Annotated in this window: 56 protein-coding genes and 1 pseudogene (1 of these 57 only partly in view); 28 read left to right on the plus strand and 29 right to left on the minus strand. The window is 73.1% G+C overall.

Annotation, left to right across the window (positions count from 1 at the left end; translation table 11 throughout):
- Positions 1-816, minus strand: a pseudogene (locus ALMP_RS01570) (hydrolase); the annotation flags it as partial.
- A 285-nt stretch (positions 817-1,101) separates the two neighbouring features.
- Positions 1,102-2,115 carry a helix-turn-helix domain-containing protein gene (locus ALMP_RS01575; protein WP_264924116.1) on the minus strand — a complete coding sequence of 338 codons (1,014 nt, stop codon included), beginning with the start codon at positions 2,113-2,115 and terminating at the stop codon, positions 1,102-1,104.
- Positions 2,116-2,184: 69 nt separating this feature from the next.
- On the opposite strand from ALMP_RS01575, the gene ALMP_RS01580 reads away from it, so the two are divergent.
- Together ALMP_RS01580 and ALMP_RS01585 are read left to right on the plus strand one after the other, a co-directional pair.
- Complete coding sequence (locus ALMP_RS01580; RefSeq protein ID WP_264924118.1) at positions 2,185-3,006, plus strand: phytanoyl-CoA dioxygenase family protein; 822 nt, start codon at positions 2,185-2,187, stop codon at positions 3,004-3,006.
- A 206-nt stretch (positions 3,007-3,212) separates the two neighbouring features.
- Positions 3,213-3,695 (plus strand): hypothetical protein, encoded by a 483-nt coding sequence (locus ALMP_RS01585; protein WP_264924119.1) that lies wholly within the window; start codon positions 3,213-3,215, stop codon positions 3,693-3,695.
- Position 3,696: 1 nt separating this feature from the next.
- Here the strand turns inward: ALMP_RS01585 and ALMP_RS01590 are convergent, their stop codons facing one another.
- Together ALMP_RS01590 and ALMP_RS01595 are read right to left on the minus strand one after the other, a co-directional pair.
- Positions 3,697-4,227 carry a flavoprotein gene (locus ALMP_RS01590; RefSeq protein ID WP_264924120.1) on the minus strand — a complete coding sequence of 177 codons (531 nt, stop codon included), beginning with the start codon at positions 4,225-4,227 and terminating at the stop codon, positions 3,697-3,699.
- Between the two features lie 102 nt (positions 4,228-4,329).
- Positions 4,330-6,285, minus strand: a complete 1,956-nt coding sequence (locus tag ALMP_RS01595; RefSeq protein ID WP_264924121.1) for a M28 family metallopeptidase — start codon at positions 6,283-6,285, stop codon at positions 4,330-4,332.
- A 345-nt stretch (positions 6,286-6,630) separates the two neighbouring features.
- On the opposite strand from ALMP_RS01595, the gene ALMP_RS01600 reads away from it, so the two are divergent.
- The 5 genes from ALMP_RS01600 (at position 6,631) to ALMP_RS01620 (ending at position 11,104) form a co-directional block, all read left to right on the plus strand.
- A complete protein-coding gene (locus tag ALMP_RS01600; RefSeq protein ID WP_264924122.1) occupies positions 6,631-7,842 on the plus strand; it encodes a serine hydrolase in 1,212 nt (403 codons plus the stop codon).
- A gap of 194 nt (positions 7,843-8,036) precedes the next feature.
- Positions 8,037-8,660 (plus strand): LysE family transporter, encoded by a 624-nt coding sequence (locus tag ALMP_RS01605; protein ID WP_264924123.1) that lies wholly within the window; start codon positions 8,037-8,039, stop codon positions 8,658-8,660.
- A gap of 117 nt (positions 8,661-8,777) precedes the next feature.
- Entirely contained in the window at positions 8,778-9,230 is a 453-nt protein-coding gene (locus tag ALMP_RS01610) for a nitroreductase family deazaflavin-dependent oxidoreductase (RefSeq protein ID WP_264924124.1), read from the plus strand.
- Between the two features lie 518 nt (positions 9,231-9,748).
- Positions 9,749-10,768 (plus strand): glutathione S-transferase family protein, encoded by a 1,020-nt coding sequence (locus ALMP_RS01615; protein ID WP_264924125.1) that lies wholly within the window; start codon positions 9,749-9,751, stop codon positions 10,766-10,768.
- A 39-nt stretch (positions 10,769-10,807) separates the two neighbouring features.
- Positions 10,808-11,104 (plus strand): DUF4235 domain-containing protein, encoded by a 297-nt coding sequence (locus ALMP_RS01620; RefSeq protein ID WP_264924126.1) that lies wholly within the window; start codon positions 10,808-10,810, stop codon positions 11,102-11,104.
- 93 nt (positions 11,105-11,197) lie between these two features.
- On the opposite strand, the gene ALMP_RS01625 is transcribed toward ALMP_RS01620, so the two are convergent.
- From ALMP_RS01625 to ALMP_RS01635, 3 genes are all read right to left on the minus strand, one after another.
- Positions 11,198-11,677 (minus strand): hypothetical protein, encoded by a 480-nt coding sequence (locus tag ALMP_RS01625; RefSeq protein WP_264924127.1) that lies wholly within the window; start codon positions 11,675-11,677, stop codon positions 11,198-11,200.
- A 118-nt stretch (positions 11,678-11,795) separates the two neighbouring features.
- Positions 11,796-12,188 carry a VOC family protein gene (locus tag ALMP_RS01630; RefSeq protein ID WP_264924129.1) on the minus strand — a complete coding sequence of 131 codons (393 nt, stop codon included), beginning with the start codon at positions 12,186-12,188 and terminating at the stop codon, positions 11,796-11,798.
- A gap of 68 nt (positions 12,189-12,256) precedes the next feature.
- Positions 12,257-12,721, minus strand: a complete 465-nt coding sequence (locus ALMP_RS01635) for a pyridoxamine 5'-phosphate oxidase family protein (RefSeq protein WP_264924130.1) — start codon at positions 12,719-12,721, stop codon at positions 12,257-12,259.
- 133 nt (positions 12,722-12,854) lie between these two features.
- Here ALMP_RS01635 and ALMP_RS01640 point away from each other — a divergent pair, with 133 nt between their 5' ends.
- Entirely contained in the window at positions 12,855-13,217 is a 363-nt protein-coding gene (locus ALMP_RS01640) for a DUF1304 domain-containing protein (protein ID WP_264924131.1), read from the plus strand.
- Entirely contained in the window at positions 13,214-13,777 is a 564-nt protein-coding gene (locus ALMP_RS01645; RefSeq protein WP_264924132.1) for a TetR/AcrR family transcriptional regulator, read from the plus strand. The genes ALMP_RS01640 and ALMP_RS01645 overlap by 4 nt, the downstream gene beginning before the upstream one ends.
- A 4-nt stretch (positions 13,778-13,781) precedes the next feature.
- Here the strand turns inward: ALMP_RS01645 and ALMP_RS01650 are convergent, their stop codons facing one another.
- From ALMP_RS01650 to ALMP_RS01660, 3 genes are all read right to left on the minus strand, one after another.
- Positions 13,782-14,636, minus strand: a complete 855-nt coding sequence (locus tag ALMP_RS01650) for a hypothetical protein (RefSeq protein ID WP_264924133.1) — start codon at positions 14,634-14,636, stop codon at positions 13,782-13,784.
- 110 nt (positions 14,637-14,746) lie between these two features.
- The gene (locus tag ALMP_RS01655; protein WP_264924135.1) at positions 14,747-15,853 is read right to left on the minus strand and encodes an NAD(P)-dependent alcohol dehydrogenase; all 1,107 of its coding nucleotides are present in this window, start codon (positions 15,851-15,853) and stop codon (positions 14,747-14,749) included.
- A 25-nt stretch (positions 15,854-15,878) separates the two neighbouring features.
- Positions 15,879-17,333, minus strand: a complete 1,455-nt coding sequence (locus ALMP_RS01660; RefSeq protein ID WP_264924136.1) for an aldehyde dehydrogenase — start codon at positions 17,331-17,333, stop codon at positions 15,879-15,881.
- Between the two features lie 104 nt (positions 17,334-17,437).
- Between ALMP_RS01660 and ALMP_RS01665 the strand changes: the two genes are divergently transcribed.
- From ALMP_RS01665 to ALMP_RS01680, 4 genes are all read left to right on the plus strand, one after another.
- Positions 17,438-17,875: a MarR family winged helix-turn-helix transcriptional regulator gene (locus tag ALMP_RS01665; protein ID WP_264924138.1), complete on the plus strand. Its 438-nt coding sequence runs from the start codon at positions 17,438-17,440 to the stop codon at positions 17,873-17,875.
- Between the two features lie 281 nt (positions 17,876-18,156).
- Positions 18,157-18,537 carry an anti-sigma factor antagonist gene (locus tag ALMP_RS01670; RefSeq protein ID WP_264924139.1) on the plus strand — a complete coding sequence of 127 codons (381 nt, stop codon included), beginning with the start codon at positions 18,157-18,159 and terminating at the stop codon, positions 18,535-18,537.
- Positions 18,538-18,701: 164 nt separating this feature from the next.
- Complete coding sequence (locus ALMP_RS01675; RefSeq protein ID WP_264924140.1) at positions 18,702-19,364, plus strand: DUF4230 domain-containing protein; 663 nt, start codon at positions 18,702-18,704, stop codon at positions 19,362-19,364.
- Between the two features lie 94 nt (positions 19,365-19,458).
- Entirely contained in the window at positions 19,459-20,085 is a 627-nt protein-coding gene (locus tag ALMP_RS01680; RefSeq protein ID WP_264924141.1) for a VanZ family protein, read from the plus strand.
- A 27-nt stretch (positions 20,086-20,112) separates the two neighbouring features.
- Here ALMP_RS01680 and ALMP_RS01685 read toward each other — a convergent pair whose 3' ends face one another.
- Positions 20,113-20,349, minus strand: a complete 237-nt coding sequence (locus tag ALMP_RS01685; RefSeq protein ID WP_264924142.1) for a hypothetical protein — start codon at positions 20,347-20,349, stop codon at positions 20,113-20,115.
- 193 nt (positions 20,350-20,542) lie between these two features.
- Complete coding sequence (locus ALMP_RS01690) at positions 20,543-21,352, minus strand: SDR family oxidoreductase (protein WP_264924143.1); 810 nt, start codon at positions 21,350-21,352, stop codon at positions 20,543-20,545.
- A gap of 139 nt (positions 21,353-21,491) precedes the next feature.
- Between ALMP_RS01690 and ALMP_RS01695 the strand changes: the two genes are divergently transcribed.
- From ALMP_RS01695 to ALMP_RS01710, 4 genes are all read left to right on the plus strand, one after another.
- On the plus strand, positions 21,492-22,529 hold the full coding sequence (locus ALMP_RS01695) for a PHP domain-containing protein (RefSeq protein ID WP_264924144.1): 1,038 nt from the start codon (positions 21,492-21,494) through the stop codon (positions 22,527-22,529).
- A 40-nt stretch (positions 22,530-22,569) separates the two neighbouring features.
- Positions 22,570-23,226, plus strand: a complete 657-nt coding sequence (locus tag ALMP_RS01700; RefSeq protein WP_264924145.1) for an HAD family hydrolase — start codon at positions 22,570-22,572, stop codon at positions 23,224-23,226.
- Positions 23,223-24,410: an aromatic acid exporter family protein gene (locus ALMP_RS01705; protein ID WP_264924146.1), complete on the plus strand. Its 1,188-nt coding sequence runs from the start codon at positions 23,223-23,225 to the stop codon at positions 24,408-24,410. Before ALMP_RS01700 ends, ALMP_RS01705 begins: the two co-directional genes overlap by 4 nt.
- Before the next feature lie 310 nt (positions 24,411-24,720).
- Complete coding sequence (locus ALMP_RS01710; RefSeq protein ID WP_264924148.1) at positions 24,721-25,749, plus strand: SDR family oxidoreductase; 1,029 nt, start codon at positions 24,721-24,723, stop codon at positions 25,747-25,749.
- 91 nt (positions 25,750-25,840) lie between these two features.
- Here ALMP_RS01710 and ALMP_RS01715 read toward each other — a convergent pair whose 3' ends face one another.
- From ALMP_RS01715 to ALMP_RS01730, 4 genes are all read right to left on the minus strand, one after another.
- Positions 25,841-26,107 (minus strand): hypothetical protein, encoded by a 267-nt coding sequence (locus tag ALMP_RS01715; RefSeq protein WP_264924149.1) that lies wholly within the window; start codon positions 26,105-26,107, stop codon positions 25,841-25,843.
- A gap of 81 nt (positions 26,108-26,188) precedes the next feature.
- On the minus strand, positions 26,189-27,478 hold the full coding sequence (locus ALMP_RS01720) for an ROK family transcriptional regulator (RefSeq protein ID WP_264924151.1): 1,290 nt from the start codon (positions 27,476-27,478) through the stop codon (positions 26,189-26,191).
- A 156-nt stretch (positions 27,479-27,634) separates the two neighbouring features.
- Positions 27,635-28,597 (minus strand): phosphotransferase family protein, encoded by a 963-nt coding sequence (locus ALMP_RS01725; RefSeq protein ID WP_264924153.1) that lies wholly within the window; start codon positions 28,595-28,597, stop codon positions 27,635-27,637.
- Between the two features lie 25 nt (positions 28,598-28,622).
- Entirely contained in the window at positions 28,623-28,751 is a 129-nt protein-coding gene (locus tag ALMP_RS01730) for a hypothetical protein (protein WP_375803411.1), read from the minus strand.
- A 160-nt stretch (positions 28,752-28,911) separates the two neighbouring features.
- On the opposite strand from ALMP_RS01730, the gene ALMP_RS01735 reads away from it, so the two are divergent.
- The 4 genes from ALMP_RS01735 (at position 28,912) to ALMP_RS01755 (ending at position 32,981) form a co-directional block, all read left to right on the plus strand.
- The gene (locus ALMP_RS01735) at positions 28,912-29,508 is read left to right on the plus strand and encodes an HD domain-containing protein (RefSeq protein ID WP_264924154.1); all 597 of its coding nucleotides are present in this window, start codon (positions 28,912-28,914) and stop codon (positions 29,506-29,508) included.
- A gap of 289 nt (positions 29,509-29,797) precedes the next feature.
- Positions 29,798-30,292: an FBP domain-containing protein gene (locus ALMP_RS01745; RefSeq protein WP_264924155.1), complete on the plus strand. Its 495-nt coding sequence runs from the start codon at positions 29,798-29,800 to the stop codon at positions 30,290-30,292.
- 93 nt (positions 30,293-30,385) lie between these two features.
- Positions 30,386-31,639, plus strand: a complete 1,254-nt coding sequence (locus ALMP_RS01750) for an FUSC family protein (protein ID WP_264924156.1) — start codon at positions 30,386-30,388, stop codon at positions 31,637-31,639.
- A gap of 118 nt (positions 31,640-31,757) precedes the next feature.
- The gene (locus tag ALMP_RS01755; RefSeq protein WP_264924157.1) at positions 31,758-32,981 is read left to right on the plus strand and encodes a lactonase family protein; all 1,224 of its coding nucleotides are present in this window, start codon (positions 31,758-31,760) and stop codon (positions 32,979-32,981) included.
- On the opposite strand, the gene ALMP_RS01760 is transcribed toward ALMP_RS01755, so the two are convergent.
- The 3 genes from ALMP_RS01760 to ALMP_RS01770 are packed head-to-tail and all read right to left on the minus strand — an operon-like array spanning position 32,949 to position 35,115.
- Positions 32,949-33,674 (minus strand): DUF2470 domain-containing protein, encoded by a 726-nt coding sequence (locus ALMP_RS01760; protein WP_264924159.1) that lies wholly within the window; start codon positions 33,672-33,674, stop codon positions 32,949-32,951. The two genes, ALMP_RS01755 and ALMP_RS01760, sit on opposite strands and share 33 nt — an antisense overlap.
- 26 nt (positions 33,675-33,700) lie before the next feature.
- Entirely contained in the window at positions 33,701-34,477 is a 777-nt protein-coding gene (locus ALMP_RS01765) for a hypothetical protein (protein ID WP_264924160.1), read from the minus strand.
- A 23-nt stretch (positions 34,478-34,500) separates the two neighbouring features.
- Positions 34,501-35,115, minus strand: a complete 615-nt coding sequence (locus tag ALMP_RS01770) for a TetR/AcrR family transcriptional regulator (RefSeq protein WP_264924162.1) — start codon at positions 35,113-35,115, stop codon at positions 34,501-34,503.
- 105 nt (positions 35,116-35,220) lie between these two features.
- On the opposite strand from ALMP_RS01770, the gene ALMP_RS01775 reads away from it, so the two are divergent.
- Positions 35,221-36,729 (plus strand): cytochrome P450, encoded by a 1,509-nt coding sequence (locus ALMP_RS01775; protein WP_264924163.1) that lies wholly within the window; start codon positions 35,221-35,223, stop codon positions 36,727-36,729.
- Here ALMP_RS01775 and ALMP_RS01780 read toward each other — a convergent pair.
- Positions 36,691-37,521 carry a pentapeptide repeat-containing protein gene (locus ALMP_RS01780; protein WP_264924165.1) on the minus strand — a complete coding sequence of 277 codons (831 nt, stop codon included), beginning with the start codon at positions 37,519-37,521 and terminating at the stop codon, positions 36,691-36,693. The genes ALMP_RS01775 and ALMP_RS01780 overlap by 39 nt on opposite strands.
- A 182-nt stretch (positions 37,522-37,703) precedes the next feature.
- Here ALMP_RS01780 and ALMP_RS01785 point away from each other — a divergent pair, with 182 nt between their 5' ends.
- Positions 37,704-37,904 (plus strand): DUF5999 family protein, encoded by a 201-nt coding sequence (locus ALMP_RS01785; RefSeq protein ID WP_264924166.1) that lies wholly within the window; start codon positions 37,704-37,706, stop codon positions 37,902-37,904.
- Positions 37,905-37,965: 61 nt separating this feature from the next.
- On the opposite strand, the gene ALMP_RS01790 is transcribed toward ALMP_RS01785, so the two are convergent.
- From ALMP_RS01790 to ALMP_RS01830, 9 genes are all read right to left on the minus strand, one after another.
- A complete protein-coding gene (locus ALMP_RS01790) occupies positions 37,966-38,709 on the minus strand; it encodes a PIG-L deacetylase family protein (RefSeq protein WP_264924167.1) in 744 nt (247 codons plus the stop codon).
- A 37-nt stretch (positions 38,710-38,746) separates the two neighbouring features.
- Entirely contained in the window at positions 38,747-40,048 is a 1,302-nt protein-coding gene (locus ALMP_RS01795) for an alpha/beta hydrolase (RefSeq protein ID WP_264924168.1), read from the minus strand.
- A 104-nt stretch (positions 40,049-40,152) separates the two neighbouring features.
- A complete protein-coding gene (locus ALMP_RS01800; RefSeq protein ID WP_264924169.1) occupies positions 40,153-41,172 on the minus strand; it encodes a LacI family DNA-binding transcriptional regulator in 1,020 nt (339 codons plus the stop codon).
- 79 nt (positions 41,173-41,251) lie between these two features.
- Positions 41,252-42,676, minus strand: coding sequence for a BNR repeat-containing protein (locus ALMP_RS01805; protein WP_264924170.1), 1,425 nt, complete (start codon positions 42,674-42,676; stop codon positions 41,252-41,254).
- 72 nt (positions 42,677-42,748) lie between these two features.
- Positions 42,749-43,069 carry an L-rhamnose mutarotase gene (locus ALMP_RS01810; RefSeq protein WP_073491415.1) on the minus strand — a complete coding sequence of 107 codons (321 nt, stop codon included), beginning with the start codon at positions 43,067-43,069 and terminating at the stop codon, positions 42,749-42,751.
- Positions 43,070-43,086: 17 nt separating this feature from the next.
- Positions 43,087-44,169: a rhamnose ABC transporter substrate-binding protein gene (gene rhaS, locus ALMP_RS01815; protein ID WP_264924171.1), complete on the minus strand. Its 1,083-nt coding sequence runs from the start codon at positions 44,167-44,169 to the stop codon at positions 43,087-43,089.
- A 31-nt stretch (positions 44,170-44,200) separates the two neighbouring features.
- The gene (locus ALMP_RS01820) at positions 44,201-45,202 is read right to left on the minus strand and encodes an ABC transporter permease (protein ID WP_264924172.1); all 1,002 of its coding nucleotides are present in this window, start codon (positions 45,200-45,202) and stop codon (positions 44,201-44,203) included.
- Entirely contained in the window at positions 45,195-46,235 is a 1,041-nt protein-coding gene (locus ALMP_RS01825) for an ABC transporter permease (RefSeq protein WP_264924174.1), read from the minus strand. The genes ALMP_RS01820 and ALMP_RS01825 overlap by 8 nt, the downstream gene beginning before the upstream one ends.
- Positions 46,232-47,749 (minus strand): sugar ABC transporter ATP-binding protein, encoded by a 1,518-nt coding sequence (locus tag ALMP_RS01830; RefSeq protein ID WP_264924175.1) that lies wholly within the window; start codon positions 47,747-47,749, stop codon positions 46,232-46,234. The genes ALMP_RS01825 and ALMP_RS01830 overlap by 4 nt, the downstream gene beginning before the upstream one ends.
- 314 nt (positions 47,750-48,063) lie before the next feature.
- Here ALMP_RS01830 and rhaI point away from each other — a divergent pair, with 314 nt between their 5' ends.
- From rhaI to ALMP_RS01855, 5 genes are all read left to right on the plus strand, one after another.
- On the plus strand, positions 48,064-49,224 hold the full coding sequence (gene rhaI / locus ALMP_RS01835) for an L-rhamnose isomerase (protein ID WP_264924177.1): 1,161 nt from the start codon (positions 48,064-48,066) through the stop codon (positions 49,222-49,224).
- 138 nt (positions 49,225-49,362) lie between these two features.
- A complete protein-coding gene (locus tag ALMP_RS01840) occupies positions 49,363-51,402 on the plus strand; it encodes a bifunctional aldolase/short-chain dehydrogenase (protein ID WP_264924178.1) in 2,040 nt (679 codons plus the stop codon).
- Positions 51,403-51,407: 5 nt separating this feature from the next.
- Positions 51,408-52,859 carry a rhamnulokinase family protein gene (locus ALMP_RS01845; RefSeq protein WP_264924212.1) on the plus strand — a complete coding sequence of 484 codons (1,452 nt, stop codon included), beginning with the start codon at positions 51,408-51,410 and terminating at the stop codon, positions 52,857-52,859.
- A 71-nt stretch (positions 52,860-52,930) separates the two neighbouring features.
- Complete coding sequence (locus ALMP_RS01850; protein WP_264924179.1) at positions 52,931-53,686, plus strand: (Fe-S)-binding protein; 756 nt, start codon at positions 52,931-52,933, stop codon at positions 53,684-53,686.
- A protein-coding gene (locus ALMP_RS01855; protein WP_264924180.1) for a LutB/LldF family L-lactate oxidation iron-sulfur protein crosses the window boundary here: on the plus strand, positions 53,683-54,726 show its 5' portion. Its footprint extends 435 nt past the window's final position; only the first 1,044 of its 1,479 coding nucleotides appear in the window; its start codon is at positions 53,683-53,685; its stop codon lies beyond the right edge, outside the window. The genes ALMP_RS01850 and ALMP_RS01855 overlap by 4 nt, the downstream gene beginning before the upstream one ends.

A 54,726-nucleotide genomic window follows, 5' to 3' on the forward strand; every position in this document is an offset into this window, starting at 1 on the left:
GACCTCCAGATAGGCACCGGCGGCCCAGCCCAGCACGGCCTCGGCGAGGGCGACGGCGAGGCCGTCGTCGAGCTGCTTCAGCTGGTCGGCGGTGTGCGCGCAGTGCCGGCACCGGTCCAGGTGGGCGCGCAGGTCGGGGTCGACGTCGACGCCGCCGCGGCGCCAGGTGACGTCCAGCAGCCGGTGGTAGCGGTGGCACTCCTCGTCGACGGCGAGTTCACGATGGAGCTGGAGGCACTCCTCGCGCAGCCGCTCCCGGCCCCGGCGCAGCTCGACGCGGGCGCAGTCCTCCGCCAGGCCGAGCAGACCGGCCGGAACGGCCAGGGGTTCGGCCTCGACCTCGGTGTGCCACAGCAGGCAGCGGGAGGACTGGGGCAGCCGCTGGAACGCGCGGGACAGCAGGCGTCGGTTCGGGGGCGGGAGCAGGCGGGCGGCGAGGCGCTCGGTGTCGCCCTCGACGGCGCGCAGCTCGGCGTGGAGCAGGTCGCGGCGGCCGTCGGTGTCCCACTCGGCGGCGATGCGGCGCACGGTGACCAGGAGGTGGGGGCGCCAGGCGGCGGTGGGGCCGTTCTGCCGCAGGGTCTCTCCGAAGAGCCGGGTGAAAGCCGCCGTGGTGAGCATGCCGGCCGCGCGTTCCCCGTCGGCGCAGAGCCGGGCGTAGGCGAAGGCCGCTTCCCAGTGCCGGTCGAGGAGTTCACCGACGGGCTGCAACGCGGGCGAGGCTCCCGTCCAGTTCTTCAGCTCCGCGCTCAGCTGTTCGTCGGTCACCTCGAAGCGGCGCGCCGAAGGGGAATTCGACAGGCCTGCGTCATTCACGGGTGCATTCCTCCCGGGGACATGCGGCATAAAGTCCATACCAACGGGTATGCGAACCCGCCGAGCGGTGGCGGGGTCTCTCGCAAGGGGTCGGCATCTCGGCGTCCGCGTGACGCAGCTCTTGTGAAGCGTGGGGAGTCCGGACGAGAGGTGCCTCATGCGCACGGTGAGAGAAAATATTGTCCGTGCGCCGACAAGGCACACCTTCGCACAGGCGGTGGAGGCGGAACAAGGGATCTCACGGTTTTGTGCTTTGCGCACGGCGCGCACTCTTTTGACGGAACGTCAATCAGGGTCGGCGACACGGTTCGTCATACGGTTCGCCATAAGGGTGGTCCCTACATTTGTGTCCTTTTCGGGTGGGTGATTTGCGGCGCGCATTCCGTCCCGGTACGCGCCGGGCGGCATCCCGTACCGGGCTCGGAAGAGGCGGGTGAAGTGGAAGGGGCTGACGAATCCCGAGGCCGCCGCGACCCGTTCCACGGACAGCCCGGTGACCTCCAGCAACCGCGCGGCGTGCCGCAGCCGCGCCTCCCGCAGCGCCCGCATCGGTGACTGCCCGACCTGCTCGGTGAACAGGTGCGCGAAACGTGAGGGGGACAACGCGGCCTCCGCGGCCAGCGAACGCACGGTGTGCGCGGCGCCCGGGTCGGCGGCGATCCGGTCCTGGGCGCGTCGTATCCGGTCGTCACCGCCCGGCGGTGGCAGGGGCGAGCGCGCGGACGCGGTGGCGAGCAGGACGGCCTCCTCCAGCGCGCACAGCGCGAGCTCCCGGGCCACCGTCGCGTGGGCCACGGCGATGCCGGCAGGCGGGCCGCCCGGCAGGCCGGGACCGGTGGGCTGCTCCGCCCCGGGCAGGTCGCCGCCGGCCAGGCGGGCCCCGCTGTGCGCGCGCCGGAACGCGGCCTCCAGCCGCTCGCGCAGATCGTGCGGTACGGGGCCGACGACGTACACGCCGTCGCCGCTCTCGTAGGGGCGAAGCCAGGGGGTCCAGGTGGGGCGGGCCTGGCAGTGGGTCCACCAGAAGCGCCAGTGGGAGGCGTCGGGGTCGGTGGCGTAGCGGTGCGGGACGCCGGGCGCCAGGATCGTCAGGTCGCCCGGGCCGGCCCGGGTCCCGGTGCGGCCCTGGCGCAGGCGGCCCCGGCCGGACGTGGTCCAGGTGAACAGCCAACTGTCCGAGCCGTGTGGCCGGTTGACGCCGTAGCCGGGCCCCTGGTCGAAGTGGCCGACGACCACCAGGCCGAGCGGCGGGGACGGATCGCCGGGCGTGGCAGTCCCGGGCAGGTCGTCAGCACCCATGGGCATCCTCCGGGACCTCGCGTCCGCCTAGCGTGGCGGGCCGAGGGCAGCGCACCGAGGAGGGTACGCATGACAGTCATGGGCATCGACGCCGCCGGGGCTCCCATCCTGACGGACGCGGGGCTGCGGCAGTATCGGGAGGACGGCTTCACCGTCGTCCGCGGCCTGTTCGGGTACGACGAGGTCGAGCGGTTGCGGGAGGAGTTCACGGCGCTGCACACGGCCGGGCGGCGGGTGCCGGGGCATTTCGAGCCGCGTGCGGGCAGCGACCCGCTGGACGCCTGGCCGCGGGTGATGCACCCGCACGAGATCAGCCCGCTCGCCCGCCGGGTACTGCTGGACGCGCGGCTGCGCGAGGCGCTGGAGGCGCTGCTCGGCGAGGAGGTGCTGGCCGCGCAGAGCATGTACTACTTCAAGCCGCCGGGCGCCCGCGGCCAGGCGCTGCACCAGGACAACTTCTATCTGCGCGTGGAGCCGGGCACCTGTGTGGCGGCCTGGCTGGCGTGCGACGAGATCGGCCGGGACAACGGCGGTCTGGAGGTGGTGCCGGGCACCCACCGGATGGAGGTGTTCTGCCCGCAGCAGGCGGACGCGGAGGTGTCGTTCGCGCGCGAGTACGTGCCGCCGCCGCCCGGTCTGGAGCCCGTACCGGTCGACATGGCGCCGGGTGACGTGCTGTTCTTCAACGGCAGTCTGGTGCACGGCTCGCAGCCCAACCGCACCGCCGACCGGTTCCGCCGCTCTTTCATCGGGCACTACGTCGGCCGCTCGGCCGAGCGCATCGGGGAGTTCTACCGCACGCTGTCGATGAGCGGGGAGCGCGTCCCGCTGCCCGGGAGCGAGGGCGCGGGCCCGTGCGGCACCGGGTTCGAACCGCAAGCACCGCATTAGCGGCGCCTTGGTGGCCGGCGATCGGGTGGGGGACGTAGGGCCGCTCCGGCTCCTCGGTCTCCTGCTCGGTCGCGGGTGGCGGGCCCGGGCGCGTTGCTGCCCCCAGGTGACTGCACGGCGTGGGAGCCGCGGGCCGGGCGGCCCCTCGCGCATCCTCGGCGCAGGCGACCGGTGTCCGGCCGGTCGACGACCGCGGGAGGAACCCGGTGCCGACGCGACGGACCAAGCTCAGGACCCTGCTCGGAGCGGCCGTGCTGCCCCTCGCCCTCGTCTCCCCCGCGTGGGGTCTGCCCGGCCCGCCGCCGGCGCCCTCGGCCCCGTCGGCCGTGGAACCGGCGACGGTGTGCACGCCGGCGGGTGTGCTGTACGGCGAGGGCGGCCAGCGTGCGCAGGTCAGTCTGTGCGCGGACAGCGGCGGCCCGCTGATGGCGGTGTCCGCCCCGGCCGGCTGCCGGCGGCCCGGCTCCGGCGGCCGCCTGGCCTGCCTGACCTCGGGCACCTGGACCGCGCGCCGCTCCGGGACGGTGGTCGCCACCGGCACGCTCCCGGGCTCGCACGCGCACCCCGGCCCCGGCACCTACGACTTCACGGCCACCGTACGGGTCCGCTCCGAGCCGGCCGGTGTGGACGTCGTCGGCACGGTGCACGCGACGCTGACCCTGACCGCGCCGACGGCGGCGGGGGTCTGACTCACTCCACCAGGTCCAGCGCCCGCTCCCACGCGAACTCCGGCCGGCCGCCGTCCCCGGTGTCCGCGTCGCCGTAGGGGTCGCCGAAGCGCACGCCCATCCCGCGCAGCCGTATCAGGCTGTCCTGGTAGGCGGGGTGGGCGGCGAGCGCGTCGGCCACGCAGGGCAGCGCGGCGATGGGCACGCCGAGGCCGGCCGCCTCGCACAGGGTGCCCACGGCGAGGGTGTCGGCGATGCCGGCCGCCCATTTGTTGATGGTGTTGAAGGTGGCCGGGGCGACGACGACCGCGTCCGGCTCCGGGAAGGGCCGTGGGTCCGCGGGGCTCCGCCAGGCGGAGCGGATCGGGCGGCCGGTCTGCGCCTCGACGGAGTCGGCGTCGAAGAAGCCGTTCATGGCCAGGGGCGTCGCGATGACGCCGACGTGCCACCCCCGCTCCTGCGCGGCGGTGATGAGACTGCCGACGCCGGAGGCGACGCCTGCGGCGCAGACGACGACGTAGAGGAAGGGCGGCAACTCGTCCTGTTCGGTCACCCGCGCGACCTTACATAGTCGAGCCGCACGGCCCGCCGCCGGGTGAGGCGTCGGTGAGCTTCTCCCGCCGCGGGCGCGCGGCCCGGTGTCGGCGTCCTGCGCTCACAGGCCCGCGAGGGTGAGGGCGGTCGCCGTGACGGAGCGGGCGATCGCGGTCGCGAAGCGGGTGTCGTAGTCCTGGTCGAGGAGGGTGTCGCCGGGCGTGTGGTACTGCCGGGTGCCCGTGCCTTCCCCGCCGCCGGCGGCGGGGAACAGGTCCTCGCAGACGGCGACGGCCGCCCAGCCCCGCTCGTGGAAGCTCACATGGTCGCTGCGGCCGATCGCCGGGTCGTCGGGGCCGGTGAGCCGTTGGACGCGCAGGTCGCGGTCGAGGACGGGGACGGCGCCGGCGACCAGGGCGCCCAGCGCGTCGGAGGCGTCCTCGACCGGGCCCGGTACCGAGGAGCCCGAGTGGATCTCGACGGTGGGGGTGCTGCCGGGCCGACGACCGGCGATCATGTCCATCTGGAAGACGCCGGCGATGCGTTCGCCCGCCGCGGCGGCGGCCCGCGCGTAGAACTTGCTGCCGACCATGCTCTGTTCCTCGGCGTTGAAGAGCACGAAGCGCACGGTGCGGGCCGGTGTGGCGCCGTCCGCGAGGAGCGCGCTCAGGCATTCGGCCGCCGCCATGACCGCTGCGGTGCCGCTGCCGTCGTCGTCGGCGCCGGGTGCGGGATCCACGGCCGGGTCGTAGTGGCGGGGCAGGCCGTCCGGGCCGGTGAAGTCGCCCTTCGCCGCGGTGGAGTCCAGGTGCGCGGTGATGAGCACGCTGGAGTCCGCGCCGGGGACCCGGTGCTCGGCCTCCACGTTGAACAGCCGGCGCCCGTGCCAGCGGAACGGATGCAGTCGCACCCTGAACCCCAGGTCCCGGAAGCGGCGGGCCAGTGCCTCGACGACCCGTGGGTTGTCCTCGGCGGACACGTCCCGGCTGCGGACCGTCGTGGGCTCGCCGTCGTCGAGCGGTTCGACGCCGGAGATGCGGGCGACGTGGCCGCGCAGCACCTCTGGGGTGACGGCCGCGCGCACCGCGGCGATCGTGTCCGGGGAGGGCAGCCCGTCACCGGACGCGGCCGCGGCGGCCGGGTGCGCCCGAGGGTCCCGCGGGGGGCGGCCGGCCGCTTCCGGCGCCCGTGTCCCGCCCGGGCGGGACAGGAGGGCCGGGTCGGGCAGCAGCCGTTCGGTGTGGCCGGGTTTCGCGCCCGGCAGGTGCACCTGCTCGATCGGGACGTCGGCGGGCGCCGCGACGTAGACGCCGCCCGGTGCGGGGCCCAACGGGACGAGTGCCGGGGCCGCGGTCGCGGAGAGTTCCTCGACGACGCGGCCGAAGGCCGAGGCGGCGCTCGGCGCCGGCGCCGCGTTCGACAGCGGGCGGTCGTCGCGGATCAGGAAGGCGGCCATCTCCTGCACCGGGCCGCGCAGGTCCACGGCGAACCCGGCCTGTTCGAGCGCCTCCGTCCCTCGGGTGCTCGCCATGACCAGCACCAGCCGTTCGGAGGCGACGTGCAGGGGCACGACCTCGGTGTCGCCGACGACCGCCTCCAGCCGGCGCAGTCCCGCGCCCTCCGGCAGGGTGATCCGGGCGAAGTGGACGGGACGGTTCTCCAGGGCGGCGAGGGTGAAGACGGGGTGGGCCGCCGTGCGCAGCCCGGCCTCCCGGGCGAACGCGCGTTCCTGGGCGTCCTCCCCGACGAAGACGCACTGGTCGGCGGGGACCGCCGGGTCCTCCTCGGTCTCCGTGCCGGCGACCGCCTCGGTGAAGATGCGTCGGCTGGTCTTCGCGCCCCAGTGCAGCAGCGCGTTGTCGGTGAACCGGCCCGGGAACGCCTCGTGCAGGGCGGACGCGGCCTGCGCGGCGGCGGCTCGGCCCGGGCCCGGGTTGGAGATGACGCCCTTGCGCATGTCGCGGAAGGCGTCGAGGACGCTCAGGACACGCGGCCGGGGCAGCAGGGTCAGCGAGCCGTCGGCCTCGAATCGCGGGTCGGCCAGGGTCGCCCCGATGTCGAAGAAAAGGACGGGCATTTCAGCGCCTCCACGGAGTGGACCGGTCCCCGAGTCGACACGTTCTTTCCGCACCCGCGCGGTCTCTTTCCTTTCCTGCGGCCATTTCCGTCCGCTCGTCCGGCCGAGTCACCGCAGGTCACAGCGCGGGCTTTCCGCGTCCCATGCTCCTCCTGCGCCCCGCGGCCCCGCAACCCCCCTGATTCAGGGAATGGTTGACACCGCAAAATGTGAAGAGAAAACGAGAAAGGCGTGGTCGTTCCGGGCGGGGCGCGGCTGAGCCGAGTGCAGCAATGCGAGGAGCGGGGAGTGTCCCGGGCCGGAAGGCTTGGCGGCGGTACCGACCGAACCCTTTCGGGAGCCCTGATGCCTCTGTGCTGCGCACCACCCCGCCGCACCCCGTTCCGGGGACGCCTGCGGGCGACGGCCGTCCTCACCGTCTGCCTGGGGTCCCTCGTCCCGGCGCTCGTGTCCGGCGACGCCTCGGCCGTCTCGACGGGCACGCCCCGGCCGCCGGGCGATCGCGCGCTGGACCGCCTGATCGAGAAGTTCGTGGACGAGCCGGGCGGCCCGCCCGGTGTCATCGCCGTGCTGCGCGGCGACGGCGGGAGCCGGGTCGTCGAGGCCGGGGTCGCCGACCTGCGGACCGGCCGAGCGCCCCGCCCGGACGACCACATGCGGATCGCGAGCACCGCCAAGGCCTTCAGCGGGGCGGTGGCGCTGTCCCTGGTCGACCGGCGCCGGCTGAAGCTGGACGACACCCTGGGCGAGCGTCTGCCGCGACTGCCCGACGCCTGGGGCGCGGTGACGCTGAGGCAGTTGCTGAACCACACCAGCGGCCTGCCCGACTACACGGAGAGCCCCGCGTTCCTCCGCGTCCTGCGGGCCGACCCGCGCCATCGCTTCGACTCGCGGCGCCTGCTCGACCATGTGGCCGGTGAGCCCCTGCGCTTCGCGCCGGGCACCCGGTACCGGTACTCCAACTCCGACAACATCGCCGTCGCGCTGATGGCGGAGGCCGTCACCCGCACCCCGTACGAGCGGCTGCTGCGCGAACTCGTGTACCGGCCGCTCGGCCTGCGCGACACCAGCCTGCCGCAGGGCCACCGGATGCCGGCGCCCTACCTCCACGGTTACGACGTGACCGGGGCCCCGCCGCCGGAGGACGTCAGCGAGGTCCTCAGCGCCTCGGGTGTGTGGGCGTCCGGCGGCATCGTCTCCACCCCCGCGGACATGACCCGTTTCATCCGCGGCTACGCGGGCGGGAAGCTGTACGACCGGTCCGTGGTGCACCGGCAGCGGCGGTGGCGGTCCGGCGCGTCCGAGCCCGCAGGGCCGGGGCACAACAGCGTGGGGCTGGGCATCTTCCGCTACGCGACGCGGTGCGGGGTGGTGCTGGGGCACACCGGCAACTTCCCCGGCTACACCCAGCTGGCCGCGGCGACACCGGACGGCCGCCGCTCGCTGACCTTCACCGTGACCACCCAGATCAACAAGACGCTCACGCCGGCCCGGGTGAAGCGGCTGCGCGCTCTCCAGGAGGACTTCGTCTGCGCGTTGCTCGGCCGCCGGCCCTGAACCCGTGCAGGCTGCCGGGGTGCCGCCCCCGAGACCGGTCGCCGCCAAAACCGGTTGCCGCGGCAGGGGCCGCACCCCCACGATCTGGCCATGCGAACCCTCCTCTCCCCGCTGCCGCCGTTGTCCGCCGCCGTCCCTGCCGCGGCGCTCCAGCAGCAGCCCTGCCGTCCGCGGAGGCCCGAGCCCGCGCGCCGGTGACGGCCGCGCTCGTCGCCGGCCTCGTCGCGGGCTACGGCATCGCCGTCCCCGTCGGCGCGGTCGGGACCTACCTCGTCTCCCTCACCGCCCGCACGTCCCTGCGCACCGGTGCGTGCGCCGCGCTCGGCGTGGCCACCGCCGACGGGCTGTACGCCCTCCTGGCCACCCTCGGCGGCTCCGCCGTCGCCGCCGCGCTGCGCCCGCTGCTGGGGCCGCTGCGCTGGGCCTCCGCCCTGGTGCTGCTGGCGCTGGCCGCGTGGGGCGCGGTCACGGCCGTACGCCGCTACCGGGCCCACAGGCTCGCCACCCGGTCGCTTCCCGCCCCGCCGGGCCCGGCCCGGGCCTATCTGAGCCTGCTCGGCATCACCCTGCTCAACCCGACCACCGTGGTGTACTTCGCCGCGCTCGTCCTCGGCACCGGCACGACCGACGCCGTACGCCCTGTGGACCAGGGTGTGTTCGTGCTGGCGGCGTTCGTCGCGTCCGCGAGCTGGCAGCTGCTGCTCGCCGGGGGCGGCGCCCTGCTGGGCCGCGCGCTGACCGGACACCGGGGGCGGCTGGTGACGGCACTGGTGTCCAGCGGGGTGATGACGGCGCTCGCCGTCCGGATGCTGCTGTGACCTCCCTCCGGCCGCGGCCCCCCGCTGACCTCGGACGGGAACCGGCCCGGATGAAACGCGCCCCCGCCGGTGTTGACGTCGGACGCAGTCGGACGCGACACGAAGGGAACGGAAGACATGCCTCTTGAGGGCGAGTACGAGCCCAGCCCGACCAAGTGGGTGCGCGACCAGGTGGAGTTGTACGAGAGCTCCGGTGGCACGGAGGGGACGACTCTCATGGACACGGGTTGGCCCGTCATCCTGCTGACGACCCGGGGCGCGAAGAGCGGGAAGATCCGCAAGACGCCGCTGATGCGGGTGGAGCACGAGGGCCGGTACGCCGCGGTCGCCTCCCTCGGCGGGGCACCGAAGCACCCGGTCTGGTACCACAACGTCAAGGCGGATCCCCGGGTGCAACTCCAGGACGGCCCGGTGAAGCGGGAGATGACGGCCCGTGAGGTCACCGGCGCCGAGAAGGCCGAGTGGTGGGAACGCGCCGTGGCCGCGTACCCGCCGTACGCCGACTACCAGAAGAAGACGGACCGGGTGATACCGGTCTTCGTCCTGGAGCCGGCCGAGGGGCAGGCGTAGAGAGCCTCGGGGCATACGGAAAGACCGCTCGGAGAGATCCGTAAAAAAATTTCTGCTCGGGTGCGCATGGACGGTCCCGCGCCGGGCACCCGAGGATCAGGCCCCGCCGCGTTCCCCCGTCGCGGCGGGGCTTTTCCCTGCCGCGGACGGTTCTCACGCCAGTGCGCGGTGTCGTCCAGGGCCTGGTCGATCCGGCCCAGCGCACCGGTCAGCCGGGTGCAGTCGACTCGGGCGGGGAGGCCCCGGCGCGGGAGCACTCCAGGCTGATCTCGCCGAGGTGCGGTTCTCCAGGTCCTGCCGCCCACTCCGACGGGCTCGGCCACGTGCTGGCCGCGGGCCGCCCTGAGGTGGGCCGACCTGATCGCCTCGTCCAGCCGGCTGGAGCTCTACCGGCTGAACGGCCGCCGGCCGCCCCGGCCGGCCCCCCCTCGCCCCGTGCCGTCCGCGGAAAACCGTGCCGTCCGCGGAAAACGGGGAACGCGTTGAGCAGGACACACACCACCGCGGCGGGAGGAACCATGCGCGACGGGCGCGCCGGCAACAGCGCGTACGGGCACCAGGCGTTCGAACGGTCCCCGAGTCACTTCACCGACCGGATCACCGCCGACGGCCGGGACGGCTGGCCCGTGGAGCCGGGCCGCTACCGCCTGGTAGCCAGCCGCGCCTGCCCCTGGGCGAGCCGGGCGGTGATCTCCCGGCGGCTGCTGGGGCTGGAGGACGCGCTGTCGCTGGCGCTCACCGACCCCATCCAGGACGACCGCAGCTGGCGCTTCACCCTCGATCCGGGGGGCCGCGACCCGGTCCTCGGCATCCGCTACCTCGCCGAGGCCTACGAGCGGCGGGAGAAGGACCACCCGGGCGGGGTGAGCGTGCCGGCGGTCGTCGACGTGCCCAGCGGACAGCTGGTCACCAACGACTACCAGCGGCTCACCCTCGACCTCGCCACCGAGTGGACCGCCCTGCACCGCGCGGGCGCGCCCGACCTCTATCCGCACCGGCGGCGCGACGAGATCGACTCGGTCATGGCCGAGGTGTACGAGGACGTCAACAACGGTGTCTACCGGGCGGGTTTCGCCACCGGTCAGCGGGAGTACGAGCAGGCCTGCGCCTCGGTGTTCGGGCGGCTGGAGCGGTTGTCGTCCCGGCTGGCCGGGCGGCGCTATCTGGTCGGCGAGACGATCACCGAGGCGGACATCCGGCTGTTCACCACGCTGGTGCGCTTCGACGCCGTGTACCACGGCCACTTCAAGTGCAACCGCTGGAAGCTGACGGAGGATCGGGTGCTGTGGGCGTACGCCCGGGACCTCTTCCAGACGCCCGGCTTCGGTGACACCGTCGACTTCGACCACATCAAACGGCACTACTACCAGGTGCACACCGGCATCAACCCGACCAGAATCGTGCCGCTGGGTCCCGATCCCTCCGGGTGGCTGACCCCGCACCACCGCGAGGAGCTGGGCGGGCGCCCGTTCGGGGACGGGACACCGCCCGGCCCGGTACGCGCCGGCGAGGAGGTGCCGGCGCGGGGCCGCCCCTGACCCCTGTTGTCCTGCTCGTCCTACGCGAAGGAGGCCCCCGTGGGCAAGAAGCAGAAACTCCCCCTCGTCTACCAGCCGATCGGCTTCGTGTTCGGCTGGGCGAGCGGATGGCTGGCCGGCCTGGCCTTCCGCAAGACATGGAAGGCGATCCGGCACGAGGACGACGCACCCGACGCCCTGGACCGCGACCGCGGCTGGGGGGAGGTGCTGCTGGCCGCGGCGATCCAGGGCGCGATCTTCGCGGCGGTGCGCAGCGCGGCGGACCGTACGGGAGCGAAGGCGATCGAACGGTCCACCGGTGTGTGGCCGGCGAAGGAGAAGGGGGGCCGGGACTGAGGTGCCGGCCGGGCCGGTCGCGCCGGCGCCGACGGGCAACCGGTGACGTTCCGGGCCCCGCCGTCCCGGGAAGGGCGGCGGGGCCCGGACCCGTCACCCGGGGAAGTCGACCCAGTTGAGGCAGACCGTGGAGGACTTCGCCTCGTTCGTCACCCCGTTGACGGTGAACCGCACGGTGCCGCCGTAGGGGCCACCGGTGGCTCCGGCTCCCCAGTCGTAGCAGTCGGGGACGGCCGCCGTGGGTCCGTAGCAGGCTCGCTGGGTACCGCTGCTCAGCGTCATCTGCTCGCAGGAGGCGTCACCGAAATCGCTGGTGATGGCTCCGGAGACGGTGACGGCTCTGCCGGAATGATTGTTCACGACGAGAACGACCTGGGCGCGGCCCAGCTCGCTGACGACGAGACAGCCTTGGAAGTTCACCCCGCCGACGGCGGTGTGCGCCACGCTCTTCTCGCAGCTGGTGATCTTGCCGACGGACTGCCACTGCGGCGCGGCCACGGCAGTGCCGGAACCCAGGATGACGCTGCCGAGCACGGCAGCTCCCGCCGAAATCGTCTTCACTGTTCGACGCATGGCGCCCCCCTCTGTGATGTTCGACCACGAGATTCGAACACTAGATCAATTCAGAGGGGGGCGCCCTTCGCTTTTCGGACAACCGGTCGAGGCGGAGCCGTGAGCGGGCAGGGTGCCGTCAACCCTGCTTCGGGGCCGTGGGCGGCAGGCGGCGCAGGGTGAAGGAGTGGCCGGCCGGGTCGGCGTAGCCGCGCTCCTCGTAGGGGCCGGGGGCGCCCTTGGCGTCCAGGGGGCGGCCGCCCAGGCTCACGACCCTGCGTTCCGCCTCGTCGAGGTCCTCGACGAGGAAGTCCAGGTGGGCCTGGAGGGAGTTCTCGGGGCGGGGCCAGCTGGGCGGGGTCGCGTTCATGTCGCGCCGGAAGGCGAGCCGGGTGCCGCCGGCGCCCGTGACCTCCACCCGGTTGGCGGTCGCGAGGGTCTCCTCGGCGTCCAGCAGCCCCTTGTAGAACTCGGCGAGCTTCTCGGGCTCGGCGCAGTCGAGCACGACGAAGCCCGCATTCACCAGTGCCATGTCTCCTCCGCGGGTTCTCGGCAGCGGGGCGGACGTCCGCCGCCCCGGACCATGCGGATACCCCGGTTTCAGTCGGCCACCAGCCACGTCCCGTCGCGCATCAGCTCCCGTCCCTCGATCTCGTTCGCCGCGCGCCAGGCCTGGATCCGTCGCGGCAGGACCCGGAAGTAGAGATAGGGCGCGGCCAGCCGGCGGGGGTCGAAGCCGGTCTTGCCGGCGAAGATCTCGGCGTCCTCCTCCGGCAGGTCGGCGGGCGGCACGGACGTCGCGGTGCCCTCGACCATGACGACGTCGTCGGTCGGGCCGATGCCGAGGCGCACGGCGCCGCTGCTCAGCAGGTTGCGGCCGGTCGGGCTGGTGGCGGGTGTGGCGAACAGGAAGGTCGCGCCGTCCCAGACGAAGGACAGCGGGACCAGGTAAGGGGCCGCGCCGTCCTCGGCGGCCGTGGCGACCCAGGCGTCGATGTCCTGTTCCAGCCGGTGCAGGGTGTCCTTCTTGCGTTGCTGCGCGGAGCGTGCGGGTGCTGAAGTCATGCCTCCAGTGTGACTGCCGTCACCGACAACGGCCGGGATTTCCTGGACAGGTGTCCAGCTATAGTGGACACCTGTCCAAGACAGCTGTCCATGACACCTGTCGAGAAGAGAGAGACGAGAGACGAGGCAGGACATGGAAGCCGTCGCGAACGTTCTGGTGGCGCTGGTGGCCGCGCTGCACGTGTACATCCTGGTGATGGAGATGTTCCTGTGGCAGCGGAAGCCGGGGATGTCGTTCCACGGCTTCGACCGCGAGATGGCGCGGCGTACCGCGGCGATGGCCGCCAACCAGGGGTTGTACAACGGCTTCCTCGCGGCGGGCCTGGTGTGGGGACTGGTCGCGGCCGACCCGACCGGGTTCCGCGTCCAGGTCTTCTTCCTGGCGTGCGTGATCGTCGCGGGTGTCTACGGCGCGGCCACGGCCAACGTCCGCATCCTGGTGGCGCAGGCACTGCCCGGCGCCATCGCCCTGGCCGCCGTGCTGCTCGCGCGGTGACCCGCCCCGAGCCCGGGGACCCGCGGGCCGCGCGCACCCGGGCGCGGCTGCGTCAGGCCCTGCTCGCGGAGTGCGCCGAACGGCCGCTGGCCGAGGTCGGCGTGGCCGCCCTGGTCCGCCGGGCGGGCGTGGGCCGGGCCACGTTCTACGTCCACTACGACGACCTGGAGGCCCTCGCGGTCGACGCCTGCGCGGACGTCGTACGCGAGGCCGTGGAGGCGTTGCACGCCTGGCGGGGGCGGCCCGATCCGGTGCGTGCCCCGGCCGCGCTGGCGGAGTTCTTCGCCTCGCTCACCCCGCACACCGCGCTGTACCGGACACTGCTGGCGCCGGGCGGCGGAGGGCCGCTCGGCCGGGTCCTGCACCGGGACCTGCGGGCCTACAGCCTGCGGGAGAGGGAGCGGGCGGGCGCGGCGGACGCCCCGCTCGTCGCGTCGGCCGTCGCCGCCACCTTCGCCGGGGTGCTGGCCGACTGGCTGCACGGGCTGCTGGAGGCCACGCCCGCCGACATCGCCGATCAGGTGTGGCAGCTGCTGGTCGCGCTGCACGCGAGCCGCTGAAGCCTCACATGCATCCCACGCCGTCCTTGGCCGAAGGCCAGGCCTCCACGCCGTCGGGTGTGCGGACGTACGCCGTGGTGCGGTCGTCCGTCAGCCACAGCTGCCGGTCCCCGAGGCGGTAGCCGGTGTCGCGCGCGTCGGCGGGCATGCGGACGTCGCCGTCGTAGGGCGCGGTGAGCATGCCGGGTTCGAGGACGCCCTCGGGGTCGCGGACGTACGTCATGGCGTCCGGGCCCCGGCCGAGCGCCAGGAAACGCGCCTCCTGCCAGCCGCAGTGCTCGGCGCCTGCGGACGAGTGGATCCTGGAGACCGGCTGCCGCTCGCCGTGCGCGTCGGTCCAGATCTCGTACCAGGAGGCGTCCGTGAACTCCGCCGGGAGTTCGGCCGGGTCGCAGGAGGCGTTGGTCTCCGGCCCCCAGCCGGGCCGGCCCTTCTGGTCCCGGGCCACCACCACCGCCACCTTCGTCCTTCCGGCGACGTCGAAGGAGTACAGGACCCGGTCGGCGCCGCGGCGCTCCACTCGGTAGCCGTGCCGGGGGACTTCGGGCTCGAACATGTGGAAGTAGAGCTTCAACCCCTCTTCGGGTGTGCCGCCCCCGTCGCGTCCGCTCCAGCCGTCGGGGCCGCCGCCGTGGTAGATCTCCCCGTCGCACTCCAGGGCCCGCCCCGCGGCGCCGGACCCGGCGTACAGCGCCTGCGGGGAGTCCTCGTCCAGCGCCCGGGTGGGGAGGTCCAGCGGGCCGTCGTACGGAGCCGGGGGCGGTGTGCCCTCGACGACGACGGCCGGCCCGCCCCCGTCGCCGCACGCCACCGCCGCCACGGCCGCCAGCACCGTCACCGCCACGAACCCTCTGCGCATGCCCGCCCCTGTCTCCCGGTCGACCTCGTGCTCCTGCGACGCCGGGAGGGGACGCAACGTTCAGCGGGTCGCCGTGGGACGGGACCGCGTCCCAAGGCGACCCCTCGCTCTCAGAAGGTGAGCACCGGCTTGATCGTCTTGCCCTCCGTCATGTCCCGCACCGCCCGGTCGATGTCCTGGAAGGGGTAGGTGCCGACCAGGCGGTGCAGCGGCAGCCTGCCTGCCTTGACCAGCTCGACCAGGGCCGGGATGAAGGTCTGCGTCTCGCTGTCGCCGAGGGTGAGGCCGACGATCTGCTTGCCGCCGAGCAACCCGTTGACGTCCAGGGCGACTTCGGTGCCGAAGGGCGGGGCGCCGACGACCACCAGGGTGCCGCGCGCGCCGAGCGCGTCGACGCCTTGGCGCAGGACGCCGACGTTGCCCGTCGTCTCGACGACGCCGTCGGCGCCCTGCCCGCCGGTGATCTCCGCGATCGCCTCACCGAGTCCGGTGGCGCCCGCGTCGACGGTGTGGGTGGCGCCCAGCTCCTTGGCGAGTTCCAGGCGCTCGGCCACCCGGTCGACGGCGACGATCGTGGTGGCCGGGGTGAGGGCGGCCGCCATCACCGCCGACAGGCCGACGGCGCCGGCGCCGAGGACGACGATCGTGCTGCCGGTCCGTGGCCGCAGCACGTTCCAGACGGCGCCGACCCCGGTCTGCACCCCGCAGCCCAGCGGGGCGATCGACTCCAGCGGCACCTCGGGGTCGACCTTGACGAGGCTGCGCTCGTCGACCAGCGCCCGCTCGGCGAAGGAGGACTGGCCGAAGAAGTGGCCGCCGAGGGGCTCGCCGTCCCGGCTGAGGGTGCTGGAGCCGTCGGCGCGGCGTCCGCCGATGAGGTTCAGCGGCAGCCAGGTGGCGCAGTAGGCCGGGTGGCCGCCGTGGCAGTTGCGGCAGTCGCCGCAGGAGGTGAAGGACAGCACGACGTGGTCGCCGGGCGCGACCCCGGTGACGGCCGAGCCGACCGCCTCGACGATCCCGGCGCCCTCGTGGCCGAGGACACCGGGCAGCGGGAAGGGCAGCCCGCCGCTCGCCACGCCGAGGTCGGTGTGACACAGGCCGGTCGCCACCAGCCGGACGAGGGCCTCGTGCGGGGCGGGGTCGTCCAGGACGACGTCGGAGAGGGTGAAGGGCGCGCCGCCGGACTCGACGACGGCGGCGCGGGTGGTGATGGGCATCGGGCGTACTCCTGGGGTGCGGCGCTCAGTCGAGCGAGACGACGACGGACTTGACCTTGGTGTAGGCGGCGAGCGCCTCGGGGCCGTACTCGCGCCCGAAGCCCGAGTCCTTGACACCGCCGAAGGGGACGGCGGGGTCGAGCATCGCCCAGTCGTTGACCCAGACGATGCCGGCCTGGAGCCGGTCGGCGACCCGGTGGGCACGGGCCAGGTCGCCGGTCTGCACCCCCGAGGCCAGTCCGTACGGGGTGGAGTTGGCGAGGGCGACGGCCTCGTCCTCGGTGTCGAAGGCCTGCACGGTGAGGACCGGGCCGAAGATCTCCTCCTGGACGGCACGGGAGTCGTTGGGCAGGTCCGCGATCACGGTGGGCTGGTAGTAGTAGCCGCCGTCCAGCTCGATCCGCTCGCCGCCGCAGACGACACGGCCGCCGTCCTTGCGGGCGATGGCGACGTACTCCTCGACCTTGCGCAGGTGCCTCTCCGCCGCCATCGGGCCGATGACGGTCTCCGGCTTGCGGGGGTCGCCCACGGGCACGCCGGGGACGGCGTCGGCGAGGATGTTGAGCAGGGTGGCGTAGACCGGGCGGGCCACCAGCAGGCGCGGGCCGCCCATGCAGAACTGGCCGGTGTTGAAGACGAAGCCCTTGATGACGGCGCCGACGGCCTTCTCCAGGTCGGCGTCCTCGAAGACGATGTGCGCGGCGTTGCCGCCGAGTTCCATGGTGACCGGCTTCAGGTTCTCGCCGGCGACGCTCGCCGCGTGCCGGCCGATCGCGGTGGAGCCGGTGAAGGCGATCTTGTCGACGCCGGGGTGGCGCAGCAGCGCCTCACCGGCGACCGGTCCGCTGCCGGTGACCACGTTGACGACGCCGTCGGGGACACCGGCCCGCTGGAGCAGCCCGGCCATGTACAGGGCGCTCAGCGGGGTCTCGTCGGCGGGCTTGTGGACGACCGTGTTGCCGGCGGCGAGGGCCGGGGCGATCTTCGAGCCGGCCAGGATCAGCGGGAAGTTGAACGGGGTGATCGCGGCGACGACCCCGAGCGGCCCGCGCCTGGTGTAGGCGAGGGCGTTGAGCGGGGTCTCGCGCTGCGCGCCGTCGAGGGTGTAGGCGAGGGAGGCGAAGTACTCGTAGTCGTTGGCCGCGTTCGTCACGTCCACGGCGTGGGCGAGGGTGATCGGCTTGCCGACGTCGAGGCTCTCCAGCCGTGCGATCTCGTCGGCGTTCTCCCGGATCAGCTCCGCCACCCGGTACAGGATCCGGCCGCGCTCCCGGCCGCTGAGCCCCGACCACCGGCCGGAGTCGAAGGCCTCGCGGGCGGCGCGTACCGCCGCGTCCACGTCGGCGGCGCCCGCCTCCGCCACGGTGGTCACGACCGCGCCCCGGGACGGGTCGACCACCTCGGTGCGCGCTCCGTCGGCGGCCTCGCGCCACTGTCCCCCGATGAAGAGCCGACCGGGGTCGATCTCGAAGGTGGTCATCGCCACTCCTCAGCATCGTCGCTAAGATTTCAACCAACAGGATTCCTGTTGGTGCGCAGTCTCATTACAGACAGGTTTCCTGTCAATGCTCTAGGCTCGGCCCCATGGCCGGCACCCAGACAACCAAGGCACCCCCGTCCCTCCTCTACATGGTGAAACAGGTGGAACTGGTCGTGCGATCCCACCTCGACGAACTGGTCCGACCCTCCGGGATCACCGCCCTGCAGTACACCGCGCTGACCGTGCTGGAGCGCCACGACGGGCTGTCGGCCGCCCAGCTGGCCCGGGACTCCTTCGTCACCGCCCAGTCCATCGCCGACCTGGTGCGCTCCCTGGAGGGCCGCGGCCTGATCCGCCGGGAGCGCAATCCGCGCAACCGGCGCGAGCTGCTGATCCTGCTCACCGAGGAGGGGCGCGAACTGCTCGCGCGACACGAGGGGCCGGTGCGGGAGCTGGAGGAACGGATGGTCCGGGACCTCACGGCACACCAGAGCGAGCAGTTCCGGCTGGCGCTGACCAAGGCGTGGCAGGCGCTGTCGTAGCGATCCTCCGGGGCACCCCCGAGGACCTCCCGGGCCCGGCGCGCGGGTCGTCCGACCCGTTCACGACCTCGTTCACGGCCTGGTTCATGGCCTGGTTCACGGCTTCGTTCACGGCGCGAAAAAACTCGGTCGAGACACGCCCTCAATTCGAAGACATATGTCAACCGAACATGCTGGAATTCACTCCATCGGGGGTAACTTGCTGGAGCGGGGAACTGCTGTGCGCTGCCCCGCCGTTGGAGGCTCCCGACCGGTGGAGCGGCGTTGGAGGCGATGTCGTCGTGCAGCAGGAACCCACCGCGGACACCCCGCATCTGCGCGTCCGCAGGGACCGGGGGTACACGGTCCTGGAGTTCCACGGCGAGATCGACATCGTCGCCGAGACGGAGATCGCCCCGCACCTCGACGACGCCACCGCCGGCAACGCCCCTCGGGTGGTGCTCGACCTGAGCCGCATCGACTTCTTCGACTGCTCCGGACTGCGCCTGCTCCACCGGGCCCGCAACCGCGTCCTGGAGCACGGCGGGCAGCTGCACCTCGTCTGCGACCATCCGCTGACCCTGCGCGTCCTGCGCGCCACCGGCCTGCTGCGGCTGCTGCCGGCCGCGCCGACACTGGATGCGGCCCTGCAACGGCCGGAGGCCACGTCCGGCTCGTTATGAACGCGGGGCCTCACCCCGTGCTTCTCGCCACCGCGCGCGCCGCAGGCGGGTGACTCTTCAGTCCCAACCGTCCCGCCCCGCCCCACTCTGTCACGGAACGTCAACAACAGGGTCTGGCAAGGAGTTCGACGGGAATCCGTTCCCCAGGAAGGAGGACCGTCGGCATGACGACTCCCATCAGGCGCCTCCCGAGGCGCATGCCCGGTTGGGCCAAGGCGCTCACCGCTGTCGTGGCCGTGCTCGTCGTGATGTTCGCCGGGATCCGGCTGAGCCTCCTGCCGGGCCTGCGCGACTTCTTCGGCACCGAGACCCACGACCGCTCCGGCCCCGCCCTGCTCAAGTCGATCCAGGACATGAGCCGCTACGAGGCCGCCTCCGGCACGTTCCAGGTCGTCGTGGACCTGGAGAAGGACGCCAAGTACCTCCCGGACGCGCTGCGCGGCACCCGCACCCTGTACGTCGGGGCGGGCACCGTGGACGCCTACGTCGATCTCGGCGAGGTCGACGACAAGGACGTGACGGTCGACGACGCCCGCACGTCGGCCACGCTGCGGCTGCCCCACGCCCGGCTCGGCACCCCGGCCCTGGACCCCGACAGCTCCTACGCGGTCTCCAAGCAGCGCGGTCTCCTCGACCGCCTCGGCGACCTGTTCTCCGACAACCCCAACAGCGAGCAGGCCGTGCAGCAGCTCGCCGTGCGGCACATCGCCGACGCGGCCAAGGAGAGCGAGCTGACCGCGCGCGCCGAGACCAACACGACCGGCATGCTCCAGGGCCTGCTGCGCTCCCTCGGCTTCAAGGAGGTGCGTGTGTCCTACGGCAGCTGACCGGACGGCGGGCCGCATCCTCGGGCCGTCCGCGGGTAACCGCCTTATGACGCACGGAAGTTGACGTAGAGCAGCTGGACACCCGGAGGACCGCATGGCCCGTGCAGTCTCACGTCCGTCCGCCTCCCTCATCGGGCGGGTCGCGTCCCGTCTGCGCCCGCGCGGTTCGGCACCGCCGACGGCGCCCGCCGAGCCCGCCCGCGAGCCCGGGCGGTCCCGGCCCGCCGGACGGCGGGCGCGGGACGGCGGGCGCGGCGAACGCCGTCCGCTGCCGTTCCCGCTGCGGCTGCTGGCGATGGTGTGCGCCTTCGCGTTCATGGTGGCCTTCGCCGTCGTCCTGGCCCGCCTCACCTTGGAGCCCTCCCCCGCGTCCGAGGAGCTGGTGCACTCCAACCTGCGTCCGGGCCGCTCGCTGCGGGCCTATCTCGACCAGCCCGAACTGCGCGACGCGGTGAAGCAGATCGGCGGCAACCTACTGCTGGGCGTGCCGTTCGGCGTCCTGGTGCCGGTCCTCGCGCCCCGCGCGCGCGGGCTGGTGCGGGTGCTGCTGCTGACGGCGTGCGTGATGCTGTCGGTGGAGTTCGCCCAGGGCGCGCTGGTGACCGGGCGCGCCTTCGACATCGACGACGTCATCCTCAACACGGCGGGCGCGCTGATCGGCTACCTGCTGCTGGGCCGGCGCGTCAGCCGGGCGGTGCACGCACGCGAGCGGCGCGTGTGACGCCGCACGCCGGGGGCGAGCGGGCGGCTAGCGCGGGGACCAGGTGTACCGGTCGCCGCCCACCCAGCGCACCACGTCCGGGTCGTCGAGGTCGTGGACCGTGATGCCGAACGCGGCGGCCGTCTGGAGGACGTCGGTCACGGTCCTCGCCTCACCGACCACCTCACCGTCGATTTCCACGATGCGGAACGGCGATGTGCCGGGCTGCACCCCGAGCACCGTGATCCGCGGATGGGAGATGTAAGGGCTCGCGATTTCGGTCATGACATAGAGCGTAAGACGCAACCGGCCGGTACGAATCACCCGATTTCCCCGTATAGCGGATCCGGCACCGCCGCCTCCACCGCGCCTTGAGTGGCCGGCCGTCCGAAGGCGCCGTGCTCACCCAGCCGGGAGAGGACGGGGCGACCGTGCGGCCCTGGTCGAACAGCAGGAACTCGTGCGCTGTCTCGTCGGCTCAGGGGCGACGCCAGTCGTCGCCGGTGAGGTGCGAGCCGGCCTGCGGGCCCATCCGCAGCATGCCGCCGTCGACGCTCCAGGAGGCCCCGGTGACGTACGAGGCGTCGGGCCCGGCGAGGAAGGCGATGACGGCGGCGACCTCGCGGGCGTCGCCGGGGCGGCCCAGCGGCACACCCGGCCGCTCCACGGTGTGCACGTCGACGTCCTCCTGCCCGGTCATGGGGGTGGCGATCTCGCCGGGGGCGACGGCGTTGACGGTGATGCCGAACTCGGCGAGTTCCAGCGCCATCACCTGGGTGAGCAGACCGAGGCCGCCCTTGGCCGCGCAGTAGGGGGCGGCGCCGACGCGCGGCTGGTGCTCGTGGACGGAGGTGACGTTGACGATCCGGCCGCCGTCGCCCTGCCGGATCATGTGCCGGGCCGCCTTCTGCCCGCACAGGAACGGCCCGATCAGGTCGACGTCCAGCACCCGGCGCACCTCGTCGAGTTCCAGGTCGACAAAGGGCGTCATGGTGCCCGTACCGGCGTTGTTGACGAGGACGTCGAGGCGGCCGAGCCGGTCGCACAGCTCGTCGACGGTGCCGGCGGCGGTGGGCAGCCGGGTGAGGTCGAGCTGCGCGACGGCGGCCCGCCGGCCGTGCCCGCGGACCTCCTCCGCGGTCTCCTCGGCACCCCTGAGGTCGCTGTGCCAGGTGATGCCGATGTCCATCCCGGCCTGGGCGAGGCGTACGGCGGTGGCGCGGCCGATGCCGGAGTCGGCTCCGGTGATCACGGCCACCCTGGGGCGGGGCGCGGCGGGGGCGGACATCGCGGGGCCTCCTCGGACGGCGGGGGTGGTGGGACGTCGCAGTACCCGGGTGCGTGCCGGACAAACCGCGTCGCCCGTCGCCGTGCGGACCGGGCGCGGTCGGGGAACCCTGGAGCCAGGAAGAGGCCAGGAGGTGCCGATGGATCCCGTCGAGGCCCTGGAGCGGATCGCCTTCCTGCTGGAGCGGTCGCTCGCGCCGACGTACCGCATGCGGGCCTTCCGCACCGCGGCCGCGGTGGTGGGGCGGCTGCCCGCCGGGGAGGTCGAGGAGCGGGCGGCCGCGGGCACGCTGGAGTCGCTCAAAGGGGTCGGCCCGAAGACCGCGCAGGTGGTGCGTGAGGCGCTGGACGGGCGGGTGCCGGCGTATCTGGAGAAGCTGGAGGGCGAGGTCGGCGGGCCCCTCGGCGCGGGCGGCTCCCGGCTGCGGGCGTCGCTGCGCGGCGACTGCCATGTGCACTCCGACTGGTCGGACGGCGGCAGCCCGATCGAGGAGATGGGCCGGGCGGCGATCGCGCTCGGGCACGAGTGGATGGCGCTGACCGACCACTCGCCGCGGCTGACGGTGGCCCGCGGGCTGTCCGCGGAGCGGCTGCTGCGGCAGCTGGACGTGGTCGAGGAGCTGAACGCGACCTGGGCGCCGTTCCGGCTGCTGACCGGCATCGAGTGCGACATCCTCGAGGACGGCTCGCTCGACCAGGAGCCGGAGCTGCTGGACCGGCTCGACGTGGTCGTGGTGTCGGTGCACTCCAAGCTGCGCATGGACGAGCGTGCCATGACCCGCCGGATGGTGCGGGCCGTGCGCGATCCGCACGCCGACGTGCTCGGGCACTGCACCGGCCGGCTGGTGACGGGGCGCGGGCGGCCGGAGTCGCGGTTCGACCCCGACGAGGTGTTCGCGGCGTGCGCCGGGTCGGGCACCGCGGTGGAGATCAACAGCCGGCCCGAGCGGCTGGACCCGCCCCGGCGGCTGCTGCGGCGGGCCGTCGAGGCGGGAGTGCTGTTCTCGGTGGACACCGACGCGCACGCGCCGGGCCAGCTGGACTGGCAGATCCTCGGCTGCGAGCGGGCCGAGGAGTGCGGGGTGCCCGCGGAGCGGGTGGTGACCACCTGGCCGGTGGCGGACCTGCTGTCCTGGACCCGACAGGGGCGGGTGCCGGCGGGCGTGGCGGGTGGCTGACGTGGTACCCGGGGCTCCCCGCGAAGGAAGGACTCCCCGGATGGAACGCGCCGCCGTCTTCGATGTCGACGGCACCCTCGTCGACACCAACCACCTCCATGTCGTGACCTGGTGGGAGGCCCTGCGCCAGGCAGGGCACCGGGTGCCGACACACGCCGTGCACCGGGCGATCGGCCTGTCGTCCACCGACCTGATCGCCCATCTCCTGGGCGAGGACCGCGACAAGGACCAGGACGCCGGGCTGAGCGCCGCCCACAAGGCGCTGTACGGGCAGTACTTCGACCGGCTGGCCGCGCTGCGGGACGCCGGCGCGCTGCTGGAGCGGCTGCACGGCGACGGCTGGAAGGTGGTGCTCGCCACCTCGGCGAGCGGGGCGGAACTGTCGGCGCTGCGCCGCGCCCTGGACGCCGACGAGGCGATCACGGCCACGGCGAGCGCGGACGACGTCGAGCGGGGCAAGCCCGCGCCCGAGCCCGTCGAGCACGCCCTGGAACTGGCCGGCGTGCCCGCCGAGCGGGCCGTGTTCGTCGGCGACTCGGTATGGGACATGCGGGCGGGTCGCCGGGCCGGGGTGCGCTGCGTGGGCGTGCTGTGCGGCGGTGTCCCGCGCGCCGATCTGGAGGAGGCGGGCGCCGAGGCGGTCTACGCCGACCCGGCCGACCTGCTGGCGTCCCTGGAGGACAGCCCGCTGGCATGAGCATCGGGGTGGGGAAACGCTGGACGGAGGCCGTACGCCGGGAGGCGGGTGCCGTCGCCCGGGCCGTACGGGCGGCCCGGAGCGGGCCCGGGCGCGAGCGGGACCTGATCGTGCAGTCGCTCAAGGCGACGCTGGCCGCGGTGCTCGCCTGGCTGGTCGGAAGCGTCTGGCTGGGCGACCCGATGGCCCTGATGGCGCCCTGGGTGGCGCTGGTGCTGGTGCAGACCACGGTGTACGGCTCGCTGCGCCAGGCCGCCCAGCAGTGGACGGCGATCTGCGCGGGCACGCTGCTCGCCTCGGCGGCGCAGGCGCTGACCGGGGACACCCTGGGCGCGCTGGCGCTGTCCGTCCCGCTGCTGATGCTGCTGGCGCACTGGCCCCGCTTCGGCGACCAGGGCATCTACGCGGCCACCACGGCGGTGTTCACGCTGGCCTCGGGCGCGGTGTCGGTGTCGGCGGTCGGGCACCGGGTGGGGCAGGCGGCGCTCGGCGCGGTGATCGGGGTGGTGGTCAACGCGCTGGTGCTGCCGCCGGTCCATCTGCGGGACGTGCGGGAGAACCTCGCGGCGCTGGCGCGGGAGGCGGGCGAGACGCTGCACGCGGTCGCCGCCGGGCTGGCCGACGGCGAGTGGGACGGGACGACGGCCGACGACTGGTCGCGGGGTGCCGGCCGGCTGGAACGGCGGTGCGAGGGCCTGCGGTCGGCGCGGGGCTGGAGCCGGGAGAGCCTGCGTCTGACGACCGGCCCGCTGCGCGCGCTGCACCGGGTGCCGCTCGATGTGCCGCCGGAGTGGGAGGACGGCCGCTGGAGCCGGGTGGCGGAACATGTCACGGCCCTCACCCGCACCCTCGCGGTCGCGGCCGACGACGACCGCGCCCCGGCCCCGCCGGAGGCGGCGGCGCTGCGGGTCTACGCCCGGCTGCTGGAGCTGATCGGCGACGCGTGCCGGGCCGAGGCCGACCGTTTCCTGCGCGCGGGCCCCACCGCTCTCGACGGGGCGGGCCGGGCGGACCGGGGCGAGGCGGAGATGCGGGAGCTGCGCGCCCGGTTGCAGGACAGTCTGCGCGACCACGCGGGGCGGGGCGCGGCGCACACGGCCGTGCTCGGGACGCTGCTGCTCCAGGCGGAGAACCTCTGGGCCGAGGTCCTTCCCGGCGCCCGGCGGGAGAGCCGGCAGGCGTGACGCGGCTCACCGCGGTCGGCGGCGGGCGGGGGAACACCGGCCGATGGTTTCCCGTTGAACCGGCCGTGGGTGCGGACGGGACAGTGTCCCCGGGCCTCGACCTCCGCCCACAGGGACGATCGTTCGGCTGAAGCCCTGTGGAGCCTTTCGCCGAGAGGCGACCGCCGTCCGCGCCCACCTCAGGTCCGCCCCGACCGTGCTTCCCCCGTCCGGTCGGGGCTTTCCCGTGTCCGGCGCCGACCGCGTTCGTAGGGCACGCCCCTGGGGGTACTCGGGTCGCTCCAGCCGGACACGGCGAGAGGAGTCGACGGTGAGCAGCGGGTCGGGCAGGAAGGTCGTGGTCACGGGCGCGACCGGCAATGTCGGCACCAGTGTGGTGCGGCTCCTGGCGGAGGATCCGGAGGTCGGGTCGGTGGTGGGGCTGGCCCGGCGGATCCCGGACTGGGCGCCGCCGAAGACGGAGTGGTCGGCGGTGGATCTGGCCTCGGAGCAGGCGCAGCCGGCGGAGGTGTTCGAGGGCGCGGACGCGGTGGTGCATCTGGCGTGGGCGTTCCAGCCGACGCACGATCCCGCGAGGACCTGGCGGACGAACGTCCTGGGAAGCATCCGGGTCTTCGAGGCGGTGGCCGCCGCCCGGGTGCCCGTCCTGGTGCACGCCTCCTCGGTGGGCGCGTACTCGCCGGGGCCCAAGGACCGGGCGGTGGACGAGTCGTGGCCGACGCACGGCTGGCCGGACGCCGCGTACTGCCGGGAGAAGGCCTACCTGGAACGGACCCTGGACACGTTCGAGCGTGACCACCCGGACGTGCGGGTGGTGCGGATGCGGCCGGCGTTCCTGTTCAAACGGGAGTCGGCGAGCGAGCAGCGCCGGATCTTCGGCGGGCGGCTCCTGCCGGGACCCGCCGCCCGACCGGACCTGCTGCCGTTCCTGCCGGACGTCCCGGGGCTGCGGGTGCAGGCGCTGCACACCGAGGACGCGGCGGAGGCGTACCGGCTCGCCGTGCGCACGGACGTGCGCGGGGCGTTCAACCTGGCGGCCGATCCGCCGGTCGACGCGGCGCTGCTGGGCGAGATGTTCGACGCCCGCCCGGTGCGGCTGCCGCGCACGGCGGCTCGCTCGGCGATCGCCGCGGCGTGGAACCTGCGCCTGCTGCCGGCCTCCCCGCATCTCTTCGACGCGGTTCTGCGGCTGCCGCTGATGGACTGCACGCGCGCGCGTGTCGACCTCGGCTGGCGCCCGGAGCGTACGGCGACGGAGGTGCTGGAGGAGTTCTGGCACGGTCTGCGGGCCGGCGAGGGCGCGCCGACGGAGCCGCTGCGCGGGCGCAAGGTGGGCTGAACCCGTGACACCGCCCTCCGGTGAGCCGGAGGGCGGTGTCGGGTCTCATGGGCCGTTCGCGTGTCTCAGGAGGTCGCGTGTCTCGGGAGTCTCAAGCGGACGGCTCGTCGGGGACGGGCTGTTCGGGGTGGACGGTGGCCGCGTGCGGGGCGCCCCGACGGCCGGTGCCCGCCTCGTCCGTGTCGGGGACGTCGGTGGCGGACTCCTGCTCGTCCGGCTGCCCTTGCGTCCGCGCGCCCTCCTCGTCCGAAGAAGCGTCCCAGGGGTCCTTCTCGCCCTCGTGGACCTGCTGGTCGGGCAGGTCGCGCGGGATCGGCGTGCCGTTCTCGCCGGGCGCTTCGGGGCGTTGGCCGGCCACGGTGTCCTCCCTTCGGGGTCGTGCCGCGTACGGCTGATCGGACAGTCCCAGGCAAGTACCTCCGCCGTGTTCGGCGAAACGTCAGCGTGGGGCGCGTCCCTCCAGGGGCGTGCGCCGGGCGGGCGCCGGGCCGGCGGGCAAGGCGCCGGCGCGGTGGCCGCCGCGGGAGAAGAAGTCGGCCAGCGGCAGGATCGCGGCGCCGATGGTGACCGCGTCGGGGCCGAGCCGCCCCAGTTCGACGGTGACCTTCCCGGCCGGATGGCGCAGCGCGTACGCGGTGGCGTGGCGCCGTACGGCGGGCAGGAGGAGGGGGCCGAGCCGGAGGCCGGCCCAGCCGCCGATGAGGACGCGCTCGGGCTGGAAGAGGTTGATCAGGTCGGAGAGGCCGGCGCCCAGGTATTCGGCGGTCTCCTCCAGGACGGCGAGGGCGGCGGGGTCGGCCGTCGCGTCGCCGGCCGGGTGGGCGGCGGTGAGCATCGCGGTCAGCGCGCTCTCCTCGTCGCTGCCCTCGGGCGGCCGGCCGCCCGCCTCCCGCCAGCGCTCCAGCAGCGCCTCGGCGCCCGCGTACGCCTCCAGGCAGCCGAGGGCGCCGCACCGGCAGCGGCGTCCCCGCAGCCGCACGGTCAGGTGCCCCCACTCGACGGCCCGGCCCTGCTCGACGTCGGGGGTGACGAGACAGGCTCCGACGCCGGAGCCGAACAGGAGGACGACGGCGTTGCGCGCCCCGCGTCCGCCGCCGAACCACATCTCGGCCTGACCGAGCGTCCTGGCGCCGTTGTCGATGAAGTACGGCACGGTGTCGGGCAGTGGGGAGACCTCGCGCAGCCGTTCCTCCAGCGGGACGGCGTCCCAGCCGATGGTCTGGCCGTGCACGACGGCACCCCGGTCGGGGGTGTGCTCGACGATGCCGGGGACGCCGACACCCACGCCGAGGAGGCGTTCGGGGCGCAGGTCCGCGGCGTCCAGCACCTCGGCGACGCCGTCGCGGATGTGGCCGACGACGTCCTCCACCGCGTAACCGCGCCGCTCCACGGGGCGTTCGGCGCGGGCGAGTTCGGTGAGGGTGAGGTCGAACAGCTCGACGCGGATCCGGGTCTCGCCGACGTCCACGCCGATCATGTGGCCGCTGGCGGCGGCGACCTTCAGCAGGGTGCGGGGCCGCCCGCCGTCGGAGTCGACGCTGCCGGCCTCCTCCACCAGCCCGTCGGCGACGAGGTCGGCGACGACATTGCTGACCGAACCGGAGCTGAGGCCGGTGACGGGGCCGAGCTCGAAGCGGCTGAGGGGTCCGTCGAAGTAGAGCCGTCGCAGGACGGCCGTGCGGCTGGCCCGCCTGAGATCGCGTACCGTACGCCCGTTCGGCCCCGCCATGTGGCTCCCTTCACCCCCTGCCCGGCCTGCAACATACCGTCACGGCACGGTGCGGACGCCGTTCGTCCCCCCTTGGTTCACGGTGTGATCCCGAGGGGGCGAGCCGTACCGCGTGAGCCGGAGGAGCGCGTCGAAGGGGTGCGTCGAGGGCCTGAGCTAGAGGTCGCCCGCGTGCTCGATCTCGTCCAGCGCCCGCAGGAGCTCCGGGGCGACCGCCTCCCGGACCCATCGGTGGTGTTCCTCGTCGGCCGCCCGGGGCATCGTCTCGGTGAGCATGATCAGGTAGAGGTAGGCGCGGTAGAGGGCGAGGCGCAGCCGGGCCGGGGTGTCGAAGACGGCGTGGCCGCCGGCCTCCCGGTAGCCGGCCAGGAACGCCTCGTCCGCGCGGATGTCGCCCAGCAGCGCCAGGGAGACGAAGTCGGCGAGCGGGTCGCCCCAGAACATGCGTTCGCCGTCGATCAGACCGCCGATCCTCACCTCGCCCGCCGAGCGGTCGACCAGGATGTTGCCCGGCCACAGGTCGAAGTGGACGAGACGGGGAACGGTGACCTCGTCGAGGGCGTCATGGGCGCCGCGGGCGACGGCGGCCACCTCATCGGCGGGGCGGGGCAGCCAGGCGCCGTAGTCACGGGCGTCGTCGAGGACGGCGTCGAACATCGCGGTGAACGCGGTCCGCCAGTCGGCGGCGAGCGGACCGAGCGCGCCGGACGGGTAGCCGAAACCCGGCCCGGTCACCTCGTGCAGCCGGGCCACCTGACGGCCCAGCTCGGTACGCAGGGGGCCGCGTTCGGCCTCCGGGAGCGAACCGTCCCAGGGCTCGCCCGGGCACAGGGTCATCAGCAGATGCGGATCGTCGAGGACCACCAGGCGCGGTGCCGGTACCCCGACCTCGGCCGCCGCACGGTAGAAATCGGCCTCGGAGACGAGCAGTCGGCGCTCATGGCGCAGCCCGGGCACCGTGGGCGCGATCTTCAGCACGTACCGGGTGCCGTCCGTGAGGCGGACTTCCTCGACGGTGTTGTAGGTGCCGCCACTCAGGGGTTGCAGGCCGGCGAGGCGGGCGGGTGGGAGACCCGCCGACGCCAGAGCCTGCCGGGCCCGTTCCCAGGAGTCCACCACCGTGCGCCCACCCCTCTTCCGTCGGTCAGCCGGCGGCGCACCCGCCCTCGCCGTACCGCCCGGCCGCGATCAGCTCATCGAACCATGCCCCGGCGGCCGTGGCGTCGGCGCCGGGCGTGCGGTCCCGGTACAGCGTACGCAATGCCTCCCGCATGCCGGGGGCCATCAGCCGGCCGTCGCCGCACACGTACACCCGGGCGCCGGCACCGAGCAGTACCCTCCTCCAGCCAGGCGGTGAAGGCGGTAGGGACCTGGGGCTTGCCGAACGGCGCGGACCCGGCTCCGGGACGACGGCCGCTGATTACCCTGGCCCGATGACCACCGCCGCGCACGTGCTGTCGATCGCCCTGGACGAGACCTCGGATCCGCCGTTGCGGCCGTTGCCCACGCCGGTCGCCGAACTGCTGGGGGACCTCGGCGCGCCGCCCCGGCTCGTCGCCCATCTGCGGGCCGTGCACGACGTCGCCGCGCAGCTGCTCGACTGGGCCGGCGCGCGCTGCCCGGACCTGGCGCTGGACCGGGAGGCGGTGCTGTTCGGCGCGGCCACGCACGACGTGGGCAAGGTCGTGCACACCGCCGAGCTGTCCGGCCCGGGCGCGCGGCACGAGGAGGCCGGGCGTGAGCTGCTGCTGGGCCGCGGCGTGCCGCCGGAGCTGGCGCGCTTCGCCGCCGGACACGCCTCCTGGTCCGCCGGTACGGCCGTCGAGGACCTGCTGGTGAGCCTGGCCGACAAGGTCTGGAAGAACAAACGCGTGCCCGAGCTGGAGGATCTGGTGGTCGCGGAGCTGTCGCGCGCGGGCGGACGTCCGGTGTGGGAGGAGTTCATGGAGCTGGACGAGTTCCTCACCCGGGTCGGTGAGGGCGCGGACGGCCGGCTGGCCTGGCAGTCGGCACATCCCGTGCGGGGCTGAGGGGACCGGGAGCGGGCGGCATGTGCTGGAGCGGTTACCGCCTGCGCCGTCTACCGGCCCGCCTGCGGGCGGCCAACCGCACGGAACGCGTCGCCCGCGCCTACGCGCTCGGGGTACTCGCACCGGGGGGTGTGGCCGTCGACGGCCGTGACGGCAGAGGCGCCAGCGGCGCGTGGCCTCATGGAAATTCGCTGGCTGCCCCTGACAGTGGATGTCTACGCTAGCCGGGAACCTAGACCCCCTAGGGAAAACCCGAGCCCTCGGGCGACAGCACCAGGAGAACACCCCCATGCGATCACTCACCGAGCAGGACATCCGCAGCTCGTTCGTCAACTGTTCCAAGGGGGAGGCCAAGCGCCTGGCGGTGCCGCGGGATCTCGACGGACGACCGTGGGCCGACCTGGACTTCCTGGGCTGGCGGGACCCCGGCGCGCCCGACCGCAGCTACCTGGTGGCCGAAAGAGAGGGGCGGCTCGTCGGCGTCACCCTGCGCTTCCCGTCCTCGCAGCGCGGCTTCCTGCACCGCAGCATGTGCTCGCTGTGCCTGACCACCCACCCCGGCGGCGGTGTCTCCCTGATGACGGCCCGCAAGGCCGGCCCGGCGGGCCGCGAGGGCAACTCGGTGGGCCTGTACATGTGCACCGACCTGGCCTGTTCCCTCTACGTACGAGGCAGGAAGATCCCGGAGTCGGGCGGCCGCTTCGAGGAGAGCCTCACCCTGGAGGAACAGATCGCCCGCACCACGGGCAACCTCTCCGCCTTCCTCGACAAGCTCTACGACTGACCGGCCCCCCTCACCGGGCCGGCCCGGGGCCCCGTACCATCCGGTTGCTGAAGAAACGTTCGAGTCACCTGAGGAACGGGAACTGGCCAAAGGATGGCAGATGTACGTGAGCGTGCCGCGCCGCTCGTGCGGTTCGTGCGACTGCACCGGGAACCCGTGGTCGTCCAGGCCCTGCGGTCCGCCGCGGCGGCGACGGTCGCCTATGTCATCGCGCTGCGGCTGAGCCCCGAGGCCGCCCCGCTCACCGCGCCGCTGACCGCCCTGCTCGTCGTCCAGGTCACCCTGTACGCGACGCTCACCAACGGGGTGCGCCGGGTCAACTCGGTGGTGGCCGGGGTGCTGGTCGCCATCGCGTTCAGCCTGCTGGTGGGTCTGACCTGGTGGAGCCTCGCGCTGCTCATCATCGCCTCGCTGGCGGTCGGCCACCTGGTGCGGGTCGACGAGTACGTCCCCGAAGTGGCGATCAGCGCCATGCTGGTGCTGGGGGTCACCACCGTCGGGGACACCGCCTGGGCGCGTGTCCTGGAGACGCTGATCGGGGCGGTCGTCGGACTCGGCTGCAACCTCCTGCTGCCCCCTCCGGTGTGGGTGGAGGAGGCGGGCGAGTCCATCGAGCAGATGGCCCGCCGGGTGCGCCAGCTGATGCTGCGCATCGGTGAGGAGGCCGCCCGCCGCACCCCCGCCGAGCAGGCCGCCGCCCGCCTGCACGAGGCGCGCCGCCTCGACCACGACATCGTCGAGGTGGACGCGGCCCTGCGGCAGGCCGAGGACAGCCTGCGGCTCAACCCGCGTGTGCGCGAGGGCCTGCTGCACCGGGTGGTGCTGCGCACCGGCCTGGACACACTGGAGATCTGCACGGTCGTCCTCAGGGTGCTCGCGCGCACCCTCACCGACCTCGCGAAGGAACGCGAGCCGGAGCCGCTGTTCCCGCAGGAGACGGGCGAGGTGCTGGAGCGGCTGCTGTCCGAGATCGCCGACGCGGTGGTCAGCTTCGCGGTGCTCGTCACCACGCATGTCAGCCTCAACGCGGACGCCGCCGAGGCCCGTCTCACCGCCGAGCTGCGGCAGGCCGCCGCCAGCCGCGACAAACTGGCCCAGCTGCTGCTGGAGCGGCTCCAGCACGACGCCCGCCAGTGGCAGTTGCACGGCGCGGTGCTCACCGAGGTCAACCGCATCCTCGACGAGCTGGACACCGAGCACCGCTCCCGCCGCCTTCTGGAGGAACTGGACCGGGTCTCGGGCGAGCAGCGCGCCCGGATGCCGCGGCTGACCCGACTGCGCGAGCGCCTGGGCGTCCAGGAGGACCTGTGGCGCAGCCGCACGGGGATCGGCGGACCCTTCCGCTGAGGAAGCGCCGGTACGGGCGGAGGGCCGCCGCGACGCGGCCGGAGTTTTGCGTTCCGCGGTCCGCGCGCGTCAGGGTGGTGGTCACGGCGGTGACGGACGACGACCCGAGGTGCGGCAGATGGGCAGTGGGACGCGAGCGACGAGCGGTGGCTGGAGCAGGCGGCGTTTCGTCGGGGTGCTGGGCGCGACCGCGGCCTCCGCGGCGGCCGGCTGCGGCGGCGCGTCACAGGATCCGCCCGCCGGGGCGGCGACGCCGTCCCGCACGCCGGCCGCCCGGCCGACCGCCTCGCCCGGGGCCTCCCGCCGGCCCTCCGGCCCCCGTCCGCTCTACCTCGGCACCTACACATCGGCCGAGGGCGGCGGCCGGGGCATCGGCCTCGCCACCTATGACCCGGTGTCCGGCCGGATCACCGGCGTGGGCACGGTCACCGGCGTCCAGGACCCGTCGTACCTCGCGGTGCACCCGGACGGCCGCACGCTCTACGCGGTGGAAGAACGCGAGCGGGGCGCGGTCACGGCCGTGCGCCTGGCCGACCGGAAGGTGCTGGGCAGCCGGGCCACCGGCGGAGCGCACCCGTGCCATGTGTCGGTGCATCCGGGCGGGCGCTGGCTGCTGAGCGCCGACTACGGCTCGGGCAGCGTGAGCGTGCACCCGATCGACGCCTCGGGGGCGCTCGGCGAGCGCACCGACCGGGTCGTCCACCGCAGTCCGGCGCCCGGGCCGGGACAGGAGGGACCGCACGCGCACCAGTTCGTCACCGCGCCGGACGGCGGTCATGTCCTCGCCGTCGACCTCGGCACCGACACGGTCTACACCTACCGCCTGGACCAGACGTCGGGCACGCTGACGGAGGTCGCGCAGGCGCACACCCGGCCGGGCGCCGGGCCGCGCCACCTCACGTTCCATCCGGGCGGCCGGTACGCCTACCTCGCCAACGAGGCCGACGACACGCTCACGGTCTGTGCCTACGACCCGGCCACCGGCCGGCTGACCGTCGGCGCGCCGCAGTCCACGGGCGCGAAGGCGGACCCCAACTATCCGGCGCAGGTGGCGGTCACACCGGACGGCGCCCACGCCTTCCTCGCCAACCGCGGTGACAACACGCTCGCGCGGTACGCGGTGGAGGCGGACGGGGCCCGGCTGCGGCTGCTCGGCACGGTCGCGGTGGCCGGGGACTTCCCCCGGCAGATCGCGCTCTCCCCGGACGGCGGCCTGCTGTTCGCGGCGAACCAGCGTTCCGGCACGGTCAGCGTGTTCCGCGTGGACGGCGCGAGCGGCGGCCTTGCGCTCGCGGGCGAGCCGTTCGCCTCACCCGTCGCCGTCTGCGCGCTGCCGGTGTAGGGCGCGCGGGCAGGAGGCCGTGGCGGCCTGGGTGAGCAGCACGTGCATGCGCTCGGTGAGCTGCCCGACGTCGTCCGCTGGCGCGTGGAAGGGCAGGCGTACGTCGCCGTGGGCGCGGGTGCGCTCGATGCGCAGCGTCAGACCGTGCCGGTCGACGGCGAGCGGCTGGACGCGGACGACGCCGTGCAGGCTGTCGCGCTGGACGAGCCGGGTGAGACGCTCCACCGCGTCGGGGTGGGCGTCCGCGAGGTGGGTGAGGAGCTGGGCCTCGGCGGTGGCGAGCGGGTCGGGTGCGGCCGCGGCGAACTCGTCGAGGTCGACGACGACCGCGCCGGAGGGTTGTTTGAGCACGACGCGGGTGGCGTGGAAGGCGAGGCTGCCGTCCTCGGGGGTGAACCAGCCGGCGAGCCACAGCCGGGCCCGGATGCGGTTGCGGACGGGCACGGGGGCGACGTCCGCGAACTCCAGCACGGCGGACGGCTCTCCTCGGGGGGCGCAGATGGCCGCCGTGAGCAGGGTGCTGTCCTCCGGCACCCGGAGGAGCACCCGTCCGTCCTCGTCGACGGTGTGCGCGCCGACGAACTCCTCGCGGCCGCCGCCCGCGGTCACCGCGCAGGACCACGCGGCGGCGAGCACCGACCGGGCCCGCTCGGCCGCGGCAGGCGCGGCCGTCCAGCTGTGGCTGTCACCCATCCCAGACCTCCTTAGGTAAGCCTTGCCTAACCTATCGGAGATTCGGGGCGACGCCAACCGTGGTGGCCACACCCGTCGTTCTCGGGCATCAGCCGCCACCCCTCGGGGGTGAAGGTGAAGGTGTCGTCCAGAGGGCCGTCCTCCCCGCAGCGCACCGCGAGCAGCACGGGTTCCGCGCGCTTCGGCGGCCATTCCCCCTCCGGTTCGGCGCCGTTGTGGAGGTGGAACCAGACCGCCGGCTGCGCCGGGTCGGCCCCGAAGTAGCCGAGCGTCTTGCCGTAGAGAGGGTTGGTGCCGCCCAGCGTCAGGGCGGGCTCGCCGAACTCCGTGGTCACGTCCGACCAGGTGCGGTCCTCACCCGCCCAGGCCCGGGCCCGGTCACGCACCCGCGCGCAGGCGTCGGCGTCCAGGACACGGTCAGGCACCAGCCAGCCGCGCCCGCGCGCGAACTCCGCGTACACCGACGCCAGAGCGTCCTCCTGGACGCGGTGGCCGGGCGACATGTCCCGGAAGACTCCCCTCACGCCCGTGGCCCGGCCGGCGCGCTCCAGCCAGGTCCGCCACTGCCGTTCCCATGCCTCGGTGCCCTGCTCGACGAACGACAGATGCCGCAGGGCCGCCCACAGGGCCGGCTCGCCCCCGTACATGCCGAGCCGCCTCAGCATGCTGTTCACCTGCTCGACGAGGAAGGCACGGATCGCTTCGGACGAGGCGAGGGAGTCCGAGGAGACCTGGGACTCCGAGGAGACCTGGGAGTGCGACGAGGCCACAGGGTCCGGCGAGGCCGGAGCGGAGGAAGACATGCTCGATTCTCCCCCACCGCGGATCACCCCGTGGGCGAAACGACCCCCAGCAGCGCCCGCGCGCACAGATCGCGCACCTGGTCCCGGGACAGCTCCGAGCCGCGCAGCCACTCCAGGCAGACCGCCGTCGTGAACGCCAGCCAGCCGCGCACCGCGAGGCGTACGTCGGGGCGTCGCTCGAAGAGCGGGCCGAACTCGGGGTCCGCGGCGAGGGCCGCCAGGATCTGGCCCTCCTGCGCCGCCAGGGCCCGCTGGTAGACGCGGCGCACGGCCTGGTCGCCGGCCGCGTCGGCGCGGTGGAAGGCGCGGTAGCCGTGGGCGTGCTCGTGCACGTACTCCAGGAAGGTGTCCAGGCCGGCGGTGAGCTGTTCGCGCACGGGGACACCGGGCACGGCCGCCGTCATGCGCAGCATCCGCTCGCTCTCGCGCTCGACGACCGCCGCGAAGAAGTCCCGCTTGGTCGGGAAGTAGTGGTACAGCAGCCCCCGCGAGACCCCGGCGATCTCCGCGACCTGCTCGATCCACACGTCGTCGTACGGGCGCTCCGAGAACAGCCGGGCGCCGACCGACAGCAGCTGTTCCCTGCGTTCCCCGGTGCTGAGGCGGCGCCGAGTGCGCCCGCCCTGGTTCGCGGCCATGCCCGCACTTTACTTGACGTCGGTTCAACAGCGGGCCCAGACTGAGCGCGTTGTTGAACCCGCGTACAACATGCTCGACCGGCCGCAGTCAAGGGAGATGGCGTCATGGCGGAGACGACGACCGGGGCGACCTCGGCGGCGGCGGCGGTGCCGAAGGGCTTCCGCGGGGCCGAGCTGGGCTGGCCCGAACTGCACCGGATCCCGCATCCGCCGTACCGACTGCCGCTCCTCGGGGACGTGCTGGGCGTGAGCCGGAGCACGCCCGTGCAGGACTCGCTGCGGCACGCCCGGCGGCTCGGGCCGATCTTCCGGCGCCGCGCGTTCGGCCGGGAGTTCGTGTTCGTGTGGGGCGCGCGGCTCGTCGCCGACCTGGCGGACGAGACGCGGTTCGCCAAGCATGTGGGGCTGGGCATCGCCAATCTGCGGCCGGTCGCCGGGGACGGGCTGTTCACGGCGTACAACCACGAGCCGAACTGGCAGTTGGCGCACGATGTGCTGGCGCCCGGGTTCAGCCGGGAGGCGATGGAGGCCTACCACCCGATGATGCTGGACGTCGCCGAGCGGCTCACCGGCCACTGGGACCGCGCGATGGCCGACGGACGGGCCGTGGACGTGCCCGGCGACATGACGAAGCTGACGCTGGAGACCATCGCGCGCACCGGCTTCGGCCACGACTTCGGGTCCTTCGAGCGCTCCCGGCCGCATCCCTTCGTGACGGCGATGGTGGGCACGCTCAGCCACGCGCAGCGGCTGAACACCGTGCCGTCGCCCCGGCTGCTGCCGCGGGCGGCGCGGCGCAACGCGGCCGACATCGCCTACCTCAACCGCACGGTCGACGACCTGGTCCGGGCCCGCCGTGCCGGCGCGGGCGGTCAGGGCGACCTGCTCGACCGGATGCTGGACACCGCCCATCCGAGCACCGGGGAACGCCTCTCGGCGCAGAACGTGCGCCGCCAGGTCATCACCTTCCTGGTCGCCGGACACGAGACCACCTCGGGCGCGCTCTCCTTCGCCCTGCACTACCTCGCCCGCCGCCCGGACGTCGCGGCCCGCGCCCGCGCCGAGGTGGACCAGGTGTGGGGGCGAACGGCGGTGCCCGGCTACGACCAGGTGGCCCGGCTCCGGTACGTGCGTCGGGTGCTGGACGAGTCGCTGCGGCTGTGGCCGACGGCGCCCGCGTTCGCCCGGGAGGCCCGCGAGGACACCGTGCTGGCCGGGGAGCACCCGATGCGGCGGGGCGCGTGGACGCTGGTGCTGACGCCGATGCTGCACCGCGACCCGCAGGTGTGGGGCGCCGACGCCGAACGCTTCGACCCGGACCGCTTCGAGGCCGGCGCGGTCCGTGCCCGGGCGCCGCACACCTTCAAGCCGTTCGGGACCGGCGCGCGGGCCTGCATCGGACGGCAGTTCGCGCTGCACGAGGCCACCCTCGTCCTGGGCCTGCTGCTGCGCCGCTACGAACTGCGCCCCGACCCCGCCTACCGGCTACGGGTCGCCGAGCGGCTGACCCTCATGCCGGAGGGCCTGCGCCTGCACCTGGACCGACGCGCCACCGCCACCGCCGAACCCACCGGCTCAGCCCTGCCCCGCCCAGTGCGCGGGACGGACGACTGACCCGGGCAGTCGGGTGCCGGCGGTCCCCCGGGCCGCGGCGAGTTGGGGCTGGGTCAGGAAGAAGGCGTCTGTCAGGTCCGCGTCGGTGAGGTCGGCGTCGCGCAGGTCGGCGCCGATGAGGTCCGCGCCGCGCAGATCGGCGCCGGTGAGGTCGGCCGCGATCAGGTAGGCGCCCCGCAGGTTCGCCCCGCGCAGGTTCGCCCCCTTGAGGCGGGCGCCCATCAGGTCCGCGCCCCGGCGTTCCTTCTTGCGTCCGGGTATACCGGCCCGCACCAGCTCGCTGGTCCTCAGCAGCAGGACGTTGACCTCCTGCCGGTGGGCGGGCACGTCCAGCGCGACGAGTTCCCCGGGGCCCAGCCGGGTGAGCGCCTCGGTCCGCTCCAGCGCGCGGCGCAGCTCTCCGTGGACGGGGCGGGCGGCGGGCAGGGTGAGCGCCTCGGTGAGGTACCACAGCAGCTCGTGGAGCTGGCGGACGACCGGGAAGACCTCGGCCATACGCCGGCTGTGTTCGGGTCCACCGGTGCGCCGGTCCCGGCCGCCGAAGGTGACCTGGGAGACCTTCTGGCCCGCGCCGAAGCAGTCGTAGACGGTGCAGCCGGTGAAGCCCTTCTCGCGCAGCCGGGTGTGGATGCCGCAGCGGTGGTCCTCGCGCAGGTTGGGGCACGGCGTGCCGGCCGGCTTGTCGAGCGCGAAGTCCGCCGACCGGGCGAACGGCAGGGCCACGCAGCACAGCCCGAAGCAGTTCTCGCAGTCGCCGCGCAGGCCGTCCCGGTCCACCTTCTGTTCTCGCATTCCGTCCACCTTACTGACCTGCGGTCACGGCGCGGACATCCCAGTGGTCCCCGTCCGGGAGAAAAACTCACCGCTGAGTTTCCGCTCCTGTGGGGGTCCTCTCATCCAACGGAAAACAACGTCGGCTATCACGGAGTCAGGAGCCGGCAGCGGCCACGAGCCGACGGACCGAGGAGTGCCACATGTGCAGTCACCAGCCCCCGTGCCCGACCACGGAAAGCGCCGACGGTCACACGGCCGTCGTCGTCACGGCCCACCCCGAACAGGGGTGGAGCCTGCTGTGCGACGGGACCGTCGTCTTCGACGACACCGGTGAACTCCTGCCGGACGGACGGGTGGTGGACCCCCACCGGGCCCCAGGCCCACCCGCCGTCGCCGTCTGATCCACGTCGTCCGATCCGCGCTGTCTCGTCCGCGCGGGCCCGGTCGGGCCGTCCGGTGTCCCTAGCGGCCGAACAGTTCGAACGCCACGGCGGGCCGGCCGCCGAACCGCTCCCCCACCGACCGGGCCGCCCCGGTCAGGAAGCTGCGCGCGTAGGCCTCGGGTTCCTCGTCGGTCAACGCCTCGATGTACGCGCGGTGTTCCAGCAGCGAGGCCACCGCGCGCTCCAGGCCGGCCGTCGCGTCCACGGCGTGGGTGGGGGTGGCCGATCCGGCGACGGCGACCCACCGCACCCCGTTCCAGGGTTCGAGCCCCTGCTCGGCGAGTTCCGGGAAGATCCAGCGGTTGCCGGCGTCCCCGGCCGCGTCCAGCGTGGCGCGGCCGACGGCCACGTGGTCGGGCGTGTTCCAGGCGACGCCGTCCCAGGTGTCGCGGTGGTTGAGGGTGATGACGAGTTCGGGGCGGTGACGGCGGATCGCGGCGGCGATGTCCCGGCGCAGGGCGGTGCCGTACTCGATCACGCCGTCCCGGTGGTCGAGGAACTCCACGGTGGAGACGCCGACGACGGCGGCGCTCGCCCGCTGTTCGCGCTCGCGCAGCGGTCCGCACTCGGCGGGCGGGATCGTGTCGATGCCCGCCTCGCCGCGGGTCGCCAGCACATAGGCGATCTCCCGGCCGGCGTCGGTCCAGGCGGCGACGGCCGCGGAACAGCCGTACTCCAGGTCATCGGGATGGGCGACGACGGCGAGGGCGCGCCGCCAGTCCTCCGGCATGGGGGTGAGCTGAGGAAGCGTCGGCTCGGTCATGCCCGCAGACTAGTCGTCGCCCCTCCCCCGCACCGGCTCAGGCCTCGTCTCGGGTCAGCGCCAGCAGCCGGTCCAGGACCCGGGGCCCGGCGGCGCGCAGCCCGTCGTGTTCGTACTCGTCGGTGACCCAGGTGCGCAGGCCGCGGACGGCGCGGGCGGTGCGCAGGGAGTGGGCGGTGTCGACGTACAGGTCGTCGTGGTAGATCGCCGCCGCGACCGGGACCTCGTTGGCGGCGAGGCGGGCGGGGTCGTACAGGGGCGTCCAGTCGGTGCGGGCGGCCAGCAGGTGGGCGGTCTCGCGCAGCGGGCGCAGTGCCGGGTCGCAGTCGAACGTCCAGGGGTGGACGGTCTCGCCGGTCAGCGGCAGCGGTCCGTCGCCGGTGAGCGCTCTGGCCGCGTCGAACGAGGGGAACTCGGCGCGCACCCGCTCGGCCGACCAGGCGGTGGGCCGGGCGTCCTGGGCGTAGATCGCCTCGTGGACGAGGGCGTACAGGGGGTGTCCGGCGTACGAGAGGTGGCCCTGGATCTGCTCCTGGAAGGCGTCGGAGAGCGCCGGGCCGCGCGGGGTGGGGACGAAGGCGTCCTCCAGGAGGTGGTGCAGCCGGTGGCTGCCCTCGCTGCCGCCGAGGAGGATGCCGAGGCTCTGGAAGGCCTCCACGGTCAGGCGGTAGCCGTTCGGCAGGGTCACCTCGTGCTGGAGCAGGTGGTCGGCGATCCGGCGGGCGCGTTCGACGTCCTGGGGGTAACGGGCGTAGTGCGCGGCGGTCTTGCGTTCCATGCGCGGGTAGGCGGCGCGGTAGACGTCGTCGGCGTGGGCGTCCAGGGAGGGCAGGCCGCCGGTGATCACGGCGGCGGCCAGGCCCTCGGGGGCCAGGGAGAGGTAGGTGACCGTGCAGAAGCCGCCGAAGCTCTGGCCGAGGACGGTCCAGGGGGCGCCGCCGGTGACCTGGCGGCGCGCCAGCTCGCAGTCGCGGACGATGGAGTCGGCGCGGAAGCGGGTGAGGTGGTCGGCCTGCTCGGCGGGGCCGCCGCGCAGCGGGAGTGTCTGCCGGTTGTCGGGTGTGGAGTGGCCGGTGCCGCGCTGGTCGAGCAGCAGCACCCGGTACTCCTTCAGGGCGCGGCCCAGCCAGGCCTGCCGGCCGACGAACCGGTTGGCGCCGAAACCGGGGCCACCCTGGAGGTAGAGCAGCCACGGCAGGTCCTGGCCGGCCTTGTCGCTCGCGACGACCTCACGGGCGTACAGCTCGATCGTCTCCCCGGACGGGTCGGCGTGGTCGAGGGGCACGGTGAAGCGGCGGTCGGTGAGGACGACGCCGGGCTGGCGGTAGCTGAGGGACAACGGGGCTCCCGGGGGCGGTCGGTGCGCGGGCCGCGTCCCAGTTCAGCACAGGTCGGGCAGCCGGCCGCGGAGCCCGAGCGTGACGGACGCCGCCGAAGGCGGGATCAGCGCGCCGACAGGCTGGAGCGCCGCACCACCAGCTCCGGCTGGAGCACCACCCTGCGGTGTTCGTGCCGGCCCGCGTTCTCCTCCGTCTCCTCCAGCAGCAGTTCGGCGGCGAGGGCCCCCATGGTCACGGCGGGCTGGCGCACCGAGGTGAGGGGGACGGCCGCGGCGGCGGCGAACTCGATGTCGTCGTAGCCGACGATCGCGAGGTCGTCGGGGACGGTGACGCCGGCCGCGTACATGGCCTGAAGGACGCCGAGGGCGAGCAGGTCGTTGGCGCAGAACACGGCGGTGGGGCGGTCGGCGAGGCCGAGCAGGCGGGCACCGGCGTCCCGGCCGGCGGCCACGTCGAGCCGCTCGGTGGGCAGCTCGCGCAGCGCGTCGGGGCCGAGGCCCGCCTCCGCGAGGGCGTTCAGGGCGCCGGTGCGGCGGTCGCGGACCTGGGTGAAGCCGGGCGGGCCGCTGACATAGGCGATCGAGCGGTGTCCGGCGTCGACCAGATGGCGTACGGCGAGGGCGCCGCCGGCCACGTCGTCGACGGAGACGGAGCACTCGCTGGTGCCCTCGGCGACCCGGTCGACCAGCACGAAGGGGATGCCGTGCCGGCGGAAGGAGTCGATGTTGCGGCCGGTCGCGTCGGCCGGGGTGAGCAGCACGCCGCGCACCCGCTGCTCGGCGAAGAGGGCGAGGTACTCGGCCTCCTCACCGACGCTCTCGGCGCTGTTGCAGACCATCACGCCGAGCCCGGCGTCACGGGCCGCCCGCTCGGCGCCCCGGGCGACGTCCACGAAGAAGGGGTTGCCCATGTCGAGGACGAGCAGCCCCATGATCCGGCTGCGGCCCGCGCGCAGTTGGCGTGCCGACTCGCTGCGGACGTAACCGAGCCGGTCTATGGCGGACAGCACGCGGGCCCGGGTCTCCGTGGCGACGGTGTCCGGGCGGTTGATGACGTTGGACACCGTGCCGACGGAGACTCCGGCGGCACGGGCGACGTCCTTGATACCCACCGACTGGGCCATCAGGCGAGGACCTCCAGGTGAACGAGGGGCGGCGGGCGAGGCCTTCACATTACCGTCATCCCGCCGCACTCCAGACCGGTCAGGCGGGCAGCCGGAAGTCGACGACGTGGAGCGCCGAGGGGGTCGTCCCGGTCGACTTCTCCTGGTACATGACGGACAGGACGTTGTCCTGCGCGACACGTGTCTCGTCGATGACGACCTCGCCGAAGGCGTTGAGGCCGCTGCCGTCGAAGAGCAGCTTCCAGTCGGTGTGGCCGGAGGCCTTCGACGCGCCGGCGATCCGGCCGAAGGGGAAGATCGCGTAGGCGTTGTCGTACTTGTCCAGGATCAGCTTGGTGCGCTGGCTGGAGCTCAGCGGGACGGGGATCTCCGTCTTCTGCCAGGCGCCCGAGGCGTTCTTGCGGACGTGGAAGGCGCGCCCGTTGGCGGTGCGGTCGGCGACGTAGCTCGTCGTGCACTGGCCGAAGCGGCCGGGGACATAGCTGATGATGGCGTGCGGGAGGCCGGTGGAGTCGGTGAACTGGCTCTCCTGGTTCATCAGGGAGTGGTCCGGGTTGAGCGGGTCCACCACCAGGCCGGCGTCGGTCACGGAGACCCGGTCGGAGCCGCCGGTGGTGCCGACGACGGTGCCGGCGTTGTTGCGCCAGGTGCGGCCGCGGTCGTCGGAGTAGACGTAGCCGGTGTCGTGGTTGGTGATGCCGCCGCCGGAGCACATCACGGCGCCGTTCTGCTCGCGCCAGGTGAAGAAGGAGTGCAGCCGGCCGTTCCTGTCGTAGTCGATGCCGTGCAGGTACATGTTGCGGGCCGTGCTGGAGCCGTGCTCGCTGCTGTAGGTGCCGGTGGAGCTGGTCCACTCGCCGAGGTTGGTCCAGGAGGTGCCGTTGTACTCGGCGAGGGCGTTGCGGCCGTTGCCGGAGATGCCGACCCGGTAGCTGAGCTGGAGCTTGCCGTCGGGCGTCGAGATGAACTGCGGGTAGGTGAACTGCGAGGTGAGGGCGAGTCCGTCGAGCGTCGACTGGGGTGCGCCGAAGCGGCTCGTGGTCCAGCTCAGGCCGGCCGGGTCGTCCATGAGCCCGGCGACCGACTTGACGTAGGTGAAGCCGTCGCTGTGGGAGTCCATGTTGAGGTGGAGACGGCCGTCGATCTTGGAGACGCCCATGGAGATGACGTTGTGGGAGTCGTTGTACCGCAGGGTGTGGCCGACCTTGACGGTGGACCAGGTGGTGCCGCCGAGGACGCGGCGGCCGACGACGGCGTTGCGGTCGGCGGTGTACCAGACGGCGTACTGGTAGCCCTTGTAGGTCAGCAGGCCGTTCTTCTGGAACGAGTTGTTGTTGACCAGGCCGTCGTAGGAGACGAAGAAGATCGCCTGGCTGTCGAGCGTCGTGGTGCCGGTCCGGGTGACGGACGGGCCGGGGTCGGCGGCGCGGGCGGTGCCGGACGCGAGGGCGGGGGAAACCAGGGCACTGGTGAGGGCGGCGCCCAGCAGGGTACGTCGTTTCATCTCGGGGGACTCCGTTGTCGGAACGAGGTGAGGGAGGGGGACGGGCGTGGGGGTGGGGGTGACGCATGGGGGTCAGGCGAGGTGGAACACCTCGGTGAGGGGTTTCATGGCCTCGTCGGGCCGGGCGCCGTCCAGCGACTCGAAGAACGGCGCCATCTCCGCCTGCCAGCGGGCGTTGACCTCGGTGGCTTCCATGCCGGCCTGGGCGGCGGCGAAGTCCTCCGTCTCCAGGTAGCCGACGAGCAGGCCGTCCTCGCGCAGGAAGAGCGAGTAGTTGTGCCAGCCGGTGGCCGAGAGCGCCTCCAGCATCTCCGGCCAGACGGCGGCGTGCCGCTCGCGGTACTCGTCGAGGCGGTCGGCCCGGACCTTCAGCAGGAAGCACACGCGCTGCATCAACACCCCTCCAGGGATCAGAAGTTGAACTGGTCGATGTTCTTGGCGTCGAACACGGTCGGCTTGCCGAGGCTGATCACGCCGTCCTTGCCGATGGTGTAGGTGGTGCCGCCCGCCTTGAAGGTCTCGCCCTCCTTGCCGGTGATCTGGCCGGAGACCAGGGCGACGGCGGTCTGCGCGGCCAGGGCGCCGAGCTTCGCCGGGTCCCACAGCTCGAAGGCGTCGACGGTGCCGTTCTTGACGTACTTGCGCATGTCGTTGGGGGTGCCGAGGCCGGTCAGCTTGACCTTGCCCTTGTACTTCGAGCCGGACAGGTACTGGGCGGCGGCCTTGATGCCGACGGTGGTCGGGGAGATGATCCCCTTCAGGTTCGGGTACTCCTGGAGCAGGCCCTGGGTCTGCTGGAAGGACTGCTGGGCGTCGTCGTTGCCGTACGCGACCTTGACGAGCTTGATGTCCTTGTACTTGGGGTCCTTCAGCTCGTCCTTCATGAAGTCGATCCAGATGTTCTGGTTCGTCGCGGTCTGCGCGGCGGACAGGATCGCGATCTCGCCCTTGTAGCCGATCTGCTCGGCGAGCAGCTGCACCTCGGTGCGGCCGAGGTCCTCGGCGGAGGCCTGCGAGACGAAGGCGTTGCGGCACTCCGGGTTGGTGTCGGAGTCGTAGGTGACGACCTTGATGTCGTTGCTCATGGCCTGCTTGAGCGCGGTGCACAGGGCGCCCGGGTCCTGCGCGGAGACGGCCATCGCGTCGACCTGCTGCTGGGTGAGGGTGTTGACGTAGCTCACCTGGCCGGAGGTGTCGGTGGCGCTGGAGGGGCCGACCTCCTTGTAGCTGGAGCCCAGCTCCTTCAGGGCCGCCTCGCCGCCCTTGTCGGCGGTGGTGAAGTAGGGGTTGTTGACCTGCTTGGGCAGGAAGCCGACGGTCAGGCCCTTCTTGGTGGCCGCGTTGGGGTCGGCCTTGCCGCCGGAGGCGGCCGCGCCGGTGCTCTCGTTCTTCACGTCCTCCTTGGTGGTGCCGCCGCAGGCGGTGGCGGCGAGGGCGAGGGAGGTGACGGCGGCGAGGGCCGCGCAGGCACGACGGAGGGATGACTTGCGCATGGCGGGTCCTTTATGAGGGGTGAGCGGGGTTTCAGGCCGTCGGGGTCGAGGCGGCGGCTCTACGGCCCGCCCTCGCGACGGAGATCTGGCGTGCGACCCGGGGGCCGAGCACGGAGACGACGAGCAGGACGCCGGTGACGACGATCTGCGACTGGGCGGAGACGTCCTGGAGGCTCATCACGTTCTGCAGCGCTCCGAGGAGGAAGACTCCCGCGATCGCGCCGCCGAGCGTGCCCTTGCCGCCGTCGAAGTCGATGCCGCCGAGCAGCACCGCGGCGATGACGGAGAGTTCGAGCCCGGTGGCGTTGTCGTAGCGGGCGCTGGCGTAGTGCAGCGCCCAGAAGACGCCGGTGAGGGAGGCCATCAGGCCGGTCAGGACGAACAGCAGCAGCTTCTGCCGCTTGACGCGGATGCCGGCGAAGCGGGCGGCCTCCTCGCTGGCGCCGATCGCGAACAGCGACCGGCCGAACGGGGTGGCGTGCAGGGCGACCACGGCGATCGCGAGCAGGACCACGAAGGGCAGGAAGGCCTGCGGGACGAAGCTGTCGCCGATGCGGCCGGCCGCGAAGTCCAGGTACTGGCTGGGGAAGTCGGTCACCGCGTCGGAGCCGAGCACGATCTGCGCGATGCCCCGGTAGGCGGCGAGGGTGCCGATGGTGACGGCGAGGGACGGCAGTCCGAGCCGGGTCACCAGCAGGCCGTTGATCAGACCGCACACGACGCCCAGCAGCAGGCAGATCGGGATGATCGCCTCGATGGTCAGGCCCTGGTTCCACAGGGCGCCCATCACGGCGCCGGAGAGGCCGGCCGTGGAGGCGACCGACAGGTCGATCTCCCCGGAGACCACCAGCAGGGTCATCGGCAGCGCGATCAGCGCGATCGGCAGGGTGTTGCCGATCAGGAAGGACAGGTTCAGCGCGTTGCCGAAGCCGTCGACGAAGGTGAAGGAGAACAGCAGCAGGACGATCAGGAGGGCGCCGACGACCGTGTCCCAGCGGACCGCGCGGCTCGCGAAGGATCCGGACTCAGGCATGGCGGGCGTTCCTCTTCTTCAGGGCCGACGCCACCCGCAGCGCGACCACGCGGTCCACGGCGATGGCGAGGAGGAGCAGGATGCCGTTGATGGCGAGCACCCAGACGGAGCTGACACCGAGGGCGGGCAGCACACTGTTGATGGAGGTCAGCAGGAGCGCGCCGAGGGCCGCGCCGTAGACGCTGCCGGAGCCGCCGGTGAAGACCACACCGCCGACGACGACCGCGCTGACGACGGTGAGTTCGTAGCCGTTGCCGGTGCCGGAGTCGACGTTGCCGAAGCGGGCCAGGTACATCGCCCCGGCCAGGCCCGCGAGGGCGCCGCAGAAGGTGTAGGCGACCAGGATCCGCTTGCGGACGGGGATGCCGGCGAGGCGGGAGGCCTCCGGGTTGGAGCCGAGCGCGTACAGCTCGCGGCCGCTGCCGAAGTGCTTGAGGTAGTAGGCGGTGGCGATCAGCACGGCGAGGGCGATCAGCGCGAGATACGGCACGGCGGAGATGCCGTCGGAGCCGAAGTCGACGAAGCCGCCGGGCAGGTCGGCCGCGGTGATCTGCCGGGAGCCGACCCAGATGGAGTCGACGCCGCGGACGATGTACATCGTGCCGAGGGTGACGACGAGGGCCGGCACCTGGCCGAGGCTCACCAGCAGGCCGTTGAGCAGGCCGACGCCGATACCGAGCAGCACCGCCAGGGCGATCGCGACGACCGGGTCGCCGCCGTCCTGGAGGTGGACGCCGGCGGCGAAGGCGGTGATGCCGAGGGTGGAGCCGACGGACAGGTCGACGTTCCTCGTGATCACCACCAGGGACTGGCCGGTGGCGACCAGGACCAGGATGGTCGCGTTCAGCAGCAGGTCCTTGATGCCCTGCTCGGAGAGGAACTCGCTGTTGCCGGCCTGGGTGACGGCGATCATCACCAGGAACACGATCAGGATGGCGAGTTCGCGCATCTTGAAGACGCGGTCGACCAGCCGGGTGCCGCTGGACCGGGGAACCTCGGCGGCGGGGGCTTGGTTGGGGGTGGTCACCGTCATGCGGCGGCCCTCCCGGTGGCGGCGGCCATCACGGTTTCCTCGGTGGCGTCGGAGCGGGGGATCTCGGCGGTGAGCCGGCCCTCGTGCATCACCAGCACGCGGTCGGCCATGCCGAGGACCTCGGGCAGGTCGGAGGAGATCATCAGGACGGCGACCCCGTCGGCGGCCAGCCGGCTCAGCAGGCGGTGCACCTCGGCCTTGGTGCCGACGTCGATGCCCCGGGTGGGCTCGTCGACGATGAGCACCTTGGGGGCGGTGGCCAGCCATTTGGCGAGGACGACCTTCTGCTGGTTGCCGCCGGACAGGGTGTTGACGGTGTCGGCGATCCGGGCGTACTTCACCTGGAGCTTGACCGCCCAGTCGAGGGAGCGGCTGCGCTCGGCGTCCCGGTCCATCAGGCCGGCCTTGACGGTGGTCCGCAGGCCGGTGAGGCCGATGTTGCGCTCGATGGACATGTCCATCACCAGGCCCTGGGCGCGCCGGTCCTCGGGGACCAGGGCCAGCCCGGCGGCCATCGCGGTGGAGGGGGCGCCGTTGGTGAGCTTGCGCCCGTCGATCTCCACCTCGCCCGCGTCCCAGCGGTCGATGCCGAAGATCGCCCGGGCGACCTCCGTGCGCCCGGCGCCGACCAGTCCGGCCAGTCCGACGATCTCGCCGCGCCGGACCTCGAAGGAGACGTCGGTGAAGACGCCCTCCCGGGTCAGCCGGCGGACGCTGAGGGCGACCTCGCCCGGGGTGACGTCCTGCTTGGGGTAGAGCTCGTCGAGGTCGCGGCCGACCATGCGGCGGACCAGGTCGTCCTCGGTCATGCCGGCCAGCGGTTCGCTGGCGATCCAGGCGCCGTCGCGCAGGGTGGTCACCCGCTGGCAGATCTCGAAGATCTCCTCCAGCCGGTGCGAGATGAACAGGACGGCCGCGCCCTGTTCGCGCAGGGTGCGCACGACACCGAAGAGGCGGGCGACCTCGCTGCCGGTGAGGGCGGCGGTCGGCTCGTCCATGATGAGCACGCGGGCGTCGAAGGAGAGGGCCTTGGCGATCTCGACGATCTGCTGGTCGGCGATGGACAGGCCGCGTGCCGGGCGGTCGGGGTCGAGGTCGACGCCGAGGCGCTGCATCAGGGCGGCGGTCGCCCGGTGGGTGGCCTTGTGGTCGATGCGGCCGAGGGCGCGGCGCGGCTGGCGGCCCATGAAGATGTTCTCGGCGATCGACAGGTCCGGGAAGAGCGTGGGCTCCTGGTAGATGACGGCGATGCCGGCGTCGCGTGCGTCACCGGGGCCGTGGAAGACGACGGGCTCACCGTCGAGCAGCACCTGGCCGGCGTCCGGTCGGTGCACCCCGGCGAGCGTCTTGATGAGGGTCGACTTGCCCGCGCCGTTCTCACCGGCGAGGGCGTGCACCTCGCCGGGGAACAGCTCCAGGGAGACGCCCCGCAGGGCGCGTACGGCGCCGAACGACTTGGCGACGTCCGTGAGCGCCAGCACCGGGGCCGGTCCCGTGTCGGACGGGTGGGTCATGGGTGGCTCCTCGACGACGTCTGCGAACTTCCCATCGGGGGCCGTCACGACGTCGTGAAAGGTTTCAACTGGATGGCCGGGACGTTAGGCATGGCGGCCATGTCACGTCAATGGCTACAGCTCGAAAAGTTTTCGATAATCGAAGGTCACGCGTCGGTCACGGAGAACGGTCCAGGACAGGGGGCTTGACACTCCCCCGGCGGGCTCATAGCTTCCCGTTCTGAATCGTTTCATCGAGAGCTCCTCAGGAGCTCGCCCACAGCTCGTTTGAAGCTCGTCCGGAAGCCTCCGGACCGATGTCACAGGAGCCCGAAGTGACCGACCTCGCCGCGGTGAAAGCCGCGCTGAAGACACAGGCCGTCGAGACGCCGTCGTGGGCGTACGGGAACTCGGGGACCCGCTTCAAGGTGTTCGCCCAGCAGGGCGTACCGCGCACGCCGCAGGAGAAGCTGGACGACGCGGCCCAGGTGCACGCCTTCACGGGCGTGGCCCCGACCGTCGCCCTGCACATCCCGTGGGACAAGGTGGAGGACTACTCCGCACTTGCGAAACACGCCGAGGACCGGGGTGTGCGCCTGGGAGCCATCAACTCCAACACCTTCCAGGACGACGACTACAAGCTGGGCAGCGTCTGCCACCCCGACGCGGCGATCCGCCGCAAGGCCGTCGACCATCTGCTGGAGTGCGTCGACATCATGGACGCCACCGGCTCGACGGACCTGAAGCTGTGGTTCGCCGACGGGACGAACTATCCCGGCCAGGACGACATCCGCGCCCGGCAGGACCGGCTGGCCGAGGGGCTGGCCGAGGTGTACGAGCGGCTCGGCGAGGGCCAGCGGATGCTGCTGGAGTACAAGTTCTTCGAGCCGGCCTTCTACACGACGGACGTCCCGGACTGGGGCACCGCCTACGCGCACTGCCTCAAGCTCGGGCCGAAGGCGCAGGTCGTGGTGGACACCGGGCACCACGCGCCCGGCACCAACATCGAGTTCATCGTCGCCACGCTGCTGCGGGAACAGAAGCTCGGCGGGTTCGACTTCAACTCGCGCTTCTACGCCGACGACGACCTGATGGTGGGCGCCGCCGACCCCTTCCAGCTGTTCCGGATCATGTACGAGGTGGTGCGCGGGGGCGGTTTCACCCCCGACGTCGCGTTCATGCTCGACCAGTGCCACAACATCGAGGCGAAGATCCCGGCGATCATCCGGTCCGTGATGAACGTGCAGGAGGCCACGGCCAAGGCGCTGCTGGTCGACCGGTCGGCACTGGCCGCCGCGCAGGCGTCCGGGGACGTGCTGGAGGCGAACGCGGTGCTGATGGACGCGTACAACACGGACGTGCGTCCGTTGCTGCGCGAGGTGCGCGAGGAGATGGGGCTGGGTCCCGACCCGATCGCGGCGTACCGGGCGTCCGGGTGGGCCGAGAAGATCGTCGCCGAACGGGTCGGTGGCGAGCAGGCCGGCTGGGGGGCGTGAGCGTCCGCCGGGTTCTGTTCGTCGCGGACCGCGGGCCGTTCGTGGCTGGTCGCGCCCACGCGGCGGAGCCGCTCATCGAAACAGCCCCGCGCCCCACAGCACGCACTCACGCTCTCTCATAAGTAAGGACTGACCTTCATGGCACCGCATCCCGAAGCCGCCGCTCTCCTCGCCCGGTCCCATCGGCTGGGTTCCGACCCCCGCAACACCAACTACGCCGGCGGCAACGCCTCCGCCAAGGGCTCCGACACCGATCCCGTCACCGGTGGTGACGTCGAGCTGATGTGGGTGAAGGGGTCCGGTGGGGACCTCGGGACGCTCACCGAGGCGGGGCTGGCGGTACTGCGCCTGGACCGGCTGCGGGCGCTCGTCGACGTCTACCCCGGGGTCGAGCGCGAGGACGAGATGGTCGCCGCGTTCGACTACTGCCTGCACGGCAAGGGCGGTGCCGCGCCCTCCATCGACACGGCGATGCACGGGCTGGTCGACGCCGCCCATGTGGACCACCTGCACCCCGACTCGGGCATCGCGCTCGCCTGCGCCGCCGACGGGGAGAAGCTGACCGCCGAGTGTTTCGGGGACAGCGTGGTGTGGGTGCCGTGGCGGCGGCCCGGGTTCCAGCTGGGGCTGGACATCGCGGCCGTGAAGGAGGCCAACCCTCAGGCCATCGGCTGCGTCCTCGGCGGGCACGGCATCACCGCCTGGGGTGACACCGCCGAGGAGTGCGAGCGCAACTCGCTGCACATCATCCGCACCGCCGAGGCGTTCCTCGACGAGCGGGGCAAGGCCGAGCCCTTCGGGCCCGTCCTCGAGGGGTACGAGGCGCTGCCCGACGCCGAGCGCCGGCAGCGGGCCGCCGCGCTCGCCCCCCACGTGCGGGCCGTCGCCTCACAGGACAGGCCGCAGGTCGGGCACTTCACCGACGCGGACGTGGTGCTGGACTTCGTCTCCCGCGCCGAGCACCCGCGGCTGGCGGCACTGGGCACCTCCTGCCCCGACCACTTCCTGCGCACCAAGGTGCGGCCGCTGGTCCTGGACCTGCCGCCGACCGCCCCGCTGGAGGAGGCGATCGCCCGGCTGAAGGAGCTGCACGCCGCCTACCGCGAGGAGTACGCCGCCTACTACCAGCGGCACGCCGAGCCCGACTCCCCCGCGATGCGCGGCGCCGACCCGGCGATCGTGCTGGTCCCCGGCGTGGGCATGTTCTCCTTCGGCAAGGACAAGCAGACCGCGCGGGTGGCCGGCGAGTTCTACGTCAACGCCATCAACGTCATGCGGGGCGCCGAGGCGGTCTCGACGTACGCGCCCATCGAGGAGTCGGAGAAGTTCCGCATCGAGTACTGGGCGCTGGAGGAGGCCAAGCTCCAGCGGATGCCGAAGCCGAAGCCGCTGGCCACCCGGGTGGCGCTGGTGACGGGCGCCGGCAGCGGGATCGGCAGGGCGATCGCGCACCGCCTGGTGGCCGAGGGCGCCTGTGTCGTCGTCGCGGACCTGAACGCGGAGAACGCGGCCGCCGTCGCCGAGGAGCTGGGCGGTCCCGACAAGGCCGTCGCCGTGACCGTCGACGTGACGTCCGAGGAGCAGATCGGGGCGGCGTTCGAAGCGGCCGCGCTGGCCTTCGGCGGGGTGGACCTGGTGGTCAACAACGCCGGCATCTCCATCTCCAAGCCGCTGCTGGAGACCTCGGCCAAGGACTGGGACCTCCAGCACGACATCATGGCCCGCGGGTCCTTCCTGGTCTCGCGCGAGGCGGCCCGGGTGATGATCGCGCAGGGGCTGGGCGGCGACATCGTCTACATCGCCTCGAAGAACGCCGTCTTCGCCGGTCCGAACAACATCGCCTACTCGGCCACCAAGGCCGACCAGGCGCACCAGGTGCGGCTGCTCGCCGCCGAGCTGGGCGAGCACGGCATCCGCGTCAACGGCGTCAACCCGGACGGGGTCGTGCGCGGCTCCGGGATCTTCGCGGGCGGCTGGGGCGCGCAGCGCGCGGCCGTGTACGGGGTGGAGGAGGAGAAGCTGGGCGAGTTCTACGCGCAGCGGACCATCCTCAAGCGCGAGGTGCTGCCCGAGCACGTGGCGAACGCCGTGTTCGCGCTGACCGGCGGTGAGCTCACCCACACCACCGGGCTGCACGTCCCGGTCGACGCCGGCGTCGCCGCCGCCTTCCTGCGGTGACGGCCGTGCGCTCGTACGCGGCGGTCGACCTCGGCGCCTCCAGTGGGCGGGTGATGGTCGGCCGCGTGACCCCGGACTCGCTGGAGCTGACGGAAGCGCACCGCTTCCCCAACCGGCCCGTGCGGGTCCCGGAGGGGCTGCGCTGGGACGTCCTCGGGCTGTACGCGGGCGTCCTCCAGGGGCTGCGGGCGGCCGGCGCCCACTGCGGTGGACGGCTCGACTCCGTCGGCATCGACAGCTGGGCCGTCGACTACGGCCTGCTGGATGCCGACGGGGCCCTGCTGGGCAACCCGGTGCACTACCGCGACGCCCGCACCGAGGGCGTCGCGGAGAAGGTGTGGGCCACGGTCCCGGCCGCCGAGCTGTACGCGGCGACGGGACTCCAGTACGCGCCGTTCAACACGCTCTACCAGTTGACGGCGGCGGCGTCCTCGGCACAGCTGGCCCACGCCCGGCGGCTGCTGCTCGTCCCCGACCTGCTGTCGTACTGGCTCACCGGGGAGCAGGGCACCGAGCTGACCAACGCCTCCACCACCCAGCTCATCGATCCGCGCACGCGTGACTGGGCGTACGGCATCGCCTCGCGGCTGGGCATCGACCTGAAGCTGTTCGCCCCGCTGCGGCAGCCCGGGGATCCGGCCGGTGTGCTGCGGCCGGAGGTGCTGGAGGAGACGGGACTGACCGGTCCGGTGCCGGTGACGGCCGTCGGCTCGCACGACACCGCGTCCGCGGTCGCCGCCGTCCCGGCGACGGGTGAGCGCTTCGCCTACATCTGCACCGGCACCTGGTCCCTGGCCGGCCTGGAGCTCGACGCGCCCGTGCTCACCGAGGACAGCCGCGCCGCCAACTTCACCAATGAGCTGGGCCTGGACGGCTCGGTCCGCTACCTGCGCAACATCATGGGCCTGTGGCTGCTCCAGGAATGCGTGCGGGCCTGGGGCGACCCGGACCTGGGCGGGCTGCTGCGCGAGGCCGCCGCCGTCCCGGCGCTGCGCTCGGTGGTGGACGCGGGCGACGCCGCCTTCCTCGCGCCCGGCCGGATGCCCGAGCGGATCGCCGAGGCCTGCCGGGTCTCGGGGCAGCCGGTGCCCGAGTCGCGCGGCGAGATCACGCGCTGCATCCTCGACTCGCTGGCCCTGGCCCACCGCCGGGCGGTCGACGAGGCCCAGCGGCTGGCCGGTCACCCGGTCGACGTGGTGCACATCGTCGGCGGGGGCACCCGCAACGCCCTGCTGTGCCAGCTCACCGCCGACGCCTGCGGGCTGCCGGTGGTGGCCGGCCCGACCGAGGCGGCCGCCCTCGGCAACATCCTGGTCCAGGCCCGGGCGCACGGGCTGGTCGGCGACCGCGCCGCCATGCGGCGGCTGCTGGCCCGCACCCAGCCGCTGACGCGGTACGAGCCGCAGGGCGACACCGGTGCGTGGCGCGCGGCGGAGGCCCGGCTCACCACGCGGTGAGACCGGGCTCGCCCCGACGGCACCCGCCGACTACGCTTCACCCATCCGATGACCTACCCCGAGGAGCCGCGATGCGTGTCGCACTGTTCCTGACCTGTGTCAACGACACGCTCTATCCGGAAACCGGCCGTGCCGTGGTGAAACTCCTGACCAGGCTGGGTGTCGAGGTCGATTTCCCGATGGCCCAGACCTGCTGCGGACAGGCTCACTACAACACCGGCTACCGTCATGAGGCCGAACCCCTCGCCCGGCATTTCTCCGATGTTTTCGGGGAGTACGAGGCGATCGTCACGCCCTCCGGGTCATGCGGGGCGATGGTGCGGGAGCTGTATCCGCGGATGGGTGAGCGGGCCCGGGCAGAGGGACGCGGGAACGCCCTCGCGGCCACCCTGGCGCCCGTGGTCCCCAAGACCTACGAGCTGACCGAGTTCCTCGTGGACGTGCTGGGCGTGACGGACGTCGGCGCCCATTACCCGCACAAGGTGACCTATCACCCGACCTGCCACGGGCTGCGCGGGCTGGGGCTCGGTGACCGGCCGCGCCGGCTGCTCCAGGCCGTCAAGGGGCTGGAGCTGGTGGAGCTGCCCGGCGCCGACGAGTGCTGCGGCTTCGGCGGCACCTTCGCGCTGAAGAACTCCGACGTCTCGGTGGCGATGGGCGCCGACAAGGTGCGCAACGCCGCCTCGACCGGAGCGGACGTGCTGTGCGCGGCCGACAACTCGTGCCTGATGCACATCGGCGGCACCATGACCCGGCTCGCGGTGGGCATGCGGCCGGTGCACATCGCGGAGATCCTGGCGAGCACGGAGGAGGACGCGACCGTATGAGCGGGACGTTCGTCGGGATGCCGGCGTTCCCGAAGGCCGCGCGCGAAGCGGTCGGTGACCGGACCCTGCGGGGCAATCTGCGGCACGCCACGCACACCATCCGCGGCAAGCGGGCGAAGGCCGTCGCCGAGGTGTCGGACTGGGCGGAGCTGCGCGAGGCGGGCAAGCGGATCAAGGACCACACGCTCCGCCACCTGGACCGCTATCTGCTGCGGTTGGAGGAGTCGGTGACGGCCGCGGGCGGCATCGTCCACTGGGCGGCCGACGCCGACGAGGCCAACGCGATCGTGACCCACCTCGTCAAGATGACCGGCGAGTCGGAGGTCGTGAAGGTCAAGTCCATGGCCACGCAGGAGATCGGGCTCAACGAGGCGCTGGAGGCGGAGGGCATCCGCGCCTACGAGACCGATCTGGCCGAGCTGATCGTGCAACTGGGCAAGGACCGGCCCTCGCACATCCTCGTCCCGGCCATCCACCGCAACCGCGGCGAGATCCGTGACATCTTCGCGAGCGAGATGAGCGAGTGGGGCCGCCCCGCCCCCGAGGGCCTCACCGACACGCCCGCCGAACTCGCGGAGGCCGCCCGCCTGCACCTGCGGGAGAAGTTCCTGCGGGCCAAGGTCGGCATCTCCGGCGCCAATTTCATGGTCGCGGAGACCGGCACCCTCGTCGTGGTCGAGTCCGAGGGCAACGGCCGGATGTGCCTGACCCTCCCCGAGACGCTGATCTCCGTCGTCGGCATCGAGAAGATCGTGCCGACCTGGCAGGACCTGGAGGTGTTCCTCCAGACCCTGCCCCGCTCGTCCACGGCCGAGCGCATGAACCCCTACACCTCGACCTGGACCGGCACCACGGACGGCGACGGCCCGAGCACCTTCCACCTGGTCCTGCTCGACAACGGCCGCACCGACACCCTCGCCGACGAGGTCGGCCGCCAGGCCCTGCGCTGCATCCGCTGCTCCGCCTGCCTGAACGTGTGCCCCGTCTACGAACGGGCCGGCGGCCACGCCTACGGGTCCGTCTACCCCGGGCCCATCGGC

The sequence above is a fragment of the Streptomyces sp. A012304 genome, from assembly GCF_026008495.1.
GTDB lineage: Bacteria > Actinomycetota > Actinomycetes > Streptomycetales > Streptomycetaceae > Streptomyces.

Coding starts and splice junctions, on each gene's coding strand:
- ALMP_RS01575 (WP_264924116.1), bottom strand. CDS start 2,115: ATGGGTGCTGACGACCTGCCCGGGACTGCCACGCCCGGCGATCCGTCC.
- ALMP_RS01580 (WP_264924118.1), top strand. CDS start 2,185: ATGACAGTCATGGGCATCGACGCCGCCGGGGCTCCCATCCTGACGGAC.
- ALMP_RS01595 (WP_264924121.1), bottom strand. CDS start 6,285: ATGCCCGTCCTTTTCTTCGACATCGGGGCGACCCTGGCCGACCCGCGA.
- ALMP_RS01600 (WP_264924122.1), top strand. CDS start 6,631: ATGCCTCTGTGCTGCGCACCACCCCGCCGCACCCCGTTCCGGGGACGC.
- ALMP_RS01610 (WP_264924124.1), top strand. CDS start 8,778: ATGCCTCTTGAGGGCGAGTACGAGCCCAGCCCGACCAAGTGGGTGCGC.
- ALMP_RS01615 (WP_264924125.1), top strand. CDS start 9,749: ATGCGCGACGGGCGCGCCGGCAACAGCGCGTACGGGCACCAGGCGTTC.
- ALMP_RS01625 (WP_264924127.1), bottom strand. CDS start 11,677: ATGCGTCGAACAGTGAAGACGATTTCGGCGGGAGCTGCCGTGCTCGGC.
- ALMP_RS01630 (WP_264924129.1), bottom strand. CDS start 12,188: ATGGCACTGGTGAATGCGGGCTTCGTCGTGCTCGACTGCGCCGAGCCC.
- ALMP_RS01635 (WP_264924130.1), bottom strand. CDS start 12,721: ATGACTTCAGCACCCGCACGCTCCGCGCAGCAACGCAAGAAGGACACC.
- ALMP_RS01640 (WP_264924131.1), top strand. CDS start 12,855: ATGGAAGCCGTCGCGAACGTTCTGGTGGCGCTGGTGGCCGCGCTGCAC.
- ALMP_RS01650 (WP_264924133.1), bottom strand. CDS start 14,636: ATGCGCAGAGGGTTCGTGGCGGTGACGGTGCTGGCGGCCGTGGCGGCG.
- ALMP_RS01655 (WP_264924135.1), bottom strand. CDS start 15,853: ATGCCCATCACCACCCGCGCCGCCGTCGTCGAGTCCGGCGGCGCGCCC.
- ALMP_RS01660 (WP_264924136.1), bottom strand. CDS start 17,333: ATGACCACCTTCGAGATCGACCCCGGTCGGCTCTTCATCGGGGGACAG.
- ALMP_RS01665 (WP_264924138.1), top strand. CDS start 17,438: ATGGCCGGCACCCAGACAACCAAGGCACCCCCGTCCCTCCTCTACATG.
- ALMP_RS01675 (WP_264924140.1), top strand. CDS start 18,702: ATGACGACTCCCATCAGGCGCCTCCCGAGGCGCATGCCCGGTTGGGCC.
- ALMP_RS01680 (WP_264924141.1), top strand. CDS start 19,459: ATGGCCCGTGCAGTCTCACGTCCGTCCGCCTCCCTCATCGGGCGGGTC.
- ALMP_RS01685 (WP_264924142.1), bottom strand. CDS start 20,349: ATGACCGAAATCGCGAGCCCTTACATCTCCCATCCGCGGATCACGGTG.
- ALMP_RS01690 (WP_264924143.1), bottom strand. CDS start 21,352: ATGTCCGCCCCCGCCGCGCCCCGCCCCAGGGTGGCCGTGATCACCGGA.
- ALMP_RS01695 (WP_264924144.1), top strand. CDS start 21,492: ATGGATCCCGTCGAGGCCCTGGAGCGGATCGCCTTCCTGCTGGAGCGG.
- ALMP_RS01700 (WP_264924145.1), top strand. CDS start 22,570: ATGGAACGCGCCGCCGTCTTCGATGTCGACGGCACCCTCGTCGACACC.
- ALMP_RS01705 (WP_264924146.1), top strand. CDS start 23,223: ATGAGCATCGGGGTGGGGAAACGCTGGACGGAGGCCGTACGCCGGGAG.
- ALMP_RS01720 (WP_264924151.1), bottom strand. CDS start 27,478: ATGGCGGGGCCGAACGGGCGTACGGTACGCGATCTCAGGCGGGCCAGC.
- ALMP_RS01730 (WP_375803411.1), bottom strand. CDS start 28,751: ATGCGGGAGGCATTGCGTACGCTGTACCGGGACCGCACGCCCGGCGCC.
- ALMP_RS01735 (WP_264924154.1), top strand. CDS start 28,912: ATGACCACCGCCGCGCACGTGCTGTCGATCGCCCTGGACGAGACCTCG.
- ALMP_RS01745 (WP_264924155.1), top strand. CDS start 29,798: ATGCGATCACTCACCGAGCAGGACATCCGCAGCTCGTTCGTCAACTGT.
- ALMP_RS01750 (WP_264924156.1), top strand. CDS start 30,386: ATGGCAGATGTACGTGAGCGTGCCGCGCCGCTCGTGCGGTTCGTGCGA.
- ALMP_RS01755 (WP_264924157.1), top strand. CDS start 31,758: ATGGGCAGTGGGACGCGAGCGACGAGCGGTGGCTGGAGCAGGCGGCGT.
- ALMP_RS01760 (WP_264924159.1), bottom strand. CDS start 33,674: ATGGGTGACAGCCACAGCTGGACGGCCGCGCCTGCCGCGGCCGAGCGG.
- ALMP_RS01765 (WP_264924160.1), bottom strand. CDS start 34,477: ATGTCTTCCTCCGCTCCGGCCTCGCCGGACCCTGTGGCCTCGTCGCAC.
- ALMP_RS01770 (WP_264924162.1), bottom strand. CDS start 35,115: ATGGCCGCGAACCAGGGCGGGCGCACTCGGCGCCGCCTCAGCACCGGG.
- ALMP_RS01775 (WP_264924163.1), top strand. CDS start 35,221: ATGGCGGAGACGACGACCGGGGCGACCTCGGCGGCGGCGGCGGTGCCG.
- ALMP_RS01780 (WP_264924165.1), bottom strand. CDS start 37,521: ATGCGAGAACAGAAGGTGGACCGGGACGGCCTGCGCGGCGACTGCGAG.
- ALMP_RS01785 (WP_264924166.1), top strand. CDS start 37,704: ATGTGCAGTCACCAGCCCCCGTGCCCGACCACGGAAAGCGCCGACGGT.
- ALMP_RS01790 (WP_264924167.1), bottom strand. CDS start 38,709: ATGACCGAGCCGACGCTTCCTCAGCTCACCCCCATGCCGGAGGACTGG.
- ALMP_RS01800 (WP_264924169.1), bottom strand. CDS start 41,172: ATGGCCCAGTCGGTGGGTATCAAGGACGTCGCCCGTGCCGCCGGAGTC.
- ALMP_RS01805 (WP_264924170.1), bottom strand. CDS start 42,676: ATGAAACGACGTACCCTGCTGGGCGCCGCCCTCACCAGTGCCCTGGTT.
- ALMP_RS01810 (WP_073491415.1), bottom strand. CDS start 43,069: ATGCAGCGCGTGTGCTTCCTGCTGAAGGTCCGGGCCGACCGCCTCGAC.
- rhaS (WP_264924171.1), bottom strand. CDS start 44,169: ATGCGCAAGTCATCCCTCCGTCGTGCCTGCGCGGCCCTCGCCGCCGTC.
- ALMP_RS01820 (WP_264924172.1), bottom strand. CDS start 45,202: ATGCCTGAGTCCGGATCCTTCGCGAGCCGCGCGGTCCGCTGGGACACG.
- ALMP_RS01825 (WP_264924174.1), bottom strand. CDS start 46,235: ATGACGGTGACCACCCCCAACCAAGCCCCCGCCGCCGAGGTTCCCCGG.
- ALMP_RS01830 (WP_264924175.1), bottom strand. CDS start 47,749: ATGACCCACCCGTCCGACACGGGACCGGCCCCGGTGCTGGCGCTCACG.
- ALMP_RS01840 (WP_264924178.1), top strand. CDS start 49,363: ATGGCACCGCATCCCGAAGCCGCCGCTCTCCTCGCCCGGTCCCATCGG.
- ALMP_RS01850 (WP_264924179.1), top strand. CDS start 52,931: ATGCGTGTCGCACTGTTCCTGACCTGTGTCAACGACACGCTCTATCCG.